64 protein-coding genes, 2 tRNA genes and 1 pseudogene (1 of these 67 cut by a window edge) are annotated in these 52798 nt (G+C 67.5%); 35 read left to right on the top strand and 32 right to left on the bottom strand.

The genetic code is table 11. The features are described 5' to 3' along the window. Both EPY72_RS04185 and EPY72_RS04180 read left to right on the top strand, forming a co-directional pair. Nucleotides 1–474: the 3' portion of a flavin reductase family protein gene (locus EPY72_RS04185; protein WP_134669167.1), read on the top strand. Its footprint begins 120 nt before the window's first position; only the last 474 of its 594 coding nucleotides appear in the window; its start codon lies beyond the left edge, outside the window; its stop codon occupies nt 472–474. A gap of 2 nt (nt 475–476) precedes the next feature. Then, entirely contained in the window at nt 477–1289 is an 813-nt protein-coding gene (locus EPY72_RS04180; RefSeq protein WP_135805667.1) for an AAC(3) family N-acetyltransferase, read from the top strand. Here the strand turns inward: EPY72_RS04180 and EPY72_RS04175 are convergent, their stop codons facing one another. Beyond that, complete coding sequence (locus tag EPY72_RS04175) at nt 1290–1619, bottom strand: 2Fe-2S iron-sulfur cluster-binding protein (protein WP_134669163.1); 330 nt, start codon at nt 1617–1619, stop codon at nt 1290–1292. A 128-nt stretch (nt 1620–1747) separates the two neighbouring features. On the opposite strand from EPY72_RS04175, the gene EPY72_RS04170 reads away from it, so the two are divergent. Further along, complete coding sequence (locus EPY72_RS04170; RefSeq protein WP_135805666.1) at nt 1748–3118, top strand: geranylgeranyl reductase family protein; 1371 nt, start codon at nt 1748–1750, stop codon at nt 3116–3118. A gap of 199 nt (nt 3119–3317) precedes the next feature. Here the strand turns inward: EPY72_RS04170 and EPY72_RS19215 are convergent, their stop codons facing one another. After that, nucleotides 3318–3464, bottom strand: coding sequence for a hypothetical protein (locus tag EPY72_RS19215; protein ID WP_167599397.1), 147 nt, complete (start codon nt 3462–3464; stop codon nt 3318–3320). 260 nt (nt 3465–3724) lie between these two features. On the opposite strand from EPY72_RS19215, the gene EPY72_RS04165 reads away from it, so the two are divergent. The 4 genes from EPY72_RS04165 to EPY72_RS04150 all read left to right on the top strand — a co-directional run bounded on the left by EPY72_RS04165 (nt 3725) and on the right by EPY72_RS04150 (nt 5809). Continuing rightward, the gene (locus EPY72_RS04165; protein WP_134669159.1) at nt 3725–4030 is read left to right on the top strand and encodes a DUF7565 family protein; all 306 of its coding nucleotides are present in this window, start codon (nt 3725–3727) and stop codon (nt 4028–4030) included. A gap of 74 nt (nt 4031–4104) precedes the next feature. Then, complete coding sequence (locus EPY72_RS04160; RefSeq protein ID WP_135805665.1) at nt 4105–4686, top strand: GNAT family N-acetyltransferase; 582 nt, start codon at nt 4105–4107, stop codon at nt 4684–4686. Between the two features lie 52 nt (nt 4687–4738). Then, a complete protein-coding gene (locus EPY72_RS04155) occupies nt 4739–5248 on the top strand; it encodes a CinA family protein (protein WP_135805664.1) in 510 nt (169 codons plus the stop codon). Nucleotides 5249–5326: 78 nt separating this feature from the next. After that, nucleotides 5327–5809 (top strand): metal-dependent hydrolase, encoded by a 483-nt coding sequence (locus EPY72_RS04150; protein ID WP_134669153.1) that lies wholly within the window; start codon nt 5327–5329, stop codon nt 5807–5809. Nucleotides 5810–5833: 24 nt separating this feature from the next. On the opposite strand, the gene EPY72_RS04145 is transcribed toward EPY72_RS04150, so the two are convergent. After that, entirely contained in the window at nt 5834–6562 is a 729-nt protein-coding gene (locus EPY72_RS04145) for a PHP-associated domain-containing protein (RefSeq protein WP_134669674.1), read from the bottom strand. Nucleotides 6563–6704: 142 nt separating this feature from the next. On the opposite strand from EPY72_RS04145, the gene EPY72_RS04140 reads away from it, so the two are divergent. From EPY72_RS04140 to EPY72_RS04130, 3 genes are read left to right on the top strand one after another with little or no spacing between them, the layout of a single operon-like run. Next, nucleotides 6705–8366 carry a long-chain fatty acid--CoA ligase gene (locus tag EPY72_RS04140; protein ID WP_134669151.1) on the top strand — a complete coding sequence of 554 codons (1662 nt, stop codon included), beginning with the start codon at nt 6705–6707 and terminating at the stop codon, nt 8364–8366. Between the two features lie 37 nt (nt 8367–8403). After that, nucleotides 8404–9558, top strand: a complete 1155-nt coding sequence (locus EPY72_RS04135) for an acyl-CoA dehydrogenase family protein (protein ID WP_134669149.1) — start codon at nt 8404–8406, stop codon at nt 9556–9558. A gap of 32 nt (nt 9559–9590) precedes the next feature. After that, on the top strand, nt 9591–10235 hold the full coding sequence (locus EPY72_RS04130) for an HAD family hydrolase (protein WP_135805663.1): 645 nt from the start codon (nt 9591–9593) through the stop codon (nt 10233–10235). 909 nt (nt 10236–11144) lie between these two features. Here the strand turns inward: EPY72_RS04130 and EPY72_RS04125 are convergent. The 3 genes from EPY72_RS04125 to mvaD form a co-directional block, all read right to left on the bottom strand. Beyond that, the gene (locus tag EPY72_RS04125) at nt 11145–11891 is read right to left on the bottom strand and encodes a proteasome assembly chaperone family protein (protein ID WP_134669143.1); all 747 of its coding nucleotides are present in this window, start codon (nt 11889–11891) and stop codon (nt 11145–11147) included. Between the two features lie 80 nt (nt 11892–11971). After that, a complete protein-coding gene (locus EPY72_RS04120) occupies nt 11972–13378 on the bottom strand; it encodes an amidohydrolase (RefSeq protein ID WP_135805662.1) in 1407 nt (468 codons plus the stop codon). A gap of 83 nt (nt 13379–13461) precedes the next feature. Beyond that, complete coding sequence (mvaD, locus tag EPY72_RS04115) at nt 13462–14442, bottom strand: phosphomevalonate decarboxylase MvaD (protein WP_135805661.1); 981 nt, start codon at nt 14440–14442, stop codon at nt 13462–13464. Between the two features lie 266 nt (nt 14443–14708). On the opposite strand from mvaD, the gene nth reads away from it, so the two are divergent. Together nth and EPY72_RS04105 are read left to right on the top strand one after the other, a co-directional pair. Then, complete coding sequence (gene nth, locus EPY72_RS04110) at nt 14709–15395, top strand: endonuclease III (protein ID WP_135805660.1); 687 nt, start codon at nt 14709–14711, stop codon at nt 15393–15395. 83 nt (nt 15396–15478) lie between these two features. Beyond that, the gene (locus tag EPY72_RS04105) at nt 15479–15682 is read left to right on the top strand and encodes a hypothetical protein (protein ID WP_135805659.1); all 204 of its coding nucleotides are present in this window, start codon (nt 15479–15481) and stop codon (nt 15680–15682) included. 46 nt (nt 15683–15728) lie between these two features. Here EPY72_RS04105 and EPY72_RS04100 read toward each other — a convergent pair whose 3' ends face one another. Further along, nucleotides 15729–16214, bottom strand: a complete 486-nt coding sequence (locus tag EPY72_RS04100) for a DUF7321 family protein (protein WP_135805658.1) — start codon at nt 16212–16214, stop codon at nt 15729–15731. Nucleotides 16215–16324: 110 nt separating this feature from the next. On the opposite strand from EPY72_RS04100, the gene EPY72_RS04095 reads away from it, so the two are divergent. From EPY72_RS04095 to EPY72_RS04050, 10 genes are all read left to right on the top strand, one after another. Next, nucleotides 16325–17218: a GAF domain-containing protein gene (locus EPY72_RS04095; RefSeq protein WP_135805657.1), complete on the top strand. Its 894-nt coding sequence runs from the start codon at nt 16325–16327 to the stop codon at nt 17216–17218. Continuing rightward, complete coding sequence (locus EPY72_RS04090) at nt 17215–17877, top strand: DUF7504 family protein (RefSeq protein WP_134669130.1); 663 nt, start codon at nt 17215–17217, stop codon at nt 17875–17877. The genes EPY72_RS04095 and EPY72_RS04090 overlap by 4 nt, the downstream gene beginning before the upstream one ends. A 66-nt stretch (nt 17878–17943) precedes the next feature. Then, nucleotides 17944–18783 carry a DUF7319 domain-containing protein gene (locus EPY72_RS04085; RefSeq protein ID WP_244605523.1) on the top strand — a complete coding sequence of 280 codons (840 nt, stop codon included), beginning with the start codon at nt 17944–17946 and terminating at the stop codon, nt 18781–18783. Between the two features lie 85 nt (nt 18784–18868). Next, nucleotides 18869–19537, top strand: a complete 669-nt coding sequence (locus tag EPY72_RS04080) for a plastocyanin/azurin family copper-binding protein (protein WP_134669128.1) — start codon at nt 18869–18871, stop codon at nt 19535–19537. A gap of 2 nt (nt 19538–19539) precedes the next feature. After that, complete coding sequence (locus EPY72_RS04075) at nt 19540–19926, top strand: DUF7318 family protein (RefSeq protein WP_134669126.1); 387 nt, start codon at nt 19540–19542, stop codon at nt 19924–19926. A 3-nt stretch (nt 19927–19929) separates the two neighbouring features. Further along, nucleotides 19930–20781 (top strand): ubiquinol-cytochrome c reductase iron-sulfur subunit, encoded by an 852-nt coding sequence (locus tag EPY72_RS04070; protein ID WP_134669124.1) that lies wholly within the window; start codon nt 19930–19932, stop codon nt 20779–20781. Next, nucleotides 20782–21576 (top strand): cytochrome b, encoded by a 795-nt coding sequence (locus tag EPY72_RS04065; RefSeq protein WP_134669122.1) that lies wholly within the window; start codon nt 20782–20784, stop codon nt 21574–21576. It abuts the gene before it with no gap. 6 nt (nt 21577–21582) lie between these two features. Further along, nucleotides 21583–22365, top strand: a complete 783-nt coding sequence (locus EPY72_RS04060) for a cytochrome b family protein (RefSeq protein ID WP_134669121.1) — start codon at nt 21583–21585, stop codon at nt 22363–22365. 18 nt (nt 22366–22383) lie between these two features. Then, nucleotides 22384–22710, top strand: coding sequence for a DUF7315 family membrane protein (locus tag EPY72_RS04055; protein ID WP_135805656.1), 327 nt, complete (start codon nt 22384–22386; stop codon nt 22708–22710). Further along, nucleotides 22703–22957: a DUF7314 family protein gene (locus tag EPY72_RS04050; protein ID WP_134669117.1), complete on the top strand. Its 255-nt coding sequence runs from the start codon at nt 22703–22705 to the stop codon at nt 22955–22957. Before EPY72_RS04055 ends, EPY72_RS04050 begins: the two co-directional genes overlap by 8 nt. A 394-nt stretch (nt 22958–23351) precedes the next feature. Here the strand turns inward: EPY72_RS04050 and EPY72_RS04045 are convergent, their stop codons facing one another. The 3 genes from EPY72_RS04045 to EPY72_RS04035 form a co-directional block, all read right to left on the bottom strand. After that, nucleotides 23352–23792 (bottom strand): DUF7313 family protein, encoded by a 441-nt coding sequence (locus tag EPY72_RS04045; protein WP_134669116.1) that lies wholly within the window; start codon nt 23790–23792, stop codon nt 23352–23354. 61 nt (nt 23793–23853) lie between these two features. Next, nucleotides 23854–24618 carry an NAD(+)/NADH kinase gene (locus EPY72_RS04040; protein WP_134669114.1) on the bottom strand — a complete coding sequence of 255 codons (765 nt, stop codon included), beginning with the start codon at nt 24616–24618 and terminating at the stop codon, nt 23854–23856. A gap of 47 nt (nt 24619–24665) precedes the next feature. Then, nucleotides 24666–25976 (bottom strand): M28 family peptidase, encoded by a 1311-nt coding sequence (locus tag EPY72_RS04035; protein ID WP_135805655.1) that lies wholly within the window; start codon nt 25974–25976, stop codon nt 24666–24668. Nucleotides 25977–26182: 206 nt separating this feature from the next. Between EPY72_RS04035 and pdhA the strand changes: the two genes are divergently transcribed. From pdhA to EPY72_RS04020, 3 genes are all read left to right on the top strand, one after another. After that, nucleotides 26183–27253 (top strand): pyruvate dehydrogenase (acetyl-transferring) E1 component subunit alpha, encoded by a 1071-nt coding sequence (pdhA, locus tag EPY72_RS04030; RefSeq protein ID WP_168215996.1) that lies wholly within the window; start codon nt 26183–26185, stop codon nt 27251–27253. A 95-nt stretch (nt 27254–27348) separates the two neighbouring features. Beyond that, nucleotides 27349–28209, top strand: a complete 861-nt coding sequence (locus tag EPY72_RS04025; RefSeq protein ID WP_134669110.1) for a cytochrome c oxidase subunit 3 — start codon at nt 27349–27351, stop codon at nt 28207–28209. Nucleotides 28210–28310: 101 nt separating this feature from the next. Continuing rightward, on the top strand, nt 28311–28970 hold the full coding sequence (locus tag EPY72_RS04020) for an HAD family hydrolase (RefSeq protein WP_134669108.1): 660 nt from the start codon (nt 28311–28313) through the stop codon (nt 28968–28970). A gap of 172 nt (nt 28971–29142) precedes the next feature. Here EPY72_RS04020 and coxB read toward each other — a convergent pair whose 3' ends face one another. Continuing rightward, nucleotides 29143–29841, bottom strand: coding sequence for a cytochrome c oxidase subunit II (gene coxB, locus EPY72_RS04015; RefSeq protein ID WP_134669106.1), 699 nt, complete (start codon nt 29839–29841; stop codon nt 29143–29145). Nucleotides 29842–29954: 113 nt separating this feature from the next. On the opposite strand from coxB, the gene EPY72_RS04010 reads away from it, so the two are divergent. Beyond that, a complete protein-coding gene (locus EPY72_RS04010; protein WP_135805654.1) occupies nt 29955–31364 on the top strand; it encodes a heme o synthase in 1410 nt (469 codons plus the stop codon). 2 nt (nt 31365–31366) lie between these two features. Further along, nucleotides 31367–32038: a DUF7546 family protein gene (locus EPY72_RS04005; protein ID WP_134669102.1), complete on the top strand. Its 672-nt coding sequence runs from the start codon at nt 31367–31369 to the stop codon at nt 32036–32038. A 38-nt stretch (nt 32039–32076) separates the two neighbouring features. On the opposite strand, the gene EPY72_RS19210 is transcribed toward EPY72_RS04005, so the two are convergent. Beyond that, nucleotides 32077–32847, bottom strand: coding sequence for a PGF-CTERM sorting domain-containing protein (locus EPY72_RS19210; protein WP_168215995.1), 771 nt, complete (start codon nt 32845–32847; stop codon nt 32077–32079). Between the two features lie 198 nt (nt 32848–33045). Between EPY72_RS19210 and EPY72_RS03995 the strand changes: the two genes are divergently transcribed. The 3 genes from EPY72_RS03995 (at nt 33046) to EPY72_RS03985 (ending at nt 37566) form a co-directional block, all read left to right on the top strand. Next, a complete protein-coding gene (locus EPY72_RS03995) occupies nt 33046–35745 on the top strand; it encodes a PKD domain-containing protein (protein WP_135805653.1) in 2700 nt (899 codons plus the stop codon). An 82-nt stretch (nt 35746–35827) separates the two neighbouring features. Next, a complete protein-coding gene (locus tag EPY72_RS03990; protein ID WP_135805652.1) occupies nt 35828–36811 on the top strand; it encodes an ABC transporter ATP-binding protein in 984 nt (327 codons plus the stop codon). Next, nucleotides 36808–37566, top strand: a complete 759-nt coding sequence (locus tag EPY72_RS03985) for an ABC transporter permease (protein ID WP_134669097.1) — start codon at nt 36808–36810, stop codon at nt 37564–37566. Before EPY72_RS03990 ends, EPY72_RS03985 begins: the two co-directional genes overlap by 4 nt. A 293-nt stretch (nt 37567–37859) precedes the next feature. Here the strand turns inward: EPY72_RS03985 and EPY72_RS03980 are convergent, their stop codons facing one another. Then, entirely contained in the window at nt 37860–38723 is an 864-nt protein-coding gene (locus tag EPY72_RS03980; RefSeq protein ID WP_135805651.1) for a fructosamine kinase family protein, read from the bottom strand. Next, entirely contained in the window at nt 38720–39334 is a 615-nt protein-coding gene (locus tag EPY72_RS03975) for a DUF420 domain-containing protein (RefSeq protein ID WP_134669093.1), read from the bottom strand. The genes EPY72_RS03980 and EPY72_RS03975 overlap by 4 nt, the downstream gene beginning before the upstream one ends. Nucleotides 39335–39499: 165 nt before the next feature. On the opposite strand from EPY72_RS03975, the gene EPY72_RS03970 reads away from it, so the two are divergent. The 3 genes from EPY72_RS03970 to EPY72_RS03960 all read left to right on the top strand — a co-directional run bounded on the left by EPY72_RS03970 (nt 39500) and on the right by EPY72_RS03960 (nt 41472). Continuing rightward, complete coding sequence (locus EPY72_RS03970; RefSeq protein ID WP_134669092.1) at nt 39500–39916, top strand: cobalamin B12-binding domain-containing protein; 417 nt, start codon at nt 39500–39502, stop codon at nt 39914–39916. Continuing rightward, entirely contained in the window at nt 39913–40965 is a 1053-nt protein-coding gene (gene meaB / locus EPY72_RS03965; RefSeq protein ID WP_135805650.1) for a methylmalonyl Co-A mutase-associated GTPase MeaB, read from the top strand. Before EPY72_RS03970 ends, meaB begins: the two co-directional genes overlap by 4 nt. 78 nt (nt 40966–41043) lie before the next feature. Beyond that, entirely contained in the window at nt 41044–41472 is a 429-nt protein-coding gene (locus EPY72_RS03960) for a universal stress protein (RefSeq protein WP_134669088.1), read from the top strand. 18 nt (nt 41473–41490) lie between these two features. On the opposite strand, the gene EPY72_RS03955 is transcribed toward EPY72_RS03960, so the two are convergent. From EPY72_RS03955 to moaA, 16 genes are all read right to left on the bottom strand, one after another. Continuing rightward, nucleotides 41491–42696 (bottom strand): inorganic phosphate transporter, encoded by a 1206-nt coding sequence (locus tag EPY72_RS03955; protein WP_135805649.1) that lies wholly within the window; start codon nt 42694–42696, stop codon nt 41491–41493. Nucleotides 42697–42907: 211 nt separating this feature from the next. Continuing rightward, nucleotides 42908–43705 carry a 30S ribosomal protein S2 gene (gene rpsB / locus EPY72_RS03950; RefSeq protein WP_134669084.1) on the bottom strand — a complete coding sequence of 266 codons (798 nt, stop codon included), beginning with the start codon at nt 43703–43705 and terminating at the stop codon, nt 42908–42910. After that, nucleotides 43702–44913 (bottom strand): phosphopyruvate hydratase, encoded by a 1212-nt coding sequence (eno, locus tag EPY72_RS03945; RefSeq protein ID WP_135805648.1) that lies wholly within the window; start codon nt 44911–44913, stop codon nt 43702–43704. Before eno ends, rpsB begins: the two co-directional genes overlap by 4 nt. Next, nucleotides 44910–45089, bottom strand: a complete 180-nt coding sequence (locus EPY72_RS03940; protein WP_134669080.1) for a DNA-directed RNA polymerase subunit K — start codon at nt 45087–45089, stop codon at nt 44910–44912. Before EPY72_RS03940 ends, eno begins: the two co-directional genes overlap by 4 nt. Continuing rightward, entirely contained in the window at nt 45089–45289 is a 201-nt protein-coding gene (locus EPY72_RS03935; RefSeq protein ID WP_134669078.1) for a DNA-directed RNA polymerase subunit N, read from the bottom strand. The genes EPY72_RS03940 and EPY72_RS03935 overlap by 1 nt, the downstream gene beginning before the upstream one ends. A gap of 44 nt (nt 45290–45333) precedes the next feature. Continuing rightward, nucleotides 45334–45732, bottom strand: a complete 399-nt coding sequence (locus EPY72_RS03930) for a 30S ribosomal protein S9 (protein ID WP_134669076.1) — start codon at nt 45730–45732, stop codon at nt 45334–45336. Next, nucleotides 45726–46163, bottom strand: a complete 438-nt coding sequence (locus EPY72_RS03925) for a 50S ribosomal protein L13 (protein WP_134669074.1) — start codon at nt 46161–46163, stop codon at nt 45726–45728. Before EPY72_RS03925 ends, EPY72_RS03930 begins: the two co-directional genes overlap by 7 nt. After that, nucleotides 46160–46513 (bottom strand): 50S ribosomal protein L18e, encoded by a 354-nt coding sequence (locus EPY72_RS03920; protein ID WP_134669072.1) that lies wholly within the window; start codon nt 46511–46513, stop codon nt 46160–46162. Before EPY72_RS03920 ends, EPY72_RS03925 begins: the two co-directional genes overlap by 4 nt. A gap of 33 nt (nt 46514–46546) precedes the next feature. Next, nucleotides 46547–46631 (bottom strand) — tRNA-Leu (locus EPY72_RS03915). Between the two features lie 164 nt (nt 46632–46795). After that, nucleotides 46796–47542 carry a DNA-directed RNA polymerase subunit D gene (locus tag EPY72_RS03910; protein WP_134669070.1) on the bottom strand — a complete coding sequence of 249 codons (747 nt, stop codon included), beginning with the start codon at nt 47540–47542 and terminating at the stop codon, nt 46796–46798. Between the two features lie 3 nt (nt 47543–47545). Next, nucleotides 47546–47938, bottom strand: coding sequence for a 30S ribosomal protein S11 (locus tag EPY72_RS03905; RefSeq protein WP_134669068.1), 393 nt, complete (start codon nt 47936–47938; stop codon nt 47546–47548). After that, nucleotides 47935–48459, bottom strand: a complete 525-nt coding sequence (locus EPY72_RS03900) for a 30S ribosomal protein S4 (protein ID WP_134669066.1) — start codon at nt 48457–48459, stop codon at nt 47935–47937. The genes EPY72_RS03905 and EPY72_RS03900 overlap by 4 nt, the downstream gene beginning before the upstream one ends. Then, nucleotides 48459–48980, bottom strand: coding sequence for a 30S ribosomal protein S13 (locus EPY72_RS03895; RefSeq protein WP_134669064.1), 522 nt, complete (start codon nt 48978–48980; stop codon nt 48459–48461). The genes EPY72_RS03900 and EPY72_RS03895 overlap by 1 nt, the downstream gene beginning before the upstream one ends. 16 nt (nt 48981–48996) lie before the next feature. Then, nucleotides 48997–49081 (bottom strand) — tRNA-Ser (locus EPY72_RS03890). 132 nt (nt 49082–49213) lie between these two features. Then, nucleotides 49214–49540 carry a hypothetical protein gene (locus EPY72_RS03885; RefSeq protein ID WP_135805647.1) on the bottom strand — a complete coding sequence of 109 codons (327 nt, stop codon included), beginning with the start codon at nt 49538–49540 and terminating at the stop codon, nt 49214–49216. Between the two features lie 50 nt (nt 49541–49590). Then, entirely contained in the window at nt 49591–50598 is a 1008-nt protein-coding gene (moaA, locus tag EPY72_RS03880; protein ID WP_134669060.1) for a GTP 3',8-cyclase MoaA, read from the bottom strand. Between the two features lie 210 nt (nt 50599–50808). On the opposite strand from moaA, the gene EPY72_RS03875 reads away from it, so the two are divergent. Together EPY72_RS03875 and EPY72_RS03870 are read left to right on the top strand one after the other, a co-directional pair. Beyond that, nucleotides 50809–51843, top strand: a complete 1035-nt coding sequence (locus EPY72_RS03875; RefSeq protein ID WP_135805646.1) for an Mrp/NBP35 family ATP-binding protein — start codon at nt 50809–50811, stop codon at nt 51841–51843. Nucleotides 51844–51846: 3 nt separating this feature from the next. Further along, a complete protein-coding gene (locus EPY72_RS03870) occupies nt 51847–52059 on the top strand; it encodes a DUF7976 family protein (RefSeq protein WP_135805645.1) in 213 nt (70 codons plus the stop codon). A 3-nt stretch (nt 52060–52062) separates the two neighbouring features. On the opposite strand, the gene EPY72_RS19780 is transcribed toward EPY72_RS03870, so the two are convergent. Together EPY72_RS19780 and EPY72_RS03860 are read right to left on the bottom strand one after the other, a co-directional pair. Then, entirely contained in the window at nt 52063–52671 is a 609-nt protein-coding gene (locus EPY72_RS19780) for a hypothetical protein (protein WP_244605522.1), read from the bottom strand. A 21-nt stretch (nt 52672–52692) separates the two neighbouring features. Continuing rightward, nucleotides 52693–52798: pseudogene (locus EPY72_RS03860) on the bottom strand (IS5/IS1182 family transposase); the annotation flags it as partial.

Here is a 52798-nt window from a genome sequence, read left to right as displayed (position 1 = left end):
TACAGCTTCTTCAACGTCGTATCGGTCGCGCCGCCGGTGGTGATGTTCGCCCCGGTGAACGACGACGACGCCCCGGAGGGGCTCAAAGACACGCCCCGGAACGTCCGGGCGACCGAGGAGTTCGTCGTCAACGTCGTCACCGAACCGCTCGCCGAGTCGATGAACGCCACGAGCGCGACCCTCCCCGCCGGCGAGAGCGAGTTCGACGACACCGGCCTCGCGCGGGCCGACTCCCGAACGGTGACGCCCCCGCGGGTGGCCGAAACTGACGTGGCCTTCGAGTGTTCGCTGTACGAGATGGTCGCCGTGGGCGACTCGACGATGATTCTCGGCGAAGTCGAGTGGGTCCACGTCGCCGACGAGGTGACGACCGACGGCAAACTCGACACCACGAAGCTCGACGCGGTGGGGCGGCTCTCGGGGAGCCGCTACACGACGATCGAGGACCAGTTCGCGCTGGAGCGACCCCCGTAAGCATGACCGGAGCCGACGCCGTCGACCGATCCGACCCCGTGACCGTCTCGCGCCTCGCCGACGACCTCCGGTCGCTCGGTGTTCGTGAGGACGACACCCTGCTGGTCCACTCGTCGCTGTCCTCGCTCGGGTGGGTCCCCGGGGGCGCTCGGGCGGTCGTCGACGCGCTGTTTGACGCCGTCTCAGCGGCGGGGACGCTGGTGATGCCGACTCACTCGCCCCAGTACGCGGACCCGACCGACTGGGAGAACTCGACGGCTCCCGACGGCGCGTCCGGCGGGATCCGGACCTCGATGGCGCCGTACCGCCCCGACGTGTCGCCGACCCGCGGGATGGGCGCGATCCCCGAGTCGTTCCGGTCGTCGCCCGGCGTCGTCCGGAGTCGCCACCCCATCTACTCGTTCGCGGCGCGAGGCGCGGACGCAGACGCCGTCGTCGCCGACCACGCCTACGACGGCGGACTCGGGGAAAAATCGCCGCTCGCGGCGGTGTACGACCGCGGTGGGTCGGTGCTACTGCTCGGGGTCGGTCACGACAGCGACACCTCGCTCCACCTCGCCGAGCACCGCGCGCGGTTCGACCAGACGGTGTTGAGCGACGGCGCGCCCGTCCTGCTCGACGGCGAGCGAGCGTGGATCGAGTTCGAGCGCCCCGACTACGACGGCGGCGACTTCGCGGACCTCGGTCGGGCGTTCGAGCGCGATCGGCCGGACGCGGTCGCTCGCGGGCGAGTGGGCCACGCCGAGGCGCGACTTCTCGACCAGCGCCCGCTGGTCGAGTACGCGGTCGAGTGGTTCGAGAGAACTCGTCGGTGATCAGTCGTCGTCGGCCGCGGGCGCCTCGCTGGCCGCCGCCTCGTCGTCGATGCTCGGCGGGTACTTCCCGCGGTCGAGCACCAGATCGCTCTGCGGGCGGGCCATGCAGGTCAGCGCGTACGACTCGGCCTCCTCGTCGGTCAGTCCCCGGGCCGCGGGCTGGGTCACCTCTCCCTCGACGATCTCGGCCGAACACGCCAGACACATCCCGACCCGACAGGAGTACTCCTGGGCGATGCCCTCCTCGATACAGCGGCTCAGGATCGTCTCGGTGTCCGAGACCTCGACGGTCTCGCCCGTCCCGGCGAACTCGACGGTGTAGTCGGCCATACCTCGGAGTAGACAACTCCGACACTTCACTCTTTATTCCCGGCGACCGCGTCGCGTCGGCTCGCGCCCGACAGATTCCAAATTCCGCGTATAAAGAGTTTTGCCCCCTGCGTCTCGTAGCCGAAGGTATGGCTACTCACGAGCACGACGTCGTCGTCGTCGGCGCGGGAACGGCCGGCTGTTACGCCGCCGCCACCGCCAGCGACGCGGGCTACGATGTCGTCGTCGTCGAGCGGAAGGACGAGGAGGAGGCGGGCCACATCGCCTGCGGCGACGCGCTCAAGGGCGCCGACGCCTTTCCCGAGGCCATCCCGAAGTCCCAGTTGGCGTCGTCGTTCACCAACACCGACGTCGACCACGGCCGGTTCGAGATCCCACAGGAGGACACCGTCCTCGAGATCCCGGTGCCGGGCGAACTCGCGGTCATCGACCGGTGGGAGTACGGTCGGTCGATCATCGAGGGTGCCGAACGCGCCGGCGTCGAGTTCCACTACGACACGGTCGTCAAAGACGTGACCCAGCGCGAGGACGGTCGGGTCACGGGCGTCCGGGGCAAACGCGACGGGAGCGTCCAGCGGTACAACGCCGACGTGGTGGTCGACGCCGCCGGCTCGCTGTCGATCCTCCAGGACAAGGCCGACCTCGACCAGAGCACGTTCGACACCAACGTCACCTACTCGCAGTTCTGCTCGGCCTACCGCGAGATCGTCGAAGTCGAGGAGCCGGTCGAGTGGTCGGACGCGCTGGTGTTCAAGCCGACCGAACGGGCGGCGGGCTACCTCTGGTACTTCCCGCGGACCGAGACCGAGATCAACGCCGGGCTCGGCTTCCAGATGAACGAGGAGCCGATGCACCTCGTCGACGACCTCAAGCGCGACCTCCGCAATCGGCCGGAGTTCGCGGGCGCGACGGTCGAGGACAAACTCGGGGCGGCGCTCCCGACCCGCCGGCCCTACGACTCGGCGGTCGCGCCCGGGTTCGTGGCGGTCGGCGACGCGGCCGGCCACGTCAACCCCACTACCGGCGGCGGGATCGCGGGCGCGGCCTACGCCGGCAAGTACGCCGCCGAGGCCGCGATCGACGCGATCGAGGACGGCGACGTCGGCGAGGACGCCCTCTGGGAGTACAACGAGCGCGTCATGGACCACTTCGGCGCGCGCTACGCCGGCCTCGACGTGTACAACGTCTTCTCGACCGCGGTCGACGTTGACGACCTCATGGGACTGCTCGGCGCGCTCCCCTCCGACAAGCTCGCCGAGGCGCTCTACTCGGGCAGCGCCAACGTCGGCTGGTGGCTCAAGGTCCAGACCGCGATCAAGTCCATCGGCCACTGGGACCTGATCTACGACCTCTACAAGACCAAGCGCCACGCCGACGACCTCATCGACCACTATCGGGACTACCCCTCCTCGCCGGACCGGCTCTCGGGGTGGCAGGCCCGCCGGGACGCGATCATGGACGACATCTACGCGACGACCGGCGCCGAGCCTAAATACTAACGACCTTTTGCTGCGGGCGGCGCCTGAACGCGCCGCCCTTGCAAAAGCTCGATCAAAAACACGGCGTCACCGCCTCCCTCCCGCCCTCGCTTCGCTCGGGCGTTCGGTCGACGGTTCCTTGGTCCGCTCGCTCACTCCGTTCGCTCGCGGTGCGACTGCAGGTACTCAACGGCGGTTAGTCAGGCTGCTTCGAGAGTCGCTACTCCCGCTGCTCTCGCAGCGTCCCGATATGGTTCTCGATACGCTCTAGGGCCGCGTCCGCGTCCATATACCCCTGTTCGTACTCGCTAAACACCGTATCCGTCTCGCGGAGGAACTCGTCTACTGCGTCTTCGATGTCGCTCATACGTCCACGAATGTGAGTCGCCGAGAAAGGTCTGATGGAGTCGCGCCGCCTCGACAGTCCACAGTTGCTCCAGCAATCGCACCGCGAGCGAGGGCGAAGCCCGAGCGAGCGGACCAAGCGACGACCAGAGTGAGCGCAGCGAACGTCGGGAGGAGCGCCGGTTTTTGATCGAGCTTTTGCAAGGGCGCGGCGCTCGTGCCGCGCCCGCAGCAAAAGGTCGGGCGGAAAGAGATTTACCGGGGGAGTTCGACCACCCGCTCATGAGCGACTGGGAGTGCGCCATCGACGGTTGCGGCGAGGAGTTCGACGACGTCGAGGAAGCCATCGTCCACCAGACGACCGACCACAAGCGCCGCGAGTGCAAGGTGTGCGGGTCGGTCGTCCCCGACGGCTACTTCGCGATCCGGCACGCGTTCAACGAGCACTCGCGAGCGGAGTACGTCCGGGCCTACGGCGCGAGCGCGGCGGAGGTCCGCCAGCGCGAGCGCGCACGCGACGCCATCGAAGACGCGGCCGACCTCCAGCAGGTCGTGAACCGCCTCGACGAGGTGACCGGCGGGCTCTGACTCCGGTCGGCTCCGGCCGCGCCCGACTCGGGCGAGCGCCACCCTTTTTACCGTACGGCGGCGAACGGACACCCATGTACGTCCGGGACGCGAAAAACAGGGAGGAGGTCTGGCTGCTCGACCACATCGAGGAGATGGGGCTGGACGAAACCGCGTTCCGCTCGCGAGACTACGTGGTCGCCATCGACGAGGCGTCGGGCGAGAAGGCCGGGTTCGGCCGCATCCGCATCCACAAGACCGACGAGGGCGAGTTCTGTGAGCTCACCAGCATCGGCGTGCTGGACTCGTGGCGCCGGCAGGGCGTCGGCGCCCACGTCGTCGAGCGACTGGTCGAACACGCCCGCGATCAGTCGTTCGAGACCGTCTACTCGCTGACGAGCGCGACCGACTACCTCGCGCAGTTCGGCTTCGAGGGCGCCGATGCCGCCGACCTCCCCGATCGGCTCGTCGAGCGCCTCGAAACCAAACGCGAGAACCTCGACCCCGACGCAGTCGGGATGCGTCTCGCCGTCGCGGAGTTCGAGATGCCCGACCGGCTCCGCGAGCGGTTCAAGGGCGCCCAGCCGACCGACGACGACGGCGAGCCCGAGGAGTCGGCCGAGGACTTCGGCATCGACCCCGACTCCGCGACCTACAAGTACGACACCGGCGGGTGACCGCCCCGCCGGAGCCCACACATTCTTTCCGTCCGCGCCCCTCGGTCCGGCCATGCGCGAACACGCCGACGACCCGCCGATCGAGGAACGGATCGGGAACCCGCTCCGGGAGGCCGACCAGACCGTCGCGGTCGCGGAGTCGTGTACCGGCGGCCTGATCGGCTCGCTGTTGACCGACGTGGCCGGATCGAGCGACTACTTCGACCGGAGTCTCGTCACCTACTCGTACGACGCCAAGCGCCAGCACCTCGGCGTCTCTCGTGAGAGCCTCGACGAGTCCGGGGCGGTCAGCGAGCCGGTCGCCCGCCAGATGGCCCGCGGGGTCCGGGACGTGGCCGACGCGACGTGGGGCGTCGCCACCACCGGGATCGCCGGGCCGACCGGCGGGACCGACGAGAAGCCGGTCGGGACCGTGTTCGTCGGCGTGGCGTACGCCGCCGACTGGGGCACCCAGGAGTCGTTCGCGACCGTCTCGCGCTACGAGTTCGACGGCGACCGCCGGGCGATCAAAGAACAGATCGCCCGCCGGGCGCTCGAGGACCTCCGCGCCGAACTCCGATAGGGAAAACCTTGTCACCCCTCCGGCGAAGGCATCGGACATGCCCCCGCGACGCGACGACGAGGCGACGGAGGTCCGACCATGAACAAGGAGGGACACGTCCTGAACGCGGTGCTTTTGAGCATCGGACTCGGGTACATCATCTACCCGGCGGGCGACGTGCCGACGTTCCGGATGATCGCCGAGGTGTCGGTGCCAGTCGTGCTCGGCGCGCTGTTCCCGGACGTCGACACCGCGTTCGGCAAGCACCGCAAGACGCTCCACAACCTCCCGGTGTTGGCGGTCATCGCGGCCTACCCCGTCTACTTCGGTAATCTCCACTACGTCTGGATCGGCGTCGCCACCCACTACGTCCTCGACGTGATCGGGAGCAAGCGCGGTATCGCCCTCTTTTACCCGTACTCGAAGGAGTACAACCTCCCGGTCGGCGTCGCGGTCTCCAGCGACCGGGCGACCGCGGTGACCGTCGCGGTCACCGGTCTCGAACTCGCGGCCATCGCGGCGGTCGTCCACCTCGACGTGCCGGTTCAGGACATCACGACCGTCGTCGCCGGACTCGTCTGATCGCCGCGACGGACCCGCGGCGGCTCAGTAGACGCCCTCGAAGCGACCGTCGTACACGATGTGATCGGGGTGGGTGGGTTCGGTCCCCGAGAGGAACAGCCGATCGATCTTCTTCCAGGAGTTCTCCCACCCGAGGTGGGCGAACTCCGCGGCACACCGGAGCCGGTGGCCCAGTCCCGTCCGGTGGACCACCCGGCGTTCGACGCCGTCTCTGAGCGCGTCGACGAGCGCCCGCGCCGAGTCGACCCGGCGGTCGAACTCGACCCACGCCTCGCCGATCGTCCGCCGGAGGTGGGCGTACGAGGAGGTGTACGCCGGGAGGTCGTACTCCCGAGCCAGCCCGCGGGCCCGCCGGTCGTGGTGTCGCCAGTGTTTGGGGTTGTACGCCTCGACCGCGTCGATCCGGTCGCGGTAGGCCGCCAGATCACCGGCGTCGAGACCGACCGTGAGAAACTCCGGGTGCGGGACCAGCACCGCGGCGTCCTGACGGTCGAACTCCGCCATCGCGTCGCCGAGCGAGATGAAGTCGGGCACCGGCTCCTCGAGCCCGAGCGCGAGGACGTGCTTGCGGTTGCGCCACGACCCGGTAAAGACTTCCCGGCCCGGGACGACGAGCAGGTCCTCGTCGGAGAACCGCCGGGCGCGCTCGCGGACGTCGGGGAGCCGGGTGAAGTGTGGCGCGTACGCTATCGCGTCGAGCCCGCGGGCTTTCGCCCGCTCGACGACGCCTTCGTCGAGCACCTTGACGTGCAAGTCCACCCGAAACGGGTCGGCCTCCGTCACGTCATCTCGTTTCGACACTTCGGTGATAACGATTCTGATTCGTGGAGTAAACTCCCCGCCGGTAGTCGACTGTGGTAGCAAGCCCTATCAATCCGGGCACCAACTCGACGGTATGGGAGGCGCAGACACGACGCTCCGACCGTTCCTGTGGCGCGCGGCCAACCTCTACCCCGACACCGAGATCGTCTCGCGCACCAACCGCGGGATCGAGCGCTACGACTACGCGACCTTCGAGGACCGCACCGCCCGCCTGGCGAACGCCCTCGACGCCGCCGGGATCGAGTCCGGCGAACGGGTCGCGACCTTCTGCTGGAACCACCACCGCCACTTCGAGACGTACTTCGGCGTGCCGAACTCGGGCCGACAGCTCCACACGATCAACCCCCTGCTTCCCGACCACCACATCGAGCACATCGTCGAGAACGCCGACGACCGACTCATCTTCGTCGACGCCTCGCTGGTCGAAAAGCTCGAAGGCGCGGCCGACTCGGCGGCGTTCGACGGCGTCGAGCAGTTCGTCGTGATGGACGAGGAGGTGCCCGACACCGACCTCGCGCCCGTGACCGACTACGAGTCGTTCGTCGGCGACGAGTCGACCGACTACGACTGGCCGAGCCTGTCGGGCGACACGCCCGCCGGGATGTGTTACACCTCCGGCACCACCGGCGACCCGAAGGGCGTCGAGTACACCCAGCAGATGCTGTGGGGCCACACGATGGCGTCGCTGACCCCGCAGGGACTCCAGTTCGACGAGTCGGACGTCATCATGCCGGTCGTCCCGATGTTCCACGTCAACGCGTGGGGGATGCCGTACTCGGCGACCGCCGCCGGCGCCACCCACGTCTACCCCGGCCCGTCGCCGGACCCCGCCGATCTGGCCGACCTCATCGAGTCCGAAGGGGTCACCTTCACCGCGGGCGTCCCGACGGTGTGGCTCGGACTGCTGGAGTACCTCGAAGACAACGACGCCGACATCTCGTCGCTCGAAACCATCGTCATCGGCGGGAGCGCCGCCCCGAAGTCGGTCATCCGGCGGTTCGACGAGGAGTACGACGTCGAGGTGCTCCACGCGTGGGGGATGACCGAGACCGCGCCGATCGGCAGCGTCTCCCACCTCAAAGACGGCATGGAGGAGTGGGACGCCGACAGCCGGTACGACAAGCAGGGCAAACAGGGGCTCATCGTGCCCGGCCTCGAGTTCAAAGTCGTCGACGACGACGGCACGGAGGTGCCGTGGAACGGCGAGGACTTCGGCGAACTCTACATCAAGGGGCCGTGGGTCACCCAGTCGTACTTCAAACGGCCCGAGGCCAACGAGGAGGACTTCGAGGGCGAGTGGCTCAAGACCGGTGACGTCGTGACCGTCGACGAGGACGGCTACATCAACATCGTCGACCGCGCCAAAGACGTGATCAAGAGCGGCGGCGAGTGGATCTCCTCGCTCGAACTCGAGAACGCGCTGATGGCCCACGACGACGTGGCGGAGGCGACCGTCGTCGGCGTCCCCCACGAGCGCTGGCAGGAGCGGCCGGTCGCGTTCGTCGTCCCGACCGCGGGCACCGATCAGGAGACGCTCAAAGACGAGCTACTGGCCGCGATCAGCGAGGAGTACCCCCGGTGGTGGGCGCCCGACGAGGTCGTGTTCATCGAGGAGGTCCCCAAGACCGCGACCGGCAAGTTCGACAAGAAGGTGTTGCGCGACCAGTACGACGACCACTCGCTCGTCGACGGGGCGGTCCCCGAGGAGGCGGCCCCCGACGAGGAGTCCGAGTAGCCCCGAGCTATTTCACGTCGCGGTCCCTTCGTCCGGTATGGAGTTGCTCTCCGCGGACGTCGTTCCGGAGTACGCCCGAGACGTCAAACAGGAGGCCCGCGAGTTCGCCGACGAACACGTCGCGCCCAACGCCGAGGAGTGCTTCCGGGCGGGCGAGTACCCGTGGGACGTGCTGGAGGCCGGCCGGGACGCCGGCCTCGTCGCACAGGACATCGGCGAGGAGTACGGCGGCCGGGGCCTCGACGTCGTCGAGATGCTCGCGGTCGCCGAGGAGTGGTTCCGGGCCGACGCGGGGATCGCGCTGTCGCTCCAGCTCGCGAGCTTCGGCGCCGAGATCGTCGAGAAGTACGGCACCGACGAGCAAAAAGAGGCGTACCTCCGGCCGGTCGCAGAGGGCGACCAGCTCACGGGACTGGCGGTCTCCGAGCCCGAAACCGGGAGCGACCTCTCGGGGATGGAGACGACCGCCGAGAAAGACGAGGACGCCGACGAGTGGGTCCTGAACGGCGAGAAGTACTGGATCGGCAACGGCGTCGAGGGCGACTGGCTCACCGTCTACGCCCGGACCGGCGAGGACCCCGACAACCGCTACGGCAACCACTCGCTTTTCATCGTCCCGACCGACGCCGACGGGTACGACGCCGAGCACATCCCCGAGAAGATGGGGATGCGCGCGAGCAAGCAGGCCCACATCGTCTTCGACGACTGCCGGATCCCGGCCGACAACCTCGTCGGCCACGAGGGCGCCGGGTTCATGATGCTCGCCGAGTTCTTCAACTTCGGTCGCGTGGTCGTCTCGGGCCACGGGCTCGGGCTCGCGGCGGCCGCCATCGAGGAGGCGTGGTCGTTCGTCCACGACCGCGAGCAGTTCGGCCGCACCATCGCTGACTTCCAGGCGGTCCAGCACGGCCTCGCCGACATGCAGATCGAGTTCGAGTCCGCCCGCGCGCTGGCCTACCGGGCCGCCCAGAAGGTCCGGGACGGCGAGAACGCCGGTCGGTGGGCCGCGATGAGCAAGGTGAAGGCGACCGAGACCGCGACCGACTGCGCCGAGCAGGGGATGCAGTTCCACGGCGGACGCTCGATCCTGACCGACCGCCGGATCGCACGGGTGTATCGGGACGTTCGCATCCCGGTTATCTACGAGGGCGCAAACGAGATCCAGCGAAACCTCGTGTATCGGCAGTCCTGAGACTTTTGTCGGTGGGGTGTGAGGTCCCTGCCATGCGCGCAGTCTGTTTCGACCTCGACGGAACGCTCGTCGAACTCCCGGCGGACTTCGAGTCGGTCTTCGAAACCGCCCTCTCGGACGCGGGCGTGACCCCCGACTCCGACTACCACGAGTACTACACTGAGGTCTTCTTCGAGTACCTCGAGGAGTGTCACCCCGAACCCACCCGGGCGGCGATGGCTGACCTCTGCGAGGAGTTCAACTTCGTGGCCGACTTCGACGAGCTCGCGTCGGCCTACGTCGATCGGGAGGTCGACGCCGCCCAGCCCCGGCCGGGCGCCCGCGAGGCGCTCGACGCCCTCGACTGCCCGACGGGCGTGCTGACCAACGGCTCCGAGCGGGTCCAGCGCCGGAAGCTCGACCGGTACGGCCTCGCCGATCGGCTCGACGCGGTCGTGGTTTCGGGCGACGTTGGCGCGGCCAAGCCCGACCCCGAGATCTTCGCGGCGGCCAGAGACGAACTGTCGGCCGACGAGTACGCCTTCGTCGCCGACGACCTCGAACGCGACGTGCTCCCGGCGCAGGCCGCCGGCTTCGCCGGCATCTACCTCGCCGAGGACCCCGACGACGGCGCAGATCGAGCCGACGCCGTCGTCGAGTCGCTCCGTGAGGTCCCGGAAGTGCTCGATCGAGTGTAACAGCAGTTGGTGATACGGTTTTATTTAGTCTGCAGTTCGTGAATGACTCCGTGGTTTTGCTCGATACGTGGTGCGGATTGAGCAATGAAAGTAAAATGGCGCCCATGGTTCAGACAGTTACGGTGTTCCCACATGGTTGTGACGGTGGTAGAGGTAGATAAGTGAGATGAGCGACCCGAGTGGCCCAAGGAAGACGAGATAGTAGAACGGCGTTGGTGTCCACGAGGAAACTGCTCGGACGTATTCTCGGTCAAAGTGAACTGCTATCGGAGTAAGAAAGATTAGTCCGATAATCACTACGCTGGTTACGTTAAGAGCGGTTTCAACAAATTGGACTGCTGTCTGCGTGTCGGCCAGAGAGGCAATGCTATTGCCGAGTAACCCAATTCCGACTCCAACAAGAGCGCCAATAATATAGATAAGTCCATTCAGTAGAAGGATGTACCACCAGTTGCCAGAAACGTCTGGCTCCCGTCTTTGGCGGTGCGACCCTTGATGTACTTGCTCGCCATTCATCAGAGAGTCGGGATACAACGGTCATTCATATAAACTCTATCTGTGAGTGGTATACCACCCCTACCAATTGAAATGTTCAATACACGCTCTGCATCTATCCGGGGTTACACTGGAAGTTCTGAATAAGAAAATGTAATACTATCGACTGGTATTTTTCACCAGCCAGCGCAGATTCGAAACTCTATGGGGACGTAGAGGCCACACCGCGAGCGAACGTACCGTGAGCGAGCGGACCAAGGAACCGTCGAACGAGCGCCGCAGGCGCTCGTGAGGCGGTGACGGCGTCTGCGTGAGCAAAGCGAACGCAGGCTCGGGAGAGCGAAGCTCTCCCGGCGGTTTTCACGAACGTTTTGCAAGGGCGCGGCGCTCGTGCCGCGCCCACAGCAAAAGGTTCTACTGGAACATCCGAAGCGGCTGGGCCTGCGAGCTCTCGTCGGGGTCGGCCTCCTGCATCCGCTGGGCGAGTTGCTCTTTCTGATCGCTGATCTCCTCGGCGCGGTCGACGAGGTCCTCGGTCGCGACCTCGACGCCGGTCAGCGGCGCGATGCCGTTCTCGATCAGGATGTGGGCGGCCTCCGGGTCCGGGAACTGCGGGTCGCTCTCGACGACCAGTCCCACCGCGTCGAACCCGCGGACGCCGGCCTCGTGGAGGAGCGCGCCGGTCGGGCCGCTGACGGCGCCGCGCTCGCTCGGGCGGCCGATGTCGTTGTCGTCGAGCCGTCCGGCCCCGTCGCCGGTGGCGACCCCGTACAGCGACGGAACGCGGTCGGCCTCCTTCTCGCGGGGGAGCCCGCTCATGTAGATCGGCGTGGCGTCGTTGTCGTCGAGCCACTCCGTGACGCAGTTCGCGAAGTCCGCGGCCGCCGAGGCCGAGACTGGCACGTCGCTCTGGAGCGCGAGCAGGTCCCGGTCGGCGTCGGCGTACACCCGGACCGGCGGGCGGACCTCGCGGCTCCCCGACTCGTAGACCGAGATGCGCGGCAGGCCCTCACACTCCAGACTGGCGTAGTAGGTCATATCGAGCGTCTCGACGAGGTGGTCGGTCGCGAGCTTGCCGACCAGCCCGACGCCCGGCAGTCCTTCGACCATCGTCGGGCTGTCGAGATCGACGTCCTCATCGTGTACGGTGACGTGCGCCATACCGGCCCATTGGACCAGCGAGCGCATAAAGGAGGGGGCCGGCTCGCTGGCGCGCCGCACGGACGGCGCGGTCGAGCGGGCTATCGGTTCACGAGCTCGTAGGGGTCGGCCCCCTCGGGGAGCGGAGAGTCGTACTCCGCGTCGGCGGTGCGGTCCTCGAACTCCGCCCGGGCCTCGGCCAGCAGTTCGTCGTCGTCGAGCAGGTCGTACAGCGTTCCGGCGATCACCTTCGCGGCGAACTCCATCCCGCCGGTGCCCAGATCCGCGCCCGCCGCGACCGCCTGCCACGAGTGAGCCGGCGTGCCGACCGGCCACGTCGCCGCCTGGAACCGACCGAGCGGGACGTTCCACGACACGTCGCCTGAGTCGGTCGAGTACGACCCCGTCACGCCCTCGTCGACGGCGTCGATCGGTTGGGTGAACATCGCGGCGTCGTCGGCCTCCTCGCGGCGGTCTTCGGGGAGCTGTGCGAGCGCGCCGTCGACGTCGCCGAGCGTCTCCCGGAGCTCCGCGGCGAACGCGGCCTGCTCGTCGTCGAGGGGAAACTCCGCGTCCGCCATGTTCTCCCGGATGGCGTCCCCGAGCGCGTGATTGGGGAGGACGCCGTACATCCCGCTGGTCTTGGTGGTTTCGAGGTCGGTCTGGGTCATCAGGGCCGCGCCCTCGGCGACGTCCCGAACCCACTCGCTGATGCGTTCGACCTGTTCGCGCTCGGGCGCCCGGACCAGATACTCGACGCTGGCCTGGGGCGGGACCACGTTTGCGGCGTCGCCGCCCTCGGTGATCACGTAGTGGATCCGGGCGGCGTCGGGGACGTGTTCGCGCATGTACTCGACGCCCGTGTTGAGCAACTGGACCGCGTCGAGCGCCGACCGGCCCGCCTCCGGGGCGGCCGCGGCGTGGGAGGACTCGCCCTCGAAGGCGAACTCGAAGGAGTCGACCGCGAGACACGACCCCTTCCCGGGGGCGTTGTACCAGCCGGGATGCCACGAGACGACCGCGTCGACGTCGTCGAACGCGCCGTCCCGGACCATGTACACCTTGCCGCCGCCGGCCTCCTCGGCTGGCGTGCCGAAGAAGACGACGCTCCCCGAGAGGTCCCCGCGCTCGATGGCGCGCTTGACCGCGAGCGCGCCGCCGAGGCTCCCGACGCCGAAGAGGTTGTGACCACAGCCGTGGCCCGGCTCGCCCTCCTCGATCGGCTCGCGCTCGGCGGTCGGCCGCTGGCTCAGACCGGGGAGCGCGTCGAACTCGCCCATCGTCCCCACCACGGGGTCCTCGTCGCCGTAGCGGGCGACGAACGCGGTCTCGATGCCGCCGACGCCCGCCTCCACGTCGAAGCCCTCCTCGCGGAGCACCGACTGGAGGCGCTCGCTCGACTCGGTCTCCTGCAGGGCGACCTCCGGAGTCTCCCAGATCTCTCGGGAGACCGAACGGAGTCGCTCGCGTTCGGATTCGATCGTCTCGAACAGCTCTCGCTTTGGCATGCGTTAGCTCTGTCCGAGCGTCGACAAAAGCGTTCGCCCACCGGCAGGCGGGACCCGGCAGCGGACGGAGAACGGGGCCGATCTCAGAACAGCGCGTCGTCTTCGGGGAGTATCTCGGCGGGACCGCCGGCCTCCCAGACCATCGTCTCGACGCCGCAGTCGGCGACGACGTCCTCGACGCGGTCGACGTGGTCGGCGGTCGTGTTGACGTAGACGCTCGCGCCCGTGTCGGTCGAGAAGTACACCGGCACGCCCTCTTCTCGGAGTTCGCGCACGGCGTCGAAGATCTCGATGGTCTCGGGCTTCCAGTACACCCACCCGGAGGGCCCGGTCATCGTGGTCGCCGCCAGCGACAGCGAGTCGTGCTCGGCGGTCTCGAACACCCGGTCGAAGTCGCCGGCCCGGAGCGCGTCCCGGACCGTCGCGAGCTGGTCGTGGATGTGGGCGAGTCGGGCCTCGAACATGTGGCTGTCGGCGGCCTCGCGGTGGGCGTGTTCGGTCTCTTTGTACGCCGGCACCAGCCCCGCGACGATGCGGAGGTCGTCTTCGAGCGGCGAGTCGAGGCGCTCGGACCGGCAGTCCTCGTCGTTGAGCCCGGCGTGGAGGTCCGAGAACCCGCCGGTGACCGCGCGGGCCGCCGACGACGACCCCCGGCGCGCGATGGTCGAGATCTCGGGGAGCGTGAGATCGAGGTCGGCCGCCTCGGCGAGCGCCCGCGCCGCGGCCGCGAACCCCGACGACGACGAGCCGAGCCCGACGTTCGACGGGAAGGAGTTTTCGCTCTCCAGCCGGACCGGGTAGTCGGCGTGGTCGGCCTCGGCGAGCTCGCGAACCCGAGCGACGACGCTCGCGACCCGGTCGGCCTCGTGGTCGGCCAGTTGCTCGCCGCCGACGACGAAGGTGTCGCCGTCGAGGTCGGGGTCGAACTCGACGGTGGTCTTCGTGTGGCTCGGTGCGGTGCAGACGCTGATCGAGTCGTGGTACGGGAGCCTGAGCTGCTCGTCGCGCATCCCGTGGTACTTGACGAGGCCCTGGATCGGGTGGGCCTTCGCGGTCGCCTTCATGCGTGGACAGGTGTGGGGTCGGCGGTTAAAACTCTCGGAACGTCGGTCGGGAGCGAACGGCGGTTAGTGAGCGTGTTCGAATGGCGGTTGGTGTTGTTATTCTCACACTCCAGTCGAAGTGACGCTCGGCTCGTTTCCTCGCGTTCGGAACGATCGTTCGACGTTCGAGACGGACCCGGTCGCTCGGCGTTCCAAACGGACCTCTCGACGCCGCGTCTCGGGGCCGACGAACAAGATTCAAACCGCGCCCACCCCACCACGACAGTATGGGAACGCCACTCGACACGCGCGAGGCGCAGGTCGAGGAGGTCCTCGACCGCCTCTACGACGCCTACCCCGACTCGACCATCTCGCTGAACTTCTCGAACCGGCTCGAACTCCTCGTCGCCGTGATCCTCTCGGCGCAGTGTACAGACGAGCGCGTGAACAAGGAGACCGCCCATCTGTTCGAGAAGTACGGGACGGTCGAGGACTACGCGAACGCCGACGTCGACGAGCTCTCGGAAGACCTCAATTCGATCACCTACCACAACAGCAAGGCCGACTACATCAAGACCTCGGCCCAGCTGATGCTCGACGAGCACGACGGCGAGGTCCCGGACACGATGGACGAGCTCACCGACCTCAAGGGCGTCGGGCGCAAGACCGCCAACGTCGTCCTCCAGCACGGCCACGACGTCGTCGAGGGCGTCGTGGTCGACACCCACGTCCAGCGTATCTCCCGACGGCTCGGCATCACCGACGAAGAACGACCGGAGGCCATCGAGCGGGACCTGATGGAGATCGTCCCGGAAGACGACTGGCAACAGTACACCCACCTGTTCATCAGCCACGGTCGGGCGACCTGCACCGCGCGCAACCCCGACTGCGCCGACTGCGTCCTCGAAGACATCTGTCCGTCCTCGAAGCTCGACGGCGACGTCGACCTCGCCAGCGGCGAGAAGTGGGCGTAGGCCGCCCGGGCCGTCTCGCTCGACTTGGCCCCTCGTCGGGCACACGCTATTTGTACCGGCGGCTCGTTAGCGTAGCGCCACACATGGGGAAGACAACGATCCGGGAGTATCTCGTCGTCGGCGTCCTGTCGTTCGCTTCGGCGGGGCTCGCGGTCGTCGTCCGCGAGGTCACCGGCGAGTGGCCGGGCGCGATCGGGCCGTGGATCGTCGGCGCGTTCGCGCTCGTCGGGGTCGCCTTCATGGGCGCGTACCTGAACGGTCGCACCGGCGGCCCGACTCCGTCCTGACGCCGCGGTCGCTCGCGGACGACGAGAAAGGCGGGGCGAGGAGCTCTCACCCGTACAGCACGTACTCGTTGAGGTAGCGGGCCACGCCCACGATCCACGCCAGCAACCAGAACACCACGTAGCCGGCGACGCCCATCCGGAGGCGGGCGCGCCACGCGCCCATGTTCTCGTGGAGTTCGTCGATGTCGACGTCCGTCTCGGGGTCCTCGTAGAGGTCGTGGCGGTGTTTGACCTGAAAGATGCGGACGATGCCGGTCAGCGCGAGGACGAGCATCGCGTACGCCTGGAGGCCGAGGAAGACGTGGAGCGCGGTCAACCCCCCGACCTGATTCAGAAAGCGGGGCGCCATCCAGGTCACGACGGGGACCGTCGTCAGCGTCAGGCCCACCGCGATGTACTTGAGGTGGTGGACCAGCACGTCCCACGTCACCGTCTCCTGATTCAGGATGTACCACGCGCCGTAGAGGTAAAACGGGAGACTCGCGGTGACGAGGATGGCGACGGCGCTCGCAACTATCGCGTCGCTGACCATGCGCGGCGGTTAGGAGCGAGCGCGGTTAAGCGACCCGAAAGCGGTTCCGGCGGGCTCGCGGCGACAGAGTTAATTCCCTTCCACCCAGTCGTCACGTACGACCGACTGACATGCCGGAACTCACCGCGATCTGCGTCGACCCCGACGAGTCGGAGCGTGCGGCCACGGTCGAACGCCTCGGGGCGGCTATCGACGACGCCGCGCTCGTGGCCGCCGGTTCGATCGAGGCGGCCGTCGCGGCGTGTCGGAACCACGCTCCCGACTGCGTCGTGACCGAGTACGACCTCCCCGACGGCACCGGGCTAGAGCTCGTCTCGCGGATCCGAGAGATCGCCCCCGACACGGGGTGTGTGCTTCACACCGCCGTCGACCGCGAGACGGTCGTGGCGAACGCCCCCGACGACGTCGTCGTGGAGTACGTCGACAAGAGCGCCGAGACCGCGAGCGTGCGGCTCGCGCGACTCGTTGACGCGACCGCGCGGTTCCGAACCCAGACCGCCTACCCGCTCCCGAAAGACGAGTCTGCTCGGCTCGCCGCGCTCGACAGCTACGACCTCGACGCCGACGACCTGCGGGCCGACGTCGAGCGACTCACCTCGCTCGCCGCGCGCCACTACGGCGTCTCGACGGCGTCGATCAACATCATCGACGAGAGCCAGCAGGACTTTCTCGTCTGTCACGGCGCCGACTGGACGCCCACCGACCGCGAGGACGCCATCTGCACCTACACCATCGTCGACGACGGCTCGGTGACGGTCATCGAGAACGTCGCCGAGGACCCGCGGTTCGCGGACAACGAGACGCTCGAATCCATGGGGATCCGGTCGTACATGGGCGCGGACCTGACGACGCCGTCGGGCGAGACGATCGGGACCTTCTGTGTCTACCACGACGAGCCCCGGAGCTTCGACGACGACGATCGGGCGTACCTCCGGACGCTCTCGACCGTCGCGATGCGACTGCTCGAACTTCACGACGACGCCGCGGGAGGTGACACGCGATGAGTCGCAGTTCGGATCGACCCTACGAGTTCGGCCCCGACCTCCCGCTCGCGGCGGTCGACCCCGGGACCAACATCCTCGTGGCCGGGTCGACGATGGGCGGCGCCCGCGACCTCGCGCTCCGACTGGTCACCCGGGGCAACGACGCGGCCGAGGGGATGTTGATGGTCTCGACCAACAGACACTGCGAGAAACTGCTGGGCGACTGCGATCGGCTGTGTCCCGATCTGGACCGAAGCAAGTTCGGGCTCCTCGACTGCCTGAGCGACCAGCACGGCCCGAAAGACCTCCCGGTCCGGATGGCGACGGTGTCGAACCCCAGCGACCTCACCGGGATCGGGATCGAGTTCTCGGGGCTCTACGAGTCGCTGTACCAGGAGGCGACCGACCGCGTCCGGGCGGGACTGTACTCGGTCTCGACCCTGTTGATGTACTCGGACCTCCAGACGGTCTCGCGGTTCGTCCACACTCTCGGCGGCCGCATCGCCGCCAGCGACGGCCTCGGCGTGTTTCTCATCGACTCGACCACGCAGGACGAGCGCGTGGTCAACACGATCACGCAACTGTGTGACGGCCGAATCGACGTCCGCGAGACCGACGGCACGTCCGAACTCCGCGTCAGGGGGCTCGGCGGCCAGCCCGCGACGTGGACCGAGTTCTGATCGACCGTCCCGACCAGCCTCGCCGAGACAGAAGCGTTTAGCCGCTCGAAACCCAACCGTCGACCGATGGCCGACCCCGAGAGCGAGTCGTCGCGCGAGGACCCGCCCGGCGAGAGCGCGGGCGACCGATCGGTCCCCGAGACCGACGACCGCGCCGAACTCCGCGACGAGGTCGAGCAGAAGTACGATTTCGAGGAGTTCGGCCCCCGCGACATGGCCGAGATGTCCTACGAGGAGTGGGAAGCGGCGTTCGACCACGACTCGTGGATCACCGGCGAACGGCTCCTCGACCGCGTGGCGGCCGACCTCGAAACCCGGGTCGCCAAGCGAGACGTGTTCGCGGTCACCGAACGCATCGAGCGCGACGGCGAGGACCAACTGCTCGCGTACTCCGACGAGGGGTACGCGGTGGTCTACCCCGACGGCACCGTCGAGGGCAGCGGGACCGTCCTCCGAGACGTGAAGCCGTCGATCGCGCTCGCGTCGATGGAGAGCTACGAGGTCCCCGACCCGCCCGAGGGCGGCGCGCTTCCCGAGCCCACCGAGGTCCCAGAGGGATCGGGCGAACTCGGCAACAGACTGATGCAGATCATCGCGGCGGTCCACCTCCTCGCGGGGGTGGCACTGCTGGTCGCCTGGGTTCCGCTCGCGCTCCCGCTCGTCGCCGGGGTCGCCGGATTCGGCTTCCTCCTGTTCGGCGGGTTCGTCTTCCTGCTGGTCGCGAACGCGCGTCTCTCCGATCGGTTCCGATCCGAGGAGTACCGCAACCGGCTCCGGGCGGTCGGGGTCGAAGACGGCGAGCGCCCCGCGTTCCTCCCCGACGAGGACGCCGAGGAGGCGACCGGCGACGCCCCGGTCGGGCCGAACGACGCGGGCGTCTCGTCGGAACCCCGAGACGGCAACTGAGCCCTCGCTGGCCGGGCTCGCGGCCGAAACTCCCGTCCGGCGGCATCGGTGGCTTTAAGCAAGTCCTGCCCTGAGTTCGAACTGTATGAAGAGGCGGGACTTTCTGACGGCAGCCAGCGGTGTTGCTGGCGGAACTGCCGCGGGAGCGGCGACTGCGGGCGCACAAGAGACGACCACGTCCGCCGGTGACACCACGACTGCCTCCGGAAACGAGACGATGACGACGACCGCCAACGGGACCGCGGAGGGGACTCAGTCCGGCGGGGGCGCGGCCGGCGGCGGACCGACCCAGGAGGTCACGGTCGGCCCCGGCGGCGACCTCGTGTTCGAACCGGCCGAACTGACGATCGCGCCGGGGACGACCGTCCGGTGGGTCTGGGACTCGGACAACCACAACGTGGTCCGATCGAGCCAGCCCGAGGGCGCGGACTGGGACGGCACCGAAGGCGGCGACAGCGAGACGTACAACACCGGCCACGAGTACAGCCACACGTTCACCGTCGAGGGCACTTACGAGTACTACTGTACGCCCCACCGGAGCGCGGGGATGGTCGGGAGTATCACGGTCCAAGAAGGTGGCGGCGGTGGCGGCGGTGGCGGCGCGGCCGCCGAGCAGGACCCCGAACACATGGGGGTCCCGATTCAGGCTCACTTCGTCGGCATCGCGACCATCCTGATGATCATCGTATCGCTCGTCTACACGTTCTTCGTGGTGAAGTACGGCGAGTCGCCACACACCGAGGGAGGTAACTGACGATGTCATCCACAGGCTCGACCTACGGCGACATTCACCGCTACGAACCGCCCCGAGAGAGCACGGCCGCCGCGATCGCCATCGTCTTGCTGACGGTGGTCGAGATCGTGTTCGTGGGTCTGTTCACGTACGGCCTGATCGACGGCTGGGGGTACACCGGGATCGGCAACATGTATCTCGGGTCGGTCCTCGCGGTCATCTTCATCGACCTCGCGTTCATCCTGTTGCTCTACCGCAAGGAGTTCCTCCCCGACGTGATGATCGTCAAGAAGCGCCGGCGCAAGTGGGAAGACCTCTACATCCGGGAAGATCAGCAGGACGGCGTCGACACGGTCGGCGACGCGTGGGACCAGTTCAAGCGCGCAGTGTATCCGTACTACAAACGATAAATCATGTCAGCAGACGATAAATATCCAGAGAGCACAGGGCGGCGTCGCTTCGTGAAAGGAGTCGTCGGGAGCGCGGCGCTCGCGGGCGTCGGCACCGCGACCGCTGTGGGGATCGACTCCGCCACCGGTCCGACCGGCGGCGGCGGCGGGATCGTCGACTTCTACGGCGTCGAGAACACCGCCGGCCCCGCGCCGCGGGCGATGCCCCAGATCCCGCTGGAAGTCGACTCCGAGGGGTATCTCAAGGGCATCTGGCCCGAACCCGAGACCATAACGCTCGAGAACGGCTCCGAGATCACCGTCGCGGAGATGGAACTCGGCGGCACCACCTACTCCTCAACGTGGTACCAGTACTGCGGGGTCCAGACGAACGCGGGCGTCCGTCCCGACGCCGATCAGGACAACTACTTCCGGTACATCGGCAACTCGAAGTACGACTGGCAGAACAGCGAGATGGAAGAAGGCGCTAAGATCCACGTCGACGACTTCAGCGACTACGAGACGTGGGGCAACGGCATCGGCGACGACGGCCTCGGCAAGCCCGCGCAGGCGAAGTGGCGCTCCGAGGACGTCTCCTCCTCGGAGATTCTGCCGGTTCAGGTCATCCGCTCGACCCGCGTCGAGGAGATGGCCCAGGACAACGAGTGGCTCTCGGCCAGCACCGAAGAAGGCTTCATCGCCAACCTGAACAAGTGCACGCACTTCTGTTGCGTGCCGACGTTCAAGGGCCTCGCCGGCTCCGCCAGCGCCGAAGCCGAGAACCAGATCTACTGTCAGTGTCACCAGTCGGCGTACGACCCGTTCAGCATCGTCCAGAAATCGTTCGCCGCGCTTCCGATCCCGGAGGACAGCTAGATGAGTCTCGAGCGCAAAGACGAGTACGACCACGGCGAGTGGATGAAAGAGAAGGATCTCACGCCGGTAGAGTCAGTGTTCCTGACGACGCTCGTCTGGATGGACCGGCGCTTTCGGATCGTCGACTACCTCGAGATCCTGGAGACCCTCTACTACCGGGTCAACCTCCAGATGCCGAAAAGCCACACCGAGCAGTACAACCTCGACAACAAGTTCTGGTACTGGTACCCCCTGTACGCGCTCGGGAGCTTCTCGACCATCGCGTACGTGGTGGCCGCCCTGAGCGGGGCGCTGCTCGGGTTCTACTACGCACCGGGCACGGAGGGCGATCCGTCACTGGCGTACAACCAGCTCGCGTTCATCATGACCGACCTGAACTTCGGGTTCATGCTCCGGTCGATCCACCGGTGGTCGGCCCAGGTCATGGTCGCGGCCGTGTTCCTCCACATGCTCCGGGTCTACTTCACCGGGGCGTACAAGGAACCGCGCGAGCTGAACTGGATTATCGGGATCATCCTGATCAGTCTCACGATGGTGTTCGGGTACACGGGCTACCTGCTTCCGTGGGACCAGCTCGCGTTCTGGGCGGGCCAGATCGGCGTGGAGATGAGCCTCTCGATCCCCCTCGCGGGCGAGTGGGTCGCCAAGCTGTTGTTCGGCGGCTTCAGCCTCGGGGCGTCGACGCTCCAGCGGATGTACATCATCCACGTCTTCTTGCTCCCGTTCGTGGTGACTACGATCATCGCGGTCCACATCGCGATCGTGTGGATTCAGGGCATCGCCGAACCCCACTAATCAACCATGGCAGACGACCAATCACAAACCGACGAAAGCGGCGAAGCACAGACAGACGGTGGCACGGGCATCGTCCCGCCCGACGACGAGACGCCGACGTGGAGCGAGCGCAAAGAGCGCAGACAGGGTCTCTCGCGGCTGACCTACGAGTACTTCGAGCGCTCGCGCCGAGAGGACCAGGACCTCCGACAGGAGTCCAGCTACGTCGAGCGCGACGTGTTGGCGTTCCCGACGTGGCCCCACGAGATGATCCGGAACCTCTCGCTGACGAGCTTCTTCGTCGGCATGATCGTGTTCCTGTCGGCGACGCTCCCGCCCCACTTGGGCCCGCCCGCCGACCCGAGTTCGACGCCGGCGATCATCCTGCCCGACTGGTATCTCTACTGGTCGTTCGGACTGCTAAAGCTCGGCCCGCTCAACCCCGAACTCGCCATCCTCGGCGGCGAGAAGCTGTTCGCCGACCGTACCTACGGCGTGCTCGCCAACGTGGTCGTGGTCGGGTTCATCGCGATCGTCCCGTTCCTGAACAAGGGGAGCGCGCGCCGCCCGGTCGAACAGCCGTTCTGGGCGAGCGTCGGCGTCTCGGGCGTCGTGTTCGCGTTCACCATCAGCGTGCTGTCGGTCAAGAACATCATCAGCGACCTCATCGACCCCCACCTGCTGTTCGACCTCACGTTCTTGCTACCCATCGTGGCAGGTGCGGTCTCGTACGCGGTGTTGAAGTCGATGCAGGAGGGGTACATGTACGACCTCAACCGCCGGTACTACCGGCTTCGGCCGCCGAAGTAACGGACTCGGTCACCTTTCATGGATTCCAGTATCGACGACACCGACACCGACGCCGACCCGGAGGCAAGCGCCCGCGAGGTCGTGGTCCCGCTCCAGCTGTACAAGGTCGTGACCGTCTTCTCGACGATGTTCGCCGTCGGATTCGTGGTCGGCGGATTCATCGTCCTCGACACCGCGACCCAGCGGGCGCGCCTCTCGATCGCGGAGGCCGACGTCCCGCTGGCCATCCTCGGAGTGGTGATGATCGCCGCAGGGGCGGTGGTGTACGCCTTCTCGACCCGGTTCCGCGCCGAGGGAATGGGAAAACCTAAAGACGGCTCCGACGAACCATCAAACAATGGCTGACGAATTCATCAAGGGACTCGGCATCCTCACGGGTGGCGGGCTCCTCTGGATGGTGCTGTCGGGCTGGTACACCACGCCGGGGTTCGAGGACACCCAGCTCGTCGGGGAGATCCCCGAGGGGCTCGGGGCGTACGGCGAGGCCGCGATCGCGCTCCGCGCGGGACTGTTCTGGTTCATCATTCTGGGCGTGTTAACCTTCTGGGTGCTGATCCCGGCGTTCAAACAGCTTCGAGAAGCCTCGACGTGAGGTCGCGGTCTGTTCTGGCGGACGATTTCGACGCCCGGTAGCGTCGCCGTTTCGGGCCCGAGCCACGCTCACGACCGTAGGCTTCGGGCCGGACGGCGTGGTCGTCTCGGCCCGCCGTCGTGTGCGCGAGGCCCGAGGGTCCGGTCAGGTCTTCCGGAGCGTGCCGGCCCTGTACTCCTCGCGCTGTCGACGATCACTCGACCGAGCCACTTGCGAGCGTCCACACCGACGCCCCCCTCGAACGCGCCGAGCGTCGGCGTCGAGACATCGGCGAGACGAGCGAGTCGGTCTCGTCAGAACGAGGACTGCTCGGCGAAAGACGGCGCCGATGAGAACGTAGAAACGGCGCCGCCCCGACGCGGTTTGGCGTCGGCGGCGTCGAGAACCCAACCGGTTAGACGATCGCGCTCCAGTACGGCTCGATGAGATAAAAGAAGCTCTGGTAGCCGGCGTAGAGCAACACGAGCGCGGACGCGGTGAGCGCGCCGTTGGGTCTGCTCAGCCGCTCGCCCTTCCTGAGTTCGACCTCCCGGGCCTCGAACTCGAAGAAGTCGGCGATGAACAGCCCGAGCACGAGCGCCGACATCACCATCCCCGCGTGGTGGTGTACCGTCAGGAGGTAGAACGACGCCAGCACGAGCACGCCGTTCGACACCTCGTGGACGACGTTGCGGCTCAGTTCGTCGTCGTGGTCGTCGGTTTGGGCCTGTTTTCGGTAGCCGCGGTACGCGAACAGCCGCGTCCCCATGTTGACCAGCACCAGCGCGAGCACCACGTACTCGATGACGGGCGCGACGACGGCGTCCACCGGTCCGAACATCGACAGCGATTGCATACTAGATATTCGTGAAGGCGGCGTATTATATCCTTTCCATCGCCGCGAGCGATCGCGGCGCTCACCCGAAGAACCGCCGTGACTCGGGCACCCGAGCCAGTCGGACCGCGTCGTCGGCGACGATATCGACCCGCGCGCTCGGAGCGACAGCGCGTGCGCGCTCGCCGTCGAGGAGCAACTCCACTTCGCCGTCGTCGCGTTCGACCGTCAGCGAGATCGGCTCCGCGACGTCGAGCACCCAGTGGTCGACGTTCACCGCGAACGGGGCGATCGGGACTACGCCGACGACGCCCCCGCCGGGTTCGAGCAGCGGGCCGCCCGTGTTCCGACCGTAGCCGGGACTGCCGGTCGGCGTCGAGACCACGATGCCGTCGGCCCGGACGCTCGCGACCGACTCGCCGCCCGACCGGATCGCGTACTCCGAGATGCGAGCCGGCTCGCTGGTGACCAGCATCGCGTCGGCCACCGCGCGCCCGACGGGGTCGCCGTCGACCGACGCGCCGAGCACCGTCCGGGAGTCGGTCTCGAACCCGTCGTCGAGCAGGGACTCGACCCCCGCGACCGCGTCCGGTTCGGGGACCGCACCGTAGCCGTCTCCGGCCCCGACCGGGAGGACGGGCGTCGTGACTCCGGCCCGGACCAGCGCGACCACCGCCGGTTCGCCGACCGCGGCGATCGCGTCGAGGTCGGTCCCGACCAGTTCGGCCGCCGACCCCCGGACGGCGGTCGCGTCGCTGGTGTCGGCCGCGGCCGCGACGCTGTCGGCCACGGATCCCTCGCCGACGACGCCGAGTCGCCCGACTCCCCGCTCGTGAGCCCTAACCATCACCTTGCCCCTTGCGCGGCGTGCATGAAAAGCGTACGGAGTCGTCGTTACTCGTCGTAGGGCCAGTCGCCGATGATCTTCATCCCCTCGGCCTTGTCCTCGGCTTCGAGCGCGGTCGCGATCTCGGTGGGGTCTTTGGGCGCGACCTCGAACGTCTCGTCGGCGACTGCGACCGCGAGCTCGGTCAGCAAGATCGCCTGCTCACGGAGGTCCCGGACCTCGATCTTGTCGAGGGTGTCGGCGTACGTGTGGCCCCAGCCGCGGCCCTCGTCGCCGGTCTCGCTCATGAGGTGGACGCCGGGGACGCCCCACTGGACGTACGGCCAGTGGTCGCTGTGGGGGCCCTGCTCGGGGATCGTCGTCATCGGGTGGCCGAACGCGTCGCCGACCTCGCTGGCGGCCTCCTCGAGCGCGTCGAAGCCGTGGGTGTACACCGAGAGGGTGCGGCCCCGGACCACGCCGTCGTTGTTGAGGACCGCCTTGACCGACTCGAAGTCGCGCTTCTCGGCGTCGTACCCCGATCCGACGAGTCCGACCTCCTCGGCGCCGTAGGCGACGAAGTGGACCTTCGTGTCGAGGTCGTCCTCGCGGGCCGCCAGCGCCTTCGCCATCTCGACCACCATCGCGGTGCCGGCGCCGTTGTCCGCCGCGCCCTCCGCGATGTCGTGGGCGTCGACGTGGCTGGTGACCAGCACCTCCTCGTCGGTGTCGGGGCCGAGTTCGGCGTGGACGTTCTGGCTCGTCGCGTCGTGGGCGTCGGCCTCGACCTCGACGGCGACCTCCTCGCCGTCGTAACGCCGGGCGAGTCGCGCGCCGACCTCCTTCGAGACGCCGACCGCGGGCACGTCCCCGATGGGGTCGTCCTCGGTGCCGACGCTCCCGGTCGGCGGGAGACACCCCTCGACGTGGTTCTTGAACACGAAGCCCGCCGCGCCCGCCTCGACCGCGTGGTAGTACTTCTCGCGGCGGTGGACGAACCGGTCGTAGTGGCTCGGGACGTTGGTCGCGACCATCACGACGTCGCCCTCGACGTCGGCGTCCTCGAAGTCCTCGGGTAGCCCGTAGCCGAGGTCTACGAGCTCGCCCGCGGCGGTTCCCGCCGGGCTCCGCGGAAGCGCGATACACGAGAGGCTGTCGCCGCCGGCCCGTATCTCGCTGTCGCCGCGGGTCCAGCCCTGAATGTCGAACTCGTCGAGGCGGACGTTCCGGGCCCCGGCCGATTCGAGCGCGTCGCGGGTCAGTTCGGCGCCCTCGCGTTCGCCCTCACTGCCCGCCATCCGGTCGCCGATGTCGACGAGGTCCTCGAGGTGGTTCCAGCCGGCGTCGCTCGTGAACGTCTCGCCGATCCAGTGTGTCATACGTTCGCGTGCTCGTGGATCGCTGGTAAGCTTTTCGAATCGAAACCCGACGGTTCGTTACTCGGGCGCCGGTTCGGCGGCGGATCGGTTACGAATCTTCACTGGATATTTCAATACGGTCGTCTATCCACCGAGCTTTTCTCATGACGCCGGCTTTTTATAACGTCCTACGACGTTACACCGGTGGACAGTCGGTGATCGATGCTATGGCAACCCAGACACCCGACGTGAACCGCGTCGTCGACCTCGACGGCACCGTCGACGAGCGGGCCGACCCGGATCTCCCTGCCTCGACCGTCGAGGAACTCTACCGCCAGCAGGTGCTGGCCCGGACCTTCGACGAGAAGGCGGTCGGGCTCCACCGCCAGGGCCGGATCGGCACGTACGCACCGGTCCGCGGACAGGAGGCCGCGCAGGTCGGCGCGGCGGCCGCGCTCACCGCCGAGGACTTTTGCTTTCCGACCTACCGTGACCACGCGCTGTACCTCGGTCGGGGCGTCCCGCTCGAAAACGTGGTGGTCCACCTCCTCGGCGAGGGCAACTACGTCGACGGCACCGACGGCCCGGGCCGCCGGACGTTCCCGCCCACCATCCCGATCGCCACACAGATTCCCCACGCCGTCGGGGTGAGCAGGGCGGCCGACTACCGCGACGACGACCGGGCGGCGCTTGTCAGCTTCGGCGACGGCGCCACCTCCGAGGGCGACTTCCACGAGGGGCTGAACTTCGCGGGCGTGTTCGACGCGCCGACGGTGTTCTTCTGTCAGAACAACCAGTGGGCGATCTCGGTGCCCCGCGAGCGCCAGACCGCGAGCGCCACCATCGCCCAGAAGGCCCGGGCCTACGGCTTCGAGGGCGTCCGGGTCGACGGCAACGACGTGCTGGCGGTGTACGGCGCGGTCAGCGACGCCCTCGACGCCGCGAAGGCCGGCGAGGGGCCCCGACTCATCGAGGCGGTCACCTACCGCCGGGGCGCCCACACCACGACCGACGACCCCTCGCAGTACCGCGACGATTCGGAGGTCGAGCGGTGGGCCGAGCGGGACCCGCTCGATCGCACCCGCGAGTACCTCGAAGACGCCCACGGCTGGACAGCCGCCGACGAGCGCGACCTCCGGGCGTGGGCCGACGAGCGGGTCGCCGAGGCGGTGGTCGCCGCCGAGGAGCGGACCGGCCTCGACGTCGACGACATCTTCGAGCACGTCTACGCCCGGACGCCCCAGCGACTCCGCCGCCAGCGCGAGCGGGTGGTCGACGAGCCCGAGGTCGACCGATAGGGTCGTCCGACGCGGCGGTCGCTCCCGGCCGGTCGGCTCCGGCAGGGCGGACGCGTTCAGGTGGCTTTTTACTATTCGACGCGCAAACCACCGATATGACAGTAGCGGACGATTCAACGGAAGAGCACGGCCATCACCTCCCGGCGGTCGAGGACTGGCCCCGCGGGTTCGGCGAGGCCAGTTGGTGGCCGTTCATCGCGGCGCTGGGCGCCGGTGGCGTCTACATCGGCGCGGCGCTGTTCGTACTCGCGCAGGGCGAGGAGCCGATCGTCGACGCCATCTACGGTTCGGTGGTGTTCGTGGGGTCGGTCGGTCTGTTCCTCGTCGGGCTGTACGGCTGGGTGTACCACGCGTTCGTCAAGGCCTTCTGGAGCGGCGGCGGCCACGGCGATGGCAGCTCACTGCGATGGGGGATGATACTGTTCCTCGGCTCCGAGCTGGCGACGTTCGGGGCGGGGTTCGTGTACTTTTTCTTCATCCGTGCGGGGACCTGGCCCCCGACGGGCGCCGAGCTCCCGCCGTTGCTCAGCTCGCTGGTGCTCGCTAACACCGCCCTGCTGGTGCTTTCGAGTATCACGCTCCACTGGGGCCACGTCGAACTCCGGAAGGGCAACCGGCAGAACTTCGTCGTCGGCATCGGGGCGACGCTCCTGCTCGGCGTGGTGTTCATCGGCGGCCAGATATACGAGTACTACGAGTTCATCGTCCACGAGGGGTTCAATCTCACCTCGGGCATCTACAGTAGCGCCTTCTTCGGGCTGACGGGGCTCCACGGCCTCCACGTCTCGCTTGGCGCGGTGCTCATCGGTATCGTGTTCGTCCGGGGGCTGTACGGACAGTACACCGCCGACCGCCACGTCTCGGTGTCGACGGTCTCGATGTACTGGCACTTCGTCGACGCGGTGTGGATCTTCCTCGTGGTCGTGCTGTACGCCGGCGCGGCGATCACGCTCTGAGACGCCCCACTCTTTTCACCTCGCGAACACAGTCGCTTTCGCGACCGGGACCGCCGCGGCGTTCAGGAAACGCTTATCAGTGCGAACCACCCATATCCGCTATGCACTACGACGCCGTCGTGTTCGACAACGACGGTGTCCTTGTCGGCCGGACGAGCTACGACGTTCTCCGCGAGGCCGTGCAGGACACCTTTGCACAGTTCGATATCGCCGATCCCGACCCCGATCACGTCGAGGGCGTGACCGTCGGAACCACCCCCAACGAGGTCGCCGACGTCTGCGCCGAGTACGGGCTCGACGCCGCCGAGTTCTTCGCCGAGCGCGACCGGATGCTCTCGCGCGCCCAGCAAGAGGAGATCCGCGCGGGCCGAAAGACCCTCTACGACGACCTCGATACTCTCCGGGACCTCGACGTCCCGATGGGGATCGTGAGCTCGAACCAACAGGAGACCGTCGACTTCGTCCTCGACCACTTCGGGGTCTCGGATATCTTCGACACGGCGTACGGCCGCGAGCCCATCGTCGAGAGCCTCCGGCGGTGCAAGCCCGACCCCCACTACATCGACAAGGCGCTCGCCGACATCGACGGCGACTCGGTCCTGTTCGTCGGCGACAACGAGTCGGACATCCGGGCCGCCGAGAACGCGGGCATCGACTCGGCGTTCATCCGCCGACCCCACCGCGACGACTGGTACCTCAACGTCTGGCCGACGTGGGACATCGACTCGCTCGAAGACCTCCACGACATCTGCGCGGTCTGAACGGGGTCGGCGACCCGGCCACCATTGAGGAGTCGTTTCGACGCGTCGCGAGCCCTCGGCTCGCCGTCACGGGACAGTCGCCGTACACAAGAGTCCGCACGCTCGGGTGTCATGGTCGAACGGGTACGGCAACGGAAGAATCGGCGACCGCAGAGACGCTGTCAGAACCGCGCTACTGCTCGTCGAGCCACTCCTCGTACTCTTCTTGGGAGACGACTTCGACCTCGCCAAGCATCTGGGAGTGACCGACGCCACAGTACTCCGCACAGTAGAGCTGGTAGGTCCCCTCGCTGGTCACCTTCGTCTTGAGTGTGTTGTGCGTGCCCGGCATGGCGTCTTGCTTCAGCCCGAGTTCCGGGACGTGGAACGCGTGTATCCAGTCCGAGGAGGTGATCCGGAGATACAGGTCGGTGTTGTTCGGGACGACCATCGTCCCGGTCGTCGAGACGTTCTCGCCCTCGTAGTTGTACGTCCAGAGGTACTTCTCGCCGACGACTTCGATCTCGACCGCGTCGCCCTGTGCTTCGAGGTCCCCCGTGTTCGAGACGTAGTCGTTGGCCATCACGCCGTAGGAGGCGTAGCCGACGACCAGCAACACCAGCGCGGTCGCGATGGTCCACGAGATCTCGAGCCGACGGTTCTCCTTGGTGGGCTGGGGATCGTCGTTGTTGCGGTACTTCAACACCGTGTAGATGAGGATCCCCTCGACGAGTACCGTGATGGGGATCGCCATGAACAGCAACTGGGTGTTGAGCGACCGGATCAGCTCCTCGGTCGTGGAGTCGTACCCCTGAGCGAGGACCGGATCGGCGAACAGGGCGAGCACCCCGACGCCCAGCAGCGTTGTGAGCGCTGTCCGCTTGGCTTTCATACTGGGTCCAACTTAGGACGATTTCCATAAATACCTACTGACTTGGCGGCCGTCCGGCCCCGATTTCGGTTCTACTAAATACGACGAGACGGAAGATACGACCAAGGATTCGCGTGACCGAACAAGGCTCTCCCCGCCGGCTCGTCTCGCTGCTCGCAGCGACCGCGATCGGCGTCTACCTCTTGGTGGTCGTCGGCGCGACGACCGCGCTGACCGACGCCGCCGCGGCGTGTCCGACGTGGCCCGCGTGTCACGGCCAGTGGGTCGTCCCGCTCGGCGATCCCCAGCTCGCGATCGCGTGGGGGCACCGGGTCGCCGCGCTCGGCGTCGGCTTGTTGCTAGCGGCCACCGCGGTCGTCGGCCTGCGCCGCTCGGACGTCTCGCGTCGCGTCAAACTCGGCGTCGGCATCGCGACCGCGCTCTACCCGGTCCAGATCGGGATGGGCGCGCTCGCGGCGACGACCGCCACCCCGGCGTTGCTGTCGGGGCTCCACCTGCTCGTCGGGATGGGAATCTTCTCGGGCGTCGTGCTCGCGCTCGCGTGGACGCTCGAACCCGAGACCCACGACGAGCCCCGCGGCGTCGAGGACCCCGACGAGGTGGCGCCGGCCAGCGACGCCCCGACCCAGCCCCGCGAGACGCCCACGTCCGCGCTCGCACGCGCTCGGCGGACAGTCGGCGCGTACTTCCGGCTGATGAAGCCCCGGCTGATGTGGCTGCTCTGTCTGGTCGCGTCGGCCGGCATGGCGCTCGCGGCCGGCCCCGCGCTTCGGGTCGAAACGGTGGTGGCGACGCTCGCAGGCGGCGTGCTCTCGATCGGGGCGTCGGGCACGTTCAACCACGTCCTCGAACGGGACGTCGACCGGAAGATGAACCGGACCGCCGACCGCCCGGCCGCCACGAGCCGGATCCCGGTGCGCAACGCCGTGGCGTTCGGCCTGCTGTTGGCCGCGCTCTCGCTGGTCGCGTTCCTCTCGGTGAACCTCCTGGCGGCGGTGCTGGGTCTGTTCGCCATCGTCTTTTACAGCGTCGTCTACACCCTCATCCTCAAGCCCAACACGGTCCAGAACACGGTCATCGGTGGGTTCGCGGGCGCGCTTCCGGCCCTGATCGGTTGGGCCGCCGTGACGGGCGACGTCGGGGTCCCAGCGCTCGTGCTCGCGGGGGTCATCTTCCTATGGACGCCCGCCCACTTCTACAACCTCGCGCTGGCGTACAAGGACGACTACGCCCGCGGGGGCTTCCCGATGATGCCGGTGGTGCGCGGCGAGGCGGTTACCCGCAAGCACATCCTGCTGTACCTCGGCGCGACCCTGCTCGCGGCCGGCGTGCTCTCGACGGTCACGACGCTGGGGTGGCTCTACGCCGCGACCAGCGTGGCGTTCGGCGCCCTCTTCCTCTGGGCGGTGGTCCGCCTCCACTACGAGCGCACCGAGCGGGCGGCGTTCCGGTCGTTCCACGCTTCGAACGCCTACCTCGGCGCATTGTTGCTCGCGGTCGTCGCCGACGCGCTGGTCCTCTGACTATGAGCCGCACCCTCGATCTCGACCTCGCGGGGCTGACCCCCGACCGGGACGCGTTGCTGTGGGCCGGACTCGTCGTCAACACCGAAATCATCCTGACCGCCGCGTACCTCCTCGTCGCGGACGTGACCGTCACCGAGTGGCGCTACCTCGTCTACCCGTTCGTCTGGATCAACCTCAGCGCGCTGGCGGTGGGCCGAACCGACCTCGTCGCCGAATCGAGTCGCGCCCGGTACGTCGGGGCGGCGATCGGTGCGGGCTACCTGCTCGTGCTGGCGTCGGTCGGCGGGCTTGTCTCGCCGGGGGTCGGGGTCGACCACGCGCTCGGCTGGCGGGTGGCGTGGCTCCCGCCCGGCTGGGGGCCGGCGCTCGTCTACAGCGGGACGGCGGTCCAGCTCACTCTGATGCCGTACAAGGTCGTCGGCTACCTGACGCTTGCGTATCTGGTGTACGCGTCGGTCCTCGACGCCGCCGGGTCGGCCGTCTCCGGTCTGCTCGGGCTGGTCTCGTGCGTGAGCTGTACGTGGCCCGTCCTCGCGAGCGTCGCGGGCGCGGTGGCGGGCAGCGGCACGGCTGTCGCGGCGGCCGCCAGCGAGTGGTCGTACCTGCTCGGGACCGTCGCGTTCGCCGTCACCGTCGGGCTGTTGGTGTGGCGCCCGACCGTCGGTCGGTGACCGATCCGACGCGTTCTCGAAATCGGACGAAGAAGGAGTTACTCGCGCCGGAGAAGCGCGAACGCACAGACGAGCGCACCGAGCGTCGCGATCACACCGAAGCCGGGCGTGGAGATCTGGAGGCCCTCACCGTCTTCCGACCCCGTCTGCGTGGGCGTCGCTGGCTCTTTCACGTCGTAGGTGAATCTCAGCCCGTCGATCTCGCGGGCCATCTCCTGGTGGCCTTCCGGCCAGTACTGGATGTCGGCGGTGACGGTTCGCTGACCGGTGTTCTGGCTGTACACGTTCGCGGCGATGTCCTTGACGTTCGCGCCGGGGCGAACGGTAAACTTCGCGGTGACCATCCCCGCACCGGCGCTGGCGATGTCCGACGATCCCTCGATGGACATTCCGCTAGGGACCGACATCGTGATGTGGACCACGACCGGGCACTGGGCAGTCGGGTCGACCTGGAAGCCACCGGCGATGCGTCCGGGGCTTCCGGGTTCGACCGTCTTCTGGGCGGCGTAGAGCCGCGATTGGGAAAGCTTCGGCTCCGAACTGCCCGGCTCACACGCCGCGGTCGTGGTCGTTTCTGCGGTCGTCGGAGTGGCTGTCGTAGTCGTCTCCGCCGTCGTCGAAGAGGTAGTCGCCGTCGTTGTCGTAGCAGTCGTCGTAGTCGTTTCCGTCGTCGTCGCAGTAGCAGTCGCGTCGTTGCCGCCGTCCTGCGCCAGAGCGAGACCGCTCGCTCCGACCGGGAGAGCGAGAGCGGAGAGCAACACCGTGAATGCGATAGCGACAGATACGACTCGTGTCGTGTTCCGTATCATCTCTCAGTTCGTGCGTTCCACTCGGATATTCCGACTTATATCTTGCTAACTACATCTAATCTGTAGCGCATTAGCTAGCAATAAGACGAATAGTCGGGCCACAGTCGGGCACTCATCCAACTTCTCGGACGTATACTTGATCTGTAATTACTCGTCTAACGAAAGCTATAAGGCCGACATCTGACGGTCAACATACGAATGGAATTCATGACTTTCGACAGCCGTTCGTACGCAGTCGTGGTCGCAGTGCTTCTTCTCTCCGGAGCAGGTCTCGCGGGCGCGAGCCAATCACCGACTGCGACGTTCGAATACTCCCCTTCGGATCCGGTCGCGGGAGACACGGTGACGTTCGACGCGTCGGGATCGACGGACGCCGACGGTGAGATCGCCTCTTACGAGTGGGACACGGAGGGCGATGGCGACTACGGCGACTACGGCGAGCCCACCGGCCAGACAGCCGAGAAGACGTTCGATAGCCACGGGACCTACACCGTTGGGCTGAAAGTGACCGACGACAGCGGCGATACCGACACCTACACCGAGACGATACGGGTCACCAACGAAGCGCCGACCGCGTCGTTCAGTTACACGCCGTCGGACCCGGTCGCGGGGGATACCGTGACGTTCGACGCGTCGGGGTCGACGGACGCCGACGGCGAGATCGTCTCCTACGCGTGGGACACGGAGGGCGACGGCGACTACGGCGACTACGGCGAGCCCACCGGCCAGACAGCCGAGAAGACGTTCGATAGCCACGGGACCTACACCGTTGGGCTGAAAGTGACCGACAACGGCGGTAAGACCCACACCGTGACGGAGACGGTGACGGTGACGAACGAGGCGCCAGAACCGTCGTTCAGCGTCTCGCCATCCGAGCCGGTCCCCGACGAGACGGTGACGCTGGACGCGTCGGGGTCGACGGACGCCGACGGCCGGATCACGTCGTACAACTGGGACACGGAGGGCGACGGCGATTACGGCGACTACGGCGAGCCCACCGGCCAGACCGCGACCATGTCGTTCGACACCGCCGGAACGTACACCGTCGGGCTCGAAGTCACCGACAACGGCGGGAAATCGAAGACGTTCAGCAAGTCGGTGACGGTGACGAACGATGCGCCCACTGCGACCTTCAGTTTCTCCCCGTCCGAGCCGGCGCCCGACGAGGAGATAGCGCTCGATGCCACCGACTCGACGGACGCCGACGGCCAGATCACGTCCTACGCGTGGGACACGGAGGGCGACGGCGATTACGGCGACTACGGCGAGCCCACCGGCCAGACGGCTTCGGTGGCGTTCGACACCGCCGGCACCTACACAGTCGGGCTCGAAGTCACCGATAACGGCCAGGAGTCGACGACCGTAACCAAGCAGATAACAGTCACCAACGAGCCTCCAGAGCCGAACTTCACGTTCTCGCCGTCCGAGCCGGCGCCCGACGAGACGGTGACGCTTGACGCGTCGGGCTCGACGGACGCCGACGGCCAAATCACCTCCTACGTGTGGGACACGAACGGCGACGGCGACTACGGCGGCTGGGGCGAACCAACCGGCCAGACGGCCTCGACTGCGTTCGAGACGGCCGGCACCTACACAGTCGGGCTCGAAGTCACCGATAACGGCGAGGAGACCCGGACCGTGAGCCGGACGATAACGGTCTCGAACGACGCTCCCGAGCCCCGGTTCGACTACACGGTCTCGACCGACGACGGGCTCGACGTTCGACTCGACGCGTCAGAATCGAACGACACCGACGGATCTATCCACGACTACTCGTGGTACGTCGGCGACCGCCACGTCGCGTCGGGACAGACGGCGACGATTTCGTTCTCCGAGAAGGGATCGTACCGCGTTCGCCTCGAAGTCACGGACAACGGTGAGAAGACGGCGTCTACGACCCGCACCGTCGGCGTCAGCGAGCCTCCGACCGCTGAGTTCTCGTTCGGTTCGAACCCGGTCGGGACGGGGAACGCCGTCCGGTTCGATGCCGCCGAGTCCAGCGACCCGGACGGGCGGGTCACCGACTACGTCTGGAAGTTCGAGGACGGCAGGACGTTCCGGGGGAGGACCGTCGAGCGGACGTTCTCGGACCCCGGGACGCACAACGTGACGCTGACGGTCGGGGACGATACCGGCAACCGGGTACGCGAGCGCAAGACGGTTCGGGCGGCGGTCCCGCCGGAGGCGTCGTTCGAGTGGAGTCCCGAGACGCCCAAAGACGGGATGGACGTCGTGTTCACCGGGAGCTCTCCCGCCAACGTGACCGGCTACGAGTGGGACTTCGACGCCGACGGCGAGTTCGAGGCGGACGGGAACACGGTGTCACACTCGTTCGACGAGGTCGGCAAGCACACCGTCTCTCTCAAGGTCGTCGACGGCGAGGGCGTCCCGGGCGTCCTCACGCGCGTGCTCACCGTTCAGAAGAGCGCGACGTTCCAGTTCACCTCCCACCGCTCGAACGTGTCGGTCGGCGACGAGGCCATCGTCACGTTCACGGTGACCAACAGGCTCCGGAACCGATCGCTCGACGCGAAGCTCGGTCTCGAACTTCCCTCCGAGGGGGCGTCTATCTCGTCGGTCGAGGGCGGGGAAGTCGTGAGCAGGAAAGGGACCGACTACATCACGGTCGGTCCGGGCGACGAGCAAACCCTGCGGGTCCACGTCCGGTTCAACGACCCCGGCGAGTACGATCTCACCGGGGAGGCGGTGTACTACTTCGACCGACGCAACGACAGCGACCGACGGGTCTCCGAGGTCGGACCGGTGAGCGTTTCGGTGGATTCGGCCGACGAGGGGTCGGTCACGTCCGAGGTACCCGGGTTCGGCATCGGATCCGCGCTGGTCGCACTCCTCGTCGCGGCGCTGATAGGGCGGCGTTCGCCCCCGGCCGGCGAGTAACCGGCCGGAGTCGCCGACAGCCCGTCTCCGCTTCTCGGAGCGTTCCGAAACCCCTTACCCCCGAACGGCCCAACCTCCGGCCATGACCGACGCAATCGTCGCCGAGGAGGTCCGGCGGACGTACGGCGACACCGCCGCGCTCGCCGGGGTCTCGCTCTCGGTGGCCGACGGGGAGGTGTTCGCGCTCATCGGCCCCAACGGCGCGGGCAAGACCACGCTGGTCCGGGCCCTGACGGGGACGACCGACCTCGATTCGGGGACGGTCTCGGTGCTGGGCGAACGCCCGCACGAGGTCGAACGCTCCCGGCTGGGACTGCTCCCCCAGTCGTTCGACCCGCCCGAACGGCTCACCGCGCGCGAGCTGGTCGCCTACTACGCGGGGCTGTACGACGACGCCCGCGACCCCGACGCGGTGCTCGCGGAGGTCGGCCTCGACGCGGCCGACGACACCCGCTACGAGAACCTCTCGGGCGGCCAGCGCCGCCGGACCTGCGTCGGGACCGCGCTGGTCAACGACCCCGACGTGCTCTTTCTCGACGAGCCGACGACCGGCATCGACCCCGCGGGCCGGCGCGCCCTCTGGGGGCTAATCGAAGACCTCGCCGCCGGCGGCACGACCGTCTTCCTGACGACCCACTACATGGCGGAGGCCGAGCGGCTCGCCGACCGCGTCGGACTGCTCGGAGGCGGCGAGCTCGTCGCGGTCGGCTCGCCCGCAGAGCTCGTCGCCGACCACGCGGGTCGAAGCCGACTCGTCGTCGAGTTCGCCGCGCCCGACGAGAGCGCGGACACACTCGACGGCTCGGACGCGGCGGCCGCGCTCGCCGACGGCTTCGACGCCGAGCCGACCGACGCCGGACTGGTCGTCCGCGGGGTCGATCCCGAGGGGATCGGCGCGGTCGTCGCGGCCCTCGACGATCGGGGCGTCGCCTACGACGCGCTGACGTGGAAAGAGCCCGACCTCGAAGACGTCTTCCTCCGGCTGACCGACCGGACGGTCGGCGACGACGACGCCGACCGCGTCGGTGGGCCGACCGATGCCGTCCTCGCGGGGGGCGACCGATGAGCGGGCCGGCCCGGATCCGATCCGAGGCGGTCGCGGCGTGGCACGCGTTCGTCCGCCGCCGGACCGCGGTGTTTTTCACCTTCTTCTTCCCGGTCATCCTCATCCTCATCTTCGCGGTGCTGGTGGGGACCAATCCCGGCGGCGGCGGGCTGTTCGCCGAGCCGCCGGGCTACTACCTCCCGGGGTATCTGGCGGTCGTGGTGCTTTTCACGCCGCTGTCGCGGGTCGGCTCGACCGTGGCCCGCCACCGTGAGGGCAACCGGTTCGAGAAGCTGGCGACCACGCCGCTGTCGCGGGCCGAGTGGCTGTTGGCCCACACGCTGGTCAACGTCCTCATCATCGGGATCGCCGCGTTGCTCATCCTCGGCCTGCTGACGCTGGCGACCGACGCCGCCCTCGCGCTCGGCCCCGCGAATCTGGCGGTGGTGGCGGCGTTTACCGCGCTGGCGGTCGCGCTGTTTTGCGGACTGGGCGCGATCCTGGGAAGCACCGCCGACTCGCAGGACGGCGTCATCGCCGCGAGCAACGGCATCGCGCTCCCGCTGCTCTTTCTCTCGGAGACGTTCGTCACGCCGGCGCTCCTGCCGGCGTGGTTCCGGCCCGCGATGAACGTCTCGCCGCTGACGTACTTCGCGCGCGGCGTCCGTCAACTGACGTTTTCGGGCGGGCCGGTCGCCGGCGAGCTGGCGGTGCTGGCGGCGCTCGCGGTCGCCTTTTTCGCCGCCGGCGCGTACGCGATCCCGGAGACGGACTGATCGCAAGCGCCGACGGTAATCCGAGCGAAACGACGTAACGGCGCCGTACCGTTCCGCATTCTGGATTACCGCACGGGACGGTATCCGACTGCTCGACCGAGAGCCCGCGAGGGACCGACATTCGGGATCCGGAGATACAGTACGCCCACTCCAAGAGCACGACCGCGTTCATCGACGGCTCGGTCGTCGTCGGCGGGTACGTCTACGACGGCGAGGCGATGGCCGACCTCCGGGGCGACTACGTGTTCGGCAACTGGAGCGGCTTCGGCGTCGTCGACCCGGTCGGAGACGGGTCAGCGCCCGAGGGCTTCGAGCGTCTCGCGAAGCCGGTTCGCGTACCGGTCGTCCCCGAAGTACAGCAGGTGGACCAACACCGGGTAGAGCTGATAGACCTCGCGGCGCCCCTCGAAGAACCCGGCGTCGATACCCCGGGCGGCCTCGTAGGCGTCGAAGAAGACGTCGCCGAACGATCCCGCGAAGTCGACGTACGCGAGTTCGACCTCGGCGTGGCCGAAGTAGCAGGCGGGGTCGAGAAACGCCCGGACCTCGCCGTCCCGGACCACGAGGTTCTCGTCCCAGACGTCGCCGTGGAGGAGCGATGCGGGCGGCGACGACGGGAGCAACGACTCGAGGTCCGCGGCGAGCGACTCGACGCGGGCGAACAGGTCGGCCGACAGCGCGCCCGCCGCTCGGGCCTTGGCCGCGACGGACAGCAGGCGGTGGTCGCGGTAGAACGCGGCCCACGACTCCGTCCACGGGTTCGGCTGGCGGTACGGCCCGTCGAGGGTGTCGAACGGGAAGCCGTAGGCTCGCCGCTCTTTCCGCGGGGACTCCTCGTGGAGCGCGGCGAGGTGACGGGCCGCGTCGCGTTCGGCGTCGGCGGTGAGGTCGCCGTCGCCGGCGACGTACTCTACCACCAGCAGATCGTCGCTTCCGTGGACGACCTCGGGGACGGGCAGGCCCCGATCGCCCAGAAACGCCAGCATCTCGGCCTCGACTCCGAGGGGCGTCGGGCCCGTCTTGGCGACGACGGTGTGACCGTCGGCGAGGGTAGTCCGGAAGACCGCGCCGACCTCGCCGCCCTCGAGCGCCGAGACCTCCTCGACGGCCGTGTCGAGCGCGTCGGCGACGCGCGAGCCGACGTCGGGCTGGCTCATCGGCGCCAGACGACCGGCGCGAGCGCCGCGAGATACTCCTCGACGCCGTAGATGTGGTTGAGCATGAGGTAGGTCACGATCCCGAGCGCGAGGCTCAGCCCCCACGCGGCGGCCGCGATGCGCCCGACGCGGGCGTGGGCGGTCTCGCGGAGCTCGGCCGGCGTGTGGGTCAGCCCGAGCACGACGGCGTGGATCACGACCGGCACCGAGACCGCTGAGAGGACGATGTGGATCGCCAGCATGATGAGGTACGCGTAGTAGACCAGCCCGGTCGCGTCGATGCTCTTCTCGCCGCCGCCGCCGATCTTCACGAGGTAGAGCACCAGAAACAGGAGGATGAGCCCGAACGCGGTCAGCATCGCGGCCCGGTGTTTGCGGACCTCCTCGCGGCGGATCCACCGCCACCCGAGCAGGAGGGCGGTGAGCGCGACCGTGTTGACCGCCGCGATGGCGTGGCTGAACAGGTCGGTGGTCGCCCGCGAGAGCTCCGGATAGATCGGGAGCAGTCCCGCGAACGTCCCGAGCACGAGCACGTACCCCACCGCCGAGAGAATCGCGGTCGCGGCGCGGGGGTTGTTTTTCACCCGGCGCCTCGCCGTTGCGGTTGCCATGTCCGGTGGTTGGGACTACCGGCCCAAGAGCGTTCCTGTCCGGCGTTCGGCCGGCGACGAAGCGACCGCAGTCGGGCGTTTCTCCAACCCCGTTTGGGCGAATCCAAATGAACTTTCGCAAATGTTTCCGTTAAAGTGAAACCCGAACGGACGGAATCGGTAGGTATGAGCGCAGACCAGGAACAGCAGTCGATCCGCTGTCTCGTCGCCAAGGTCGGTCTCGACGGTCACGACCGGGGGGCGCACGTCATCGCCCGAGCGTTCCGGGACGCGGGGTTCGAGGTCATCTACTCCGGGCTCCACAACGCCCCGGACGAGATCGTGCAGGCGGCGGTCCAGGAGGACGTCAACGTCCTCGGCATCTCTATCCTCTCGGGGGCTCACAACACCCTGATCCCGAAGGTCATCGACGGGCTGAAGGAGTACGACGCGTTCGAGGACACGCTCGTGCTGGTCGGCGGCGTGGTCCCCGACGACGACAAGGCCGAACTCAAAGACCTCGGCGTCGCCGAGGTGTTCGGCCCCGGCACGCCGATGGAAGAGACCGTCGAGTTCGTCCGCGAGAACGCTCCACAGCGATGAGCGCGCCCGACCACGACGAACTGCTCGAGGAACTGCTGGCGGGCAAACACCGCGCGCTCGCCCGCGTCATCACCAAGATCGAAAACCGCGACCCCGGCTACCGCGAACTGGTCTCGGCGCTTCACGCCCACACCGGCGACGCCGAGGTCGTCGGCATCACCGGCAGTCCGGGCGCCGGCAAGTCGACGCTGGTCGACAAGCTCGCGGACTACTACCGCGAGCGCGGCGAGACCGTCGGGGTCATCGCGGTCGACCCCTCCTCGCCGTTCACCGGCGGGGCGGTGCTTGGCGACCGCATCCGGATGGCGAGTAACGTCGGCGACATGGACGTGTTCTTCCGGTCGATGAGCGCCCGCGGGACGCTCGGCGGGCTCTCGACCGCGACCACGGACGCGGTAAAGGCCTTAGACGCCTTCGGAAAGGACAAGATCCTCATCGAGACCGTCGGCGCCGGCCAGAACGAGATCGACGTGGTGAAGACCGCCGACACCGTGGCGGTGCTGGTCCCGCCCGAGAGCGGCGACAACGTCCAGATGCTCAAGGCCGGCATCCTCGAGATCGGCGACGTGTTCGTCGTCAACAAGGCCGACCTCGACGGCGCGGACCGCACCGTCCAGGAGCTCCGAGAGATGATCCACATGCAGACCGACCGCACCGCGAACCTCGCGACGGGCCACCACGGCGCGAGCGCGGTCTCGGACGGCGACGCCGACGAGCGGGCCGACGACGAGGGCTGGACGCCGAGCGTCGTCGAGACGGTCGCCAAGACCGGCGAGGGGGTCGAGCGACTGGTCGAGACGCTCGCCGACCACTACGACTATCTGGAGTCGTCGGGCGCGCTCGAAGCCAAGGCCCGGACCAGATACGCCGAGGAGATCCGCAACCTCCTCCGGGAGGACGTCGGACAGCTCCTCGAAGCCGAGATCGAGCGCCGCGGTGGGATGGAGGAACTGCTCGCGGACGTGGTCGCCTGCGAGACCGATCCGTACGCGGTCGCCGACGAGGTCATCGAACCGCTCGAACGGTGTCTAGAAGCGCCCCGGGAGTGAGTCGGCCCGGCCTCGGATTCCGCGGCGAGATCGAGTTGTCGGGGGTGGGTACTTGTACGCGGGAGCGATAGCGTCGGTATGGCGCCCGACCACGTCCTCGTTCCCATCGACGGCTCGCCGCTCGCTGACCGAGCGCTCGTCCACGCCCTCGAGACCTTCGACTGTCGCGTCACGGTGCTGAACGTCGTGACGCCGATCGACGAATCGATGATCGAGAGCGGCGTCCTCGACCCGAACGAGCGACGCCACACCGAAGCCCGCGAGCGCGCGGCCGAGCTGATCGAGCGGGCGGAAACCCGCGCACGGGAGGTCGATCGAACGGTCGATACCGCGGTCGAGACGGGCGACCCGGTCGAGACGATACTCGCGTACGCCGACGCCTCCGCGGTCGACCACATCGTCATGGGCGGCCACGGCGGCGAGACCGGCCTGACCGCCCGACTGCTGGGGACGGTCGCGACGAACGTCGTCGCCCGAGCGCCCGTCACGGTGACCGTCGTCCGGTAGCGCTCGCCGACCGCCGACCTATCGGAGCCCGAGAACCGACGAGAGCGTCCGGTAGAGTCCGAATCCGATCACGATCGAGGTCACGAGCGTGACGACCCAGAACGCAAGCGTCACCCCGATCTTCCGGCGGGAGACGCCGGCCGATCCGGCGGCGAGCCCGCCGCCGATGACCCCGGAGATGATGATGTTGTTGAACGAGATCGGGATTCCGAACGCGATCGCGAGCTGTGCGATGACGAACCCCGGCACGAGGGCCGCGATGGACCGCCGAGCGCCGAGCTGGGCGTATTCGCGCGAGGTCGCCTGGAGGAGCCGGGGCGAGCCCATCCACGCGCCGGCGAGGATGCCGGCCGCGCCGATCGCCAGCAGGACGATCCCGGGCGCGCCGAGTTCGACCCGGTAGAGATTTTCCAGCGGCCCCGTCGCCAGCCCGACCTGACTCCCGCCGCTGGAGAAGGCGACGACGCTCCCGAGTCCGACCAGAAACGTCCGGGTCCCCCGTTCGACGGACTGCTGTGTCCGGCGTCGGATGAACTGGAAGCCCGCGGCGGCGAACGCCAGCGTCGTGACGACGGTGAGTACGTCGACGCCGCCAACGGCGGGGGTGTCGACAGTTCGCGCGGCGAACTCCGCGACCGACGCCTGACTGACTTCCGGCGGCGAGGGGACGACGCTCAGCCGGATATGCGCGAGGATCCCCGCGACGAGGGCGGCCAACAGCGGGATGCCGACGGTGTCGGGAACGTCGTCGCGGCGCAAGACCGTGGCAGTGAGGTACGCCAGTCCGCCGGACATCGGCGGCACCAGAACCCAGAACGTCCCGATTCGGCGGTACGTCTCGAACGTCGGATCCCCGCCGAGCGAGAGCCCGACCCCGACCATCGCACCGGTCGTCGCGAACGCCGCGGGCACCGGATAGCCGGTGTAGACGCCGAACGCCATGAACCCGGTGGCGGTCAACAGCCCGGCGGTCGCGGCCAGCGGCGTGATCGCGACGCCGTCGACGAGGCCGGCGCCGACCGTCTCGGAGATGCTCCCGCCCTGCACGAACGCCCCCAGTGCGGCGAGGATCCCGATGAGGAACGCCGCACGCATCGTGGAGATCGCGTTCGCGCCGATGGCGGGGGCGAACGGCGGCGAGTTGCTGTTCGCGCCGAGCGCCCACGCCGCGACCAGTCCGGTGGCGGTGGCGAGCACGACCAGCCCCCAGAACGCCGGCGTCACGCGGCTCTCCGGACGTCACCGGGCCGGGCGCGACCGCTCGCGGGGCGGATCCTCGCTCGGACGTCCCGAAACCTCACTCTTGTGCCGGATTCGAACTCGTCGCTGTCGATCATAGAGAGACATTCTGACGGACGGACAAAAGCGTTCGCCGGTCGCGGCCGTCGCTACGAGCATTCGTGCGAAATACGACCACGAACGCAGAAAGCCCGCGTTAGATCCCGCTCTCGAAGTCGTCGAGCGAGTAGGCGGGCTCGGCGCCGCGCCGATCGAGCGTCTCGTTGGCCAGCAGCCAGTAGACGACCGACAGGGCCTTGCGACCCTTGTTGTTCGTCGGGACGACGAGGTCGACGTTCGAAGTGTTGTTGTTCGAGTCGCACATCGCGATGACCGGGATGCCCACAGTGATGGCCTCCTTGACAGCTTGGGCGTCGCCGATGGGGTCGGTCACGACGAGCACGTCGGGCTCGATGTAGCCGTCGTACTTGGGGTTGGTGAGCGTGCCGGGGATGAACCGGCCCGTACGGGCCCGCGCGCCCACGGCGTCGGCGAACTTCTCGGCCGGGAATCGACCGTACTGGCGCGAGGAGGTGACGAGCACCTGCTCGGGGTCGTAGTTCGCGAGGAAGTCCGCGGCGGTCCGGATGCGCTCGTCGGTCTTCGAGACGTCGAGGACGTACAGCCCGTCGGTCCGGACCCGGTGGATGAACCGCTCCATGTCCTGGGTCTTCTGCTGGGTCCCGATGTGGACCCCAGCGCCGAGGTACTCGTCGACGGGGATGAGGAGGTCGGCCTCCTCCTGGTTGTCCATGACGTCCTCGTCGAGGCTCGGGCCGGCGTCCTCGACTTCGGCGTCGTCGGTCGTCTGGTCGTCGTCAGCCTCTGCCGCCACGTCGTCGTCGGCGTCGACCGACGGCTCCGCACCGGATTCGCCCTCTGCTTCGAGGTCGGTCTCCGATTCGGCGGCTTCGAGGCCTTCGTCTTCTACCTGTTCGCTCTCGTTGTCACTCATGGTGTGGAAACGTTCTGCTCGATACGGATGAGCTCGTTCAGCTTCGCGGTTCGCTCGCCGCCGACCGCGCCCGTCTTGATGTACGGGGCGGCGGTCGCCGCGGCGAGGTGTGCGATAGTCGTGTCTTCGGTCTCTCCGCTCCGGTGGGAGATGACCGGTCGGTAGCCGTTCTCGACCGCGAGCTCGACGGCGTCGACGGCGTCCGAGAGGGTGCCGATCTGGTTGGGCTTGACCAGAATGGCGTTGGCCGCCTCCTGCTCGATGCCCGTCCGGAGTCGCTCGACGTTGGTGACGAACAGATCGTCGCCACAGACCAGCGTCCGGTCGCCGACCCGGTCGGTCAGCTCGGCAAAGCCCTCGTAGTCGTTCTCGTCGAGCGGGTCCTCGACGTACGCGAGGTCGTACTCGTCGACGAGGTCGGCGACGTACGCGATCTGCTCGTCGGCGTCGCGGGTGGTCTCGCGGTAGACGTACGCCTCTTCGTCGGCGTCGTAGAGTTCGGCGCCGGCCATATCGAGGCCGAACCGAATCTCGAAGCCGAACTCCTCGGCGACGGTCTCGACCGCCGCGTCGACGAGTTCGAACGCCTCGTCGTCGTCGATCGACGGCGCCCACGCGCCCTCGTCGCCCTTGCCGGCGGCGATGCCTCGGTCGTCGAGGCGATCGTGGACCTCCTGGTGGACCGCCGCGTTGGCGAACACCGCGTCCTGGACGCTCGGGGCGCCGACGGGCGCCGCGAGGAACTCCTGAATCGCGGTCGCGTCGGCGGCGTGCTCGCCGCCGCCGACCACGTTACCGAGCGGCGTCGGGAGCTCGTCGCCCCGGAACGCGCCGCCGAGATGCTGGTACAGCGGCGTGCCGAGCACGTCCGTGGCCGCCTTCGCGGCGGCCATGCTGATCGCGACCGCGCTGTTCGCGCCGATCTCGGAGAAGTCGTCGGTGCCGTCCGCGGCCCGGAGGGTGCGGTCGACGTCGCGTTGATCGCCGACGTACACCTGCCCTTCGAGTCGAGGGACGGCGTGTTCCCGGGCCGAGGCGATGGCCTCGGTCGGGTCGAGTTCGATCGCCTCGTACTCGCCGGTCGACGCCCCGCTCGGGGCCGCCGCCCGGCCGAACCCGCCGCTCTCGGTTATCACGTCGGCCTCGACCGTCCGGTTGCCTCGGGAGTCGAGGATCTGGCGGAGTCGGACCTCGCTGACCAGCGTCATCGCTCGCCTCGTCGCACCGTGAACGGAAGGACGCCGGCGTCGTACTCCTCGGCCGCGATGAGGATGGGCTCGGTCTGGTCGGTCTCGACCAGCACCGGTGCGCCGTACGACACCTGCAGGGCTCGGGCCCCGATGATGCGTGCCTTCTCGTACCGGGAGTAGCGTTGCTGAGCCATTACTGGTAGGGGGAGACGATGTCGACGAGGTCCTTGTGCGAGACGAGCATCCGGCGACAGCACTGTCGCTCGACGCCGAGTTCGTCGAGGACCTTCTCGGGGTCCTCGTCGCCCTCTTTCGTCTCGGAGCGCGCCTTGAACTCCTCCCAGTACTCCCCGACGACCTTCCCGCATGTGAAACAACGGACCGGTACCATCATGGGTTATCGGGCCTCCGTGGACCGCGGGTTTCCTGTCATGGTAATCAGCGGTAGGACTTCTGGTAGCGCGCGCGAGCGCCGGGGCCGCCCCACTTCTTGGGCTCGGAGCGCCGGGAGTCGTTGACCAAAAGCGACCGGTCGAACTCGGTGAACGCGTCCCGGAGTTCGGCGTCGCTGGTGTGCTGGACGAGTCCGCGAGCGATCGCGGTCCGAACCGCGTCGGCCTGCCCGCTGACGCCGCCGCCCTGCACGTCGATCTCGACGTCGACCGCGTCGCGGCGTTCCTCGCCGGCGATGCGGAACGGTTCGAGCATCTTCAGTCGGGCCGTCTCCGGTTCGATCAGTTCGACTGGTCGGGAGTTGATTCGCACGCGACCCTCGCCGTCCGTGACCGTCGCACGGGCGATGGCCGTCTTCTTCTTGCCGCTCGTGTTGGTTACCATGTGACGTTAGCACCCAGATTCTTGCTGATGTCGCCCAGTTGGACGAACCGAATGTTCGAGAGCCGGTCCAGCGACGTGCCCTCGAGGACCTCGCTGTCCTCGTCGTGGGGGTTGCCGACGTAGACCCGGACGTTCTCGAACGCCTCGCGCCCGCGGGTCTTCTTGTACGGAACCATCCCGCGGATCGCGCGCTTGAAGATCATGTCCGGCCGCTTGGGGTAGTACGGACCGCTGTCCGACCCAAGTTCGGCGCGCTTCTCGTAGGTCTCCATCACGTCGTCCTCGCTGCCGGTGATGACCGCGTCCTCGGCGTTGACGACGGCGACGCGCTCGCCGTCGAGCGCGCGCTGTGCGACCTGACTTGCCACGCGACCGAGAATACAGTCGCGGGCGTCGACGACGACGTCTGCGTCGAATTCTGCGATACTCATCGGATCACCCGTACGTTCGAGCCGTCGGGGTTCTGTTCGATTGCCTGTTCGAGCTTGAGCGTCTCACCGTCTGCCTGCTGAATCTTCGTCTCCGCGGTGGACGAGAAGTCCACTGCGGCGACGGTGACGTTTTTCTGCAGAACGCCGCTCCCGAGAACCTTGCCGGGCACGATGACGGTCTCGTCTTCCTCGGCGTACCGCTCGATGCGGCCGAGGTTGACTTCCGCGTGCGTGCTTCGGGGCTTCTCGAGGCGATCTGCGACAGTACTCCACACGTCGGCGCCCGAACTGCGGGCCTCCGACTTCAGATCGGCGATGAGACTGCTGAGCCTCGGATTTGTCTTGCTCATAGTGCTTCCTCCTGATGGGAATGAAAACTGAAGTGCAGGGAGCAGGATTTGAACCTGCGGACTCCTACGAGACAGCGCCCTGAACGCTGCGCCGTTGGCCTGACTTGGCTATCCCTGCACGTAGAACACACGTGCAGCCCGTCGCGGGCAACTGTGTGTAGTGGGTGGCCCTTCAAACCTGTTTCGGTCTGCGTCCGCCGTCGCGCTCCCGGCTTGCGATTGCGTCGCTGGCCGGACCGGGCGAGCGGCGCCGAAACGCGGTTCGAAGTGCCCTGCATTGTTCTATAGCTGTACGGCCTGTTCGAGTTCGTCGGCGCGGGAAGCGATCGAGTCGGCCGCCGCGGTGACGAGGTCGTCGACCGGTAGCGAGCCGTCGCTCTCGACGCTGAACACGAACGCGTTGTCCACGTCGTGGACTTCGAGCTCCTTGCCGGGGTAGCGGTTCGTGAGGTCGTGGTCGAACGCCTCGGTCGGGACGAGTTCACCGTCGTCCTCGATGACCCCGCGAAGGATGTTGGTCTCGGCCTCGTCGTAGGCGTCGCGGTCGCCGACGACCTCCACGCGCTGGAGGTGTCGGTAGCCGACGGCCACGCCGCCCTGATGTTTGGCGTGGTCTTTCCCCGTCGAGAGGACGGCGTCGGCCTCGAGTTCGAGACGCTGGCCGTCCTTCAGGTCGATGATGGGGACGTTGTCGTCGGCCGGCTGGACCATCTCGTCGGAGCTGACGAGGTCGCCCGAGTAGGCGGTCCCCGGCCCCGACACGTCGAGGCTGAGGGTGACGCTGTCGCCCTCTTCGAACTCGCCCAGCGGCGTGCTGAGCGGGACCAGACCCAGTCGGAGCCCGATCTGCTCGTCGAACATGACCGACGAGTTCTCGATGAACCGAACGGTGTCGATCGAGAGCGTCGGCACGTCGGCGATGATCGCCCGGCGGATGCCGTTGGCGAACGCCGGCGTCACGCCCCGGACGAGGAACCGGGAGTCTCGGTCCCCGCGTTCGATGAACTCAACGTCGAAGTCCTCGCTCATGGATTAGAATCCACTCTTTCCTTTCGGCGCTCGGGTGCCGTCGTGCGGGATCGGGGTCACGTCCTCGATGCGACCGATCTCGAGTCCGGCGCGGGCGAGCGCGCGGATCGTCGCCTGCGCGCCCGGACCGGGGTTCTGCTGGAGATTCCCGCCGGGGCCGCGGACCCGAACGTGGACGCCCTCGATACCGGCGTCTTTGACGTCCTCGGCGACCGTCTCGGCCATCTGCATGGCCGCGTACGGCGAGGACTCGTCGCGGTTCTGCTTGACGACGGTCCCGCCCGAGGACTTCGCGATGGTCTCGGCGCCGGTCAGGTCAGTGACCGTGATGATGGTGTTGTTGAACGATGCGTGTACGTGGGCTACGCCCCATTTGCCGTCTTCGTTTGCGCTCATTCGTTACCCTCCGATCGCGCGGGGTGAAGGTCGTCCGCCAGCGGGCTGTTCTCGTCGAACGCGACGGTGTCTTGCTCGGCGACCTCGACCTTGTACGAGGGCGCCTGAACGCGCTGACCGTCGACGGTGACGTGGCCGTGGACCACGAACTGACGCGCCTGCTGGGGCGTCTGGGCCAGCCCCTTTCGGTAGGCGACCGTCTGGAGCCGGCGCTCCAGGACGTCGGTCACTTCCAGGAGCAACACGTCGTCGAGTTCGTCGCCGTCGTCGAGGATGCCGAGTCGCTTGAGCCGGGAGACGAACTCCGAGCCCTCGGTCGCTTCGACGTCGCCCTGCGCTCGCTGGCCGAGGATGTCGCGGGCTTCCCGGCGGAAGCCGCGAAGTTCCGACTGGGCGCGCCAGAGCTCTTCTTTGTTGTGGAGTCCGTAGCGGTCGACCAGACCGCTCTCCTCGGAGATGCGCTCGCCCTGGAAGGGGTGGTTCGGCGTCTCGTACGATTTGGTGTTCTGTCCGAGCGCCATTATTCCTCACCACCCTCCTCGTCGGCGGCCTCTTCGGCGGCCTGCTCTTCTTTGATCTCCTCGACGTTGACGCCGATAGTGCCCTCCGTACGGCCGGTCGAGCGGGTCCGCTGTCCGCGGACCTTCTGGCCGCGCTTGTGACGGACGCCCTTGTACGAGTCGATCATCTTCATCCGGTTGATGTCCTGACGACGGGTCATGTTCAGATCGTTGCCCGTCTCGTGGGTGGTCTCACCGGAGAAGTAGTCGTTGCGGTGATTCGCGAGCCATTCTGGGACCTCGTCGGCGAAGCTCTCGACGGCGTCGACGACCGAGTCGATCTTGTCGTCGTCGAGACGGCCGAACGTCGCCGTTCGGTCGACGCCCGCCTTGTCGGCGATGATGCGCGCCGCTCGGCGACCGATCCCGTTCATCTCGGAGAGGGATCGCTCGACAGTCTTCGTCCCATCGAGGTCTGTGCGCCCGATGCGAACGAAGTACTGGAGGTCCTCGTCTTCCTCCTGTGGTTCTTCCGTGCTCATAGTTGGGTACTGAAAGCGTCGAGGGAGGGATTTGAACCCTCGAGGCTTGACGCCACAGAGTTAGCAACCCTGCGCCGTGGGCCAGACTAGGCTACCTCGACACGTTTCGTGCATTCACTGTCGCCCTCTCGGACTCGGGACCCGGCGCCCCTACAGGTTTGCAACTCAACGTACCCAGGGGACACATATAAACGCAACGAATCGCCGAGGGGCGGCCGGGCCGGCGTCTCGACCTACGACTCGTCGCTGTCGGCGCTCACGTCGCCCCCGGCGTCGCGGGCTTCGAGGCTCTCGACGGTCCCCAGTCGCGCCCATTCGGTCTCGTCGCCGTCCATGTCGGCCCGTCGGACCGTCAAGTCGCTCCACCCTTCGTCGTACTCCCCGCTGATCTCGTAGCGTTCGCCCGCTCGATCTCGGGGTCGGACCTCGACCCGCAACGATTCGTCGGGGACGTAGTCGACGGGGCTGGCTCGCCCCTCGAACTCGGTCCCGTCGTCGAGTACGACGCGCACGATGTCCTCGGCATCGACCTCTCCGAACGTCTCGGCGAGATGGCTCATACGGGACGTTGGCCCGAGAGTCGGTTAAGCGTGCGGGCCGCCCGCGAGAATCAGACCTCGATGTAGTCGTCGTTGATCTCCCACTCCCCGCCCTCGCCTTTCACCATATACTCGCCGTAGTAAGGCACCCGGTTCGCCACGGTCTCGCGGAACGTCTCGCGGATCTCGGGCTTGGTCATCGCACCCATCGGCCGCAAGTCGTCGTTGCGGTTCAGACAGCCCTTGAGGTATCCTTCGTGCGTGACGCGGACGCGATGGCAGTTCGCACAGAAACTCTCGTTCTCGACCGGGTCGACGATCTCGACCATCCCGCGGCCCGACGAGTCCGTCGGGGCGCCGGCCTCCTCGGTCGCATCATCGCCGCCCACCCAGTAGCGCCGCCGGCCGTGCATCTCTCGGATCTCGATCTCGTCGGCCTGCTCTTCGAGCCACCCGTGGACCCGGTCTATGTCGATCGCCCACTCGGGTTTGCCGGTCAGCTCGGGCATGTACTCGATGAGCTGGAGCTGGAGCCCGTCGTTGTCGGCGACGTGGTCGACCATCTCTGGCACGTAGCCCGCGGTCTTCTCGAACACGACCATGTTGAGCTTCACCGGATCGAGCCCGGCGTCGAGCGCGGCGTCGACGCCCTCCATCACGCGGTCGTAGGCGCCGCTCTCGGTCACCTCGGCGAACGCCTCGGGGTCGAGCGCGTCCTGTGAGACGTTGACCCGTTCGAGTCCGGCGTCGACGAGGTCCTCGGCGCGGCCGGGCAGGAAGGTCCCGTTCGTGGTCAGCGACACCTCCATCGCGTCGGGCGTGCGTCGGATGATCTCCTCTAAGTCCTGGCGCAACATCGGCTCGCCGCCCGTGAACTTCACCTTTCGGACGTCGAACTCCCGAGCGACTTCCAGAAACCGGACGACCTCGTCGGCGGTCATCTCGTCGTCCTGTGGGTCCATCGGTCCGCGGGTGTCGCCGAGCCCCTCGTTGTGACAGTAGACGCAATCGAAGTTACAGCGGTCCGTGAGCGAGACCCGCACCCCAGACACCTCGCGCCCGAAGTCGTCCTCCAACATATGCGATCCTTTCTCGTGAGACACCTTAAAATCGCGGGCGAACGACGCCGTGTTGTAACCAAATATAGTTACATATGTGCGGCGATCCGGCCGGTGTCGTTTTCATTTTCCGGTTCGATCGCTGTCACGCCGGCGCCGGGTCGGGTCCCCACGCTTCGTCCTCACCGGACTGCACAAGCCTTATCGCTCGCTCGCACCCTACCCACCCGCATGGACGAACCAGCGGTACGCGACCTGCTCCGGGAGGTCGAGGACCCGGATCTCGGCGACGATATCGTCTCGCTGAACCTCGTCAACGACATCTCCGTGGAGGGCGACACCGTCGAGATTTCGCTCGCGCTCGGCGCGCCGTACTCCCCCAACGAGACGGCGATCGCGAATCGAGTTCGCGAGGTGCTGGCCGACCACGACCTCGAGGTCGCTCTCTCGGCGCGCGTCGACGATGACGTCGCGGCCGACGACCAGGTGCTCCCGAACGTCGAGAACATCATCGCGGTCGCGTCGGGTAAGGGCGGCGTCGGCAAGTCGACAGTCGCGGTCAACATCGCCGCGGGCCTCTCCCAACTCGGGGCGCGAGTCGGACTGTTCGACGCCGACGTGTACGGCCCCAACGTCCCGAGGATGGTCGCCGCCGACGACGTGCCGACCGCGACCGAAGACGAGACCATGATCCCGCCCGAGCAGTTCGGCGTGAAGCTGATGAGCATGGCGTTTCTCGTCGGCGAGGACGATCCGGTCATCTGGCGCGGTCCGATGGTCCACAAGGTTCTCACCCAGCTCTGGGAGGACGTCGAGTGGGGTCACCTCGACTACATGGTCGTCGACCTCCCGCCGGGGACCGGCGACGCCCAGCTCACGCTCCTCCAGAGCGTCCCGGTCACGGGCGCGGTCATCGTCACGACGCCCCAAGAGGTCGCGATCGACGACGCCCGCAAGGGCCTGCGGATGTTCGGCAAGCACGACACCAACGTCCTCGGGATCGCCGAGAACATGGCGACGTTCAAGTGTCCGGACTGTGGCGGGGAACACGACATCTTCGGGCGGGGCGGCGGCGCGGCGTTCGCCGAAGACAACGACATGCCGTTCCTCGGCTCGATCCCGATCGACCCCTCGGTCCGGACCGGCGGCGACGAGGGCGAACCCATCGTGCTCGACGAGGACAGCGACACCGGCGACGCGTTCCGCGTGCTGACCGAGAACGTCGCCAACAACGTCGGGATCATCAAACGCCGAACGCAACAGTGAGCCATGTCCCAAGACCCTGATACCGAAGGTTCCGACCCCGAACGCGCCGAACGGCTCCGGGAGATCGCCGACGACGTTCGCGGAGACTCCTCCGAGAGCGAGCAGGTCGCCGCGATGCTCTACCGGGTGAGCGACCTCTACGATCCGGACGAGGAGACGTCGCCGAAGGACATCTACTTGAACATGCGCGAGATCCTCCGGACCAAAGAGTCCTGAGCGCTATCGGAGTCGCCGGAGGCTGACGAGTCCGACCACCAGCGCCGCGGCGACGAAGACGGCGGGGACGCCGCCGACTTCGTGGCCTCGACTCAACTTCGCGCCGATGTCACGCTCGTAGCTCGCGTTCTCGTACTCGTAGTTGTCGTCCATCCACGTCGGCCGGACGGGTTCGTACGGCGCGTTCCAGACTGCCGTGTCGTCCTCGACGGTCCCGGCGAACTCGACCTGATCGATTGCGCCGTCTTCCGTCGTCATATTACCGGTGTACAACCGCGCCTCGCCCGCGATTTCTGCGTCGCGCTCGTCGAGCAGTTCGACGCTGATCGTCCGGGTGTCTCCCGGGCGAACGGAGGCGGGATACAGACTGCCGTCGGTCCCGACGGTGTGGACCATGAGCTTCGTGCTGTAGAGTTGCTCCGACGGGTTCGCCAGCGTGACGTTGGCGACGACGGACTCTTGTCCCTTAGCGGTTCCCATCGTCACCTCGACGTCGGTGATTTTCGGAGTCGGTATCGATCCGGAATCGCTGGAGTCGATCTCGCGGGTGAAATTGAACTGCGTGTGGTTTCCGTACGTCGAGAAGGTGACTGTGTGATTGTCTTGGTTCACGAGGGTGTCATAGAACTCTTGTCACACCCTGATGATCGTACTTCCCGGATTGTCTCCACGTTCGTAGTTGGTGATAGCGACGACGAGGCGAAGGCACAGGGCAAGAAACACCTGCGCTCGTGCGTGG

This window comes from Halorussus marinus (genome assembly GCF_004765795.1).
Taxonomy (GTDB): Archaea; Halobacteriota; Halobacteria; order Halobacteriales; family Haladaptataceae; genus Halorussus; species Halorussus marinus.
This window is presented reverse-complemented; position numbering and strand designations above follow the sequence as displayed.

What these genes read in the sequence shown, in the direction of transcription:
- EPY72_RS04105 (WP_135805659.1), top strand. Translation starts at nt 15,479, where the DNA reads ATGGGGAAGACAACGATCCGGGAGTATCTCGTCGTCGGCGTCCTGTCG.
- EPY72_RS04065 (WP_134669122.1), top strand. Translation starts at nt 20,782, where the DNA reads ATGAGTCTCGAGCGCAAAGACGAGTACGACCACGGCGAGTGGATGAAA.
- EPY72_RS04140 (WP_134669151.1), top strand. Translation starts at nt 6,705, where the DNA reads ATGGGAGGCGCAGACACGACGCTCCGACCGTTCCTGTGGCGCGCGGCC.
- EPY72_RS04180 (WP_135805667.1), top strand. Translation starts at nt 477, where the DNA reads ATGACCGGAGCCGACGCCGTCGACCGATCCGACCCCGTGACCGTCTCG.
- EPY72_RS04120 (WP_135805662.1), bottom strand. Translation starts at nt 13,378, where the DNA reads ATGCCAAAGCGAGAGCTGTTCGAGACGATCGAATCCGAACGCGAGCGA.
- EPY72_RS03970 (WP_134669092.1), top strand. Translation starts at nt 39,500, where the DNA reads ATGAGCGCAGACCAGGAACAGCAGTCGATCCGCTGTCTCGTCGCCAAG.
- EPY72_RS03875 (WP_135805646.1), top strand. Translation starts at nt 50,809, where the DNA reads ATGGACGAACCAGCGGTACGCGACCTGCTCCGGGAGGTCGAGGACCCG.
- EPY72_RS04050 (WP_134669117.1), top strand. Translation starts at nt 22,703, where the DNA reads ATGGCTGACGAATTCATCAAGGGACTCGGCATCCTCACGGGTGGCGGG.
- EPY72_RS04150 (WP_134669153.1), top strand. Translation starts at nt 5,327, where the DNA reads ATGAACAAGGAGGGACACGTCCTGAACGCGGTGCTTTTGAGCATCGGA.
- EPY72_RS04100 (WP_135805658.1), bottom strand. Translation starts at nt 16,214, where the DNA reads ATGGTCAGCGACGCGATAGTTGCGAGCGCCGTCGCCATCCTCGTCACC.
- rpsB (WP_134669084.1), bottom strand. Translation starts at nt 43,705, where the DNA reads ATGAGTGACAACGAGAGCGAACAGGTAGAAGACGAAGGCCTCGAAGCC.
- EPY72_RS04075 (WP_134669126.1), top strand. Translation starts at nt 19,540, where the DNA reads ATGTCATCCACAGGCTCGACCTACGGCGACATTCACCGCTACGAACCG.
- EPY72_RS04155 (WP_135805664.1), top strand. Translation starts at nt 4,739, where the DNA reads ATGCGCGAACACGCCGACGACCCGCCGATCGAGGAACGGATCGGGAAC.
- EPY72_RS03990 (WP_135805652.1), top strand. Translation starts at nt 35,828, where the DNA reads ATGACCGACGCAATCGTCGCCGAGGAGGTCCGGCGGACGTACGGCGAC.
- EPY72_RS03910 (WP_134669070.1), bottom strand. Translation starts at nt 47,542, where the DNA reads ATGAGCGAGGACTTCGACGTTGAGTTCATCGAACGCGGGGACCGAGAC.
- meaB (WP_135805650.1), top strand. Translation starts at nt 39,913, where the DNA reads ATGAGCGCGCCCGACCACGACGAACTGCTCGAGGAACTGCTGGCGGGC.
- EPY72_RS19210 (WP_168215995.1), bottom strand. Translation starts at nt 32,847, where the DNA reads ATGATACGGAACACGACACGAGTCGTATCTGTCGCTATCGCATTCACG.
- EPY72_RS04160 (WP_135805665.1), top strand. Translation starts at nt 4,105, where the DNA reads ATGTACGTCCGGGACGCGAAAAACAGGGAGGAGGTCTGGCTGCTCGAC.
- EPY72_RS04045 (WP_134669116.1), bottom strand. Translation starts at nt 23,792, where the DNA reads ATGCAATCGCTGTCGATGTTCGGACCGGTGGACGCCGTCGTCGCGCCC.
- EPY72_RS03920 (WP_134669072.1), bottom strand. Translation starts at nt 46,513, where the DNA reads ATGAGCAAGACAAATCCGAGGCTCAGCAGTCTCATCGCCGATCTGAAG.
- EPY72_RS04055 (WP_135805656.1), top strand. Translation starts at nt 22,384, where the DNA reads ATGGATTCCAGTATCGACGACACCGACACCGACGCCGACCCGGAGGCA.
- EPY72_RS03895 (WP_134669064.1), bottom strand. Translation starts at nt 48,980, where the DNA reads ATGAGCACGGAAGAACCACAGGAGGAAGACGAGGACCTCCAGTACTTC.
- EPY72_RS04035 (WP_135805655.1), bottom strand. Translation starts at nt 25,976, where the DNA reads ATGACACACTGGATCGGCGAGACGTTCACGAGCGACGCCGGCTGGAAC.
- nth (WP_135805660.1), top strand. Translation starts at nt 14,709, where the DNA reads ATGGGAACGCCACTCGACACGCGCGAGGCGCAGGTCGAGGAGGTCCTC.
- EPY72_RS03905 (WP_134669068.1), bottom strand. Translation starts at nt 47,938, where the DNA reads ATGAGCGCAAACGAAGACGGCAAATGGGGCGTAGCCCACGTACACGCA.
- EPY72_RS03985 (WP_134669097.1), top strand. Translation starts at nt 36,808, where the DNA reads ATGAGCGGGCCGGCCCGGATCCGATCCGAGGCGGTCGCGGCGTGGCAC.
- EPY72_RS03925 (WP_134669074.1), bottom strand. Translation starts at nt 46,163, where the DNA reads ATGAGTATCGCAGAATTCGACGCAGACGTCGTCGTCGACGCCCGCGAC.
- EPY72_RS04025 (WP_134669110.1), top strand. Translation starts at nt 27,349, where the DNA reads ATGACAGTAGCGGACGATTCAACGGAAGAGCACGGCCATCACCTCCCG.
- EPY72_RS04070 (WP_134669124.1), top strand. Translation starts at nt 19,930, where the DNA reads ATGTCAGCAGACGATAAATATCCAGAGAGCACAGGGCGGCGTCGCTTC.
- EPY72_RS04005 (WP_134669102.1), top strand. Translation starts at nt 31,367, where the DNA reads ATGAGCCGCACCCTCGATCTCGACCTCGCGGGGCTGACCCCCGACCGG.
- EPY72_RS04085 (WP_244605523.1), top strand. Translation starts at nt 17,944, where the DNA reads ATGGCCGACCCCGAGAGCGAGTCGTCGCGCGAGGACCCGCCCGGCGAG.
- EPY72_RS04020 (WP_134669108.1), top strand. Translation starts at nt 28,311, where the DNA reads ATGCACTACGACGCCGTCGTGTTCGACAACGACGGTGTCCTTGTCGGC.
- EPY72_RS03960 (WP_134669088.1), top strand. Translation starts at nt 41,044, where the DNA reads ATGGCGCCCGACCACGTCCTCGTTCCCATCGACGGCTCGCCGCTCGCT.
- moaA (WP_134669060.1), bottom strand. Translation starts at nt 50,598, where the DNA reads ATGTTGGAGGACGACTTCGGGCGCGAGGTGTCTGGGGTGCGGGTCTCG.
- mvaD (WP_135805661.1), bottom strand. Translation starts at nt 14,442, where the DNA reads ATGAAGGCGACCGCGAAGGCCCACCCGATCCAGGGCCTCGTCAAGTAC.
- EPY72_RS04095 (WP_135805657.1), top strand. Translation starts at nt 16,325, where the DNA reads ATGCCGGAACTCACCGCGATCTGCGTCGACCCCGACGAGTCGGAGCGT.
- EPY72_RS19215 (WP_167599397.1), bottom strand. Translation starts at nt 3,464, where the DNA reads ATGAGCGACATCGAAGACGCAGTAGACGAGTTCCTCCGCGAGACGGAT.
- coxB (WP_134669106.1), bottom strand. Translation starts at nt 29,841, where the DNA reads ATGAAAGCCAAGCGGACAGCGCTCACAACGCTGCTGGGCGTCGGGGTG.
- EPY72_RS04090 (WP_134669130.1), top strand. Translation starts at nt 17,215, where the DNA reads ATGAGTCGCAGTTCGGATCGACCCTACGAGTTCGGCCCCGACCTCCCG.
- EPY72_RS04170 (WP_135805666.1), top strand. Translation starts at nt 1,748, where the DNA reads ATGGCTACTCACGAGCACGACGTCGTCGTCGTCGGCGCGGGAACGGCC.
- EPY72_RS04060 (WP_134669121.1), top strand. Translation starts at nt 21,583, where the DNA reads ATGGCAGACGACCAATCACAAACCGACGAAAGCGGCGAAGCACAGACA.
- EPY72_RS03900 (WP_134669066.1), bottom strand. Translation starts at nt 48,459, where the DNA reads ATGGCGCTCGGACAGAACACCAAATCGTACGAGACGCCGAACCACCCC.
- EPY72_RS04135 (WP_134669149.1), top strand. Translation starts at nt 8,404, where the DNA reads ATGGAGTTGCTCTCCGCGGACGTCGTTCCGGAGTACGCCCGAGACGTC.
- EPY72_RS03975 (WP_134669093.1), bottom strand. Translation starts at nt 39,334, where the DNA reads ATGGCAACCGCAACGGCGAGGCGCCGGGTGAAAAACAACCCCCGCGCC.
- EPY72_RS03870 (WP_135805645.1), top strand. Translation starts at nt 51,847, where the DNA reads ATGTCCCAAGACCCTGATACCGAAGGTTCCGACCCCGAACGCGCCGAA.
- pdhA (WP_168215996.1), top strand. Translation starts at nt 26,183, where the DNA reads ATGGCAACCCAGACACCCGACGTGAACCGCGTCGTCGACCTCGACGGC.
- EPY72_RS04130 (WP_135805663.1), top strand. Translation starts at nt 9,591, where the DNA reads ATGCGCGCAGTCTGTTTCGACCTCGACGGAACGCTCGTCGAACTCCCG.
- EPY72_RS03935 (WP_134669078.1), bottom strand. Translation starts at nt 45,289, where the DNA reads ATGATGGTACCGGTCCGTTGTTTCACATGCGGGAAGGTCGTCGGGGAG.
- EPY72_RS03930 (WP_134669076.1), bottom strand. Translation starts at nt 45,732, where the DNA reads ATGGTAACCAACACGAGCGGCAAGAAGAAGACGGCCATCGCCCGTGCG.
- EPY72_RS04125 (WP_134669143.1), bottom strand. Translation starts at nt 11,891, where the DNA reads ATGGCGCACGTCACCGTACACGATGAGGACGTCGATCTCGACAGCCCG.
- EPY72_RS03885 (WP_135805647.1), bottom strand. Translation starts at nt 49,540, where the DNA reads ATGAGCCATCTCGCCGAGACGTTCGGAGAGGTCGATGCCGAGGACATC.
- eno (WP_135805648.1), bottom strand. Translation starts at nt 44,913, where the DNA reads ATGACGCTGGTCAGCGAGGTCCGACTCCGCCAGATCCTCGACTCCCGA.
- EPY72_RS03995 (WP_135805653.1), top strand. Translation starts at nt 33,046, where the DNA reads ATGGAATTCATGACTTTCGACAGCCGTTCGTACGCAGTCGTGGTCGCA.
- EPY72_RS03940 (WP_134669080.1), bottom strand. Translation starts at nt 45,089, where the DNA reads ATGGCTCAGCAACGCTACTCCCGGTACGAGAAGGCACGCATCATCGGG.
- EPY72_RS04175 (WP_134669163.1), bottom strand. Translation starts at nt 1,619, where the DNA reads ATGGCCGACTACACCGTCGAGTTCGCCGGGACGGGCGAGACCGTCGAG.
- EPY72_RS04080 (WP_134669128.1), top strand. Translation starts at nt 18,869, where the DNA reads ATGAAGAGGCGGGACTTTCTGACGGCAGCCAGCGGTGTTGCTGGCGGA.
- EPY72_RS03980 (WP_135805651.1), bottom strand. Translation starts at nt 38,723, where the DNA reads ATGAGCCAGCCCGACGTCGGCTCGCGCGTCGCCGACGCGCTCGACACG.
- EPY72_RS04040 (WP_134669114.1), bottom strand. Translation starts at nt 24,618, where the DNA reads ATGGTTAGGGCTCACGAGCGGGGAGTCGGGCGACTCGGCGTCGTCGGC.
- EPY72_RS04165 (WP_134669159.1), top strand. Translation starts at nt 3,725, where the DNA reads ATGAGCGACTGGGAGTGCGCCATCGACGGTTGCGGCGAGGAGTTCGAC.